Source organism: Rhizobium alarense (assembly GCF_021555155.1).
GTDB classification, from domain to species: Bacteria; Pseudomonadota; Alphaproteobacteria; order Rhizobiales; family Rhizobiaceae; genus Rhizobium_D; species Rhizobium_D alarense.
This window is the reverse complement of record NZ_JAKGBU010000008.1, coordinates 20,488-76,690: the sequence shown is the minus strand read 5'-3', so window position 1 is coordinate 76,690 and position 56,203 is coordinate 20,488. Positions and strand designations below refer to the sequence as shown.

Genomic DNA, 56,203 nt, shown 5'->3' with positions numbered 1-56,203 from the left:
ATGCCTGCGGGCATGGCGGAGGCCGTCACGTCGCGTCGCGGCATCCTGCGCATGGCGAACGTTTTCCTGTTCGCGCCACAGGGGCCGTGTTCGGCTGCCCTGGTCCGCACCGTCGTCGGACTCGGCGGTCGATGCCGACTCGTGTCGGACGTGGAAGATGCCCTGGAGCTGGCGCGGACTGCAGGCACGACGGAATGGACCGACATCATCGTCGACAACCGCGTGGCGGGACCGTTCCGTCGGGAACTCGCGGGTCTTCCGGCCTTTCGTGACCGCTCCGCCCGGCGCATATATCTCGTCAATCCGGAGGAGCGCACCGGCCGCGCGATCGGCAACGGCGAAGGCTTCGATTCCTGGCTGATCCGTCCGCTCCGCGAGCGCTCGCTGGTCGAGGTCCTGCGCGGACGCATGAAAGGCATCGAGACGCGCGACGCGATCAACGACAACCAGCCAACCGGCACGGAATTTTCAGGCAACCCTGAAACGCCCGGAAAACCCGAGCGGCAACGCACGATCGTGCTGGCGGAAGACGATCCCGTCAACGCCATGCTCGTGCGCGCGATGCTGAGCAAGGCGGGCCACGCCGTGCGGGTGGTCGGCGACTTTCCAGCGTTGCTTGCAGCCTGTGCACAAGGCTCTGCGGGCCCGGACCTCATCGTCACCGACGTCAACATGCCGGGCGGCGAGTGCATTGAGACCGTCGGGCATCTGCGCGCGCTCGAACCTGCCCTGCCGATCGTCGTGCTGACCGCCGATCGGCGCGATGCGCTCAGGCACCAGCTCCTTGCCGCCGGCGCGGATATCGTGCTGGCCAAGCCGCCCGAGCCGTCCGAATTCCTGGGTGAGATCGAGCGTCTTCTGAACGCCTGATCCGCGGTTCTCCGGTGCCCGGCGGAACCGGGACGTCCTGTGCCGCCGTTTGAGGAACGCCCCGGCGATGTCACTTTCCTGTCGCAGACTCATGCTTTAAGGCAGTCACATCAGTGTGTCAGGAAGTGCGACATGGCCGTCGATCTCATCAACCCCGTTCCGCTTGCGGATGTCACGCCCGCCGCTCCCGCGGTGAAGCCGGCGCGGACGGCGGGTGACGTGCTCGGGCGCATCGGACCGCTGGAAACGCGTCTTGCACGGACCAATGCCGAAATCGATGCGGCACAGGCCGTGCGGTACCGCGTCTTCGTCGAGGAGATGAAGGCGCAGATCGCCCCGGATGCCATGCGCCGCAAGCGCGACACCGATGCCTGGGACATGGTCTGCGACCATCTTCTGGTGCTCGACACCAGCATCGAGGGCGACACCGAGGAACAGATTGTCGGGACCTACCGGCTGCTGCGCCAGGACATCGCCCGCCAGTCCGGGGGCTTCTATTCGCAGAGCGAGTTCGACGTGGAAGCGCTTCTTCAGCGTCATCCGGAAAAGCGTTTCATGGAACTCGGCCGGTCCTGCGTGCTGCCGGAATATCGCACCAAGCGCACCGTCGAGCTTCTGTGGCAGGGCAACTGGGCCTATGCGCTGAAGCACGGCGTGGACGCCATGTTCGGCTGCGGTTCCTTTGGGGGCGTCGTGCCGGAAGAACACGCGCTGGCCTTGTCCTTCCTGCATCAGAACGCGCTTGCGGGCGGCGAATGGTCCGTTGCGGCGCGTCCGGAGCTCTACAGGACGATGGATCTCGTGCCGAGCGAGGCAGTGAATGCTCGTAAGGCGCTTGCCGCCATGCCGCCGCTGATCAAGGGATACCTGCGGCTCGGCGCCATGGTCGGCGACGGTGCCGTCGTGGACCATGCCTTCCGGACGACCGATGTCCTGATCGTGCTCCCCATCAGCAATATCTCCGGCCGGTATCTCAGCTATTACGGCGCCGACGCCGGCCGTTTCGCGAGCTGAGCGGATTTGCCGGAGGCGCCAACGTCGCGCCGGCCGGATCTGAGCGGATTGAATGAAGATCGGTATAGTCAAGATATAGCGAGGCTCGTGCTCCGGCACGAGCCTCTTTCGTTCGCGCTCTCGTCTCAGCCGGCGTTGTGGGCGGCGAGTGCGGCGAGGTTCACGATGTCGGAATCCTTCGCACCCATTGAGACGATCTGCACCGACTTGTCGAGGCCGACGAGCAGAGGGCCGATGACGGTCGAACCGCCGAGTTCCTGCAGCATCTTCGTGGCGATGGAAGCCGAGTGGAAGGCCGGCATGACGAGCACGTTGCCCGGACCCGACAGGCGGCAGAAGGGATACTGCTCCATGATCTTCGGATTGAGCGCTACGTCCGCCGCCATCTCGCCGTCGTATTCGAAGTCGACGCGCCGCTTGTCGAGGATCTTGACGGCTTCGCGCACCCGCTCGGAGCGCTCGCCGGACGGATGCCCGAAGGTCGAATAGGCGAGCATGGCGACGCGCGGCACGTAGCCGAGCCGGCGGGCGAGCCCCGCTGCCTCCTCGGCGATGTCCGCAAGCTCCTCGGACGAGGGCATGTCGTGCACGGCCGTATCGGCGACAAGCACCGTGCGCCCCCGGCAGAGCGCAAGCGACGCGCCGATGACCCGGTGGCCGGGTTTCGCGTCGATGCAGCGCCGGACATCCTCGAGCGCAGTCGAATAGTTGCGGGTCAGGCCCGTGACCATCGCATCCGCGTCGCCGAGAGCCACCATGCAGGCGGCGAAGTGGTTGCGGTCATTGTGGATCAGCCGCTGCGCATCGCGGAACAGGTAGCCCTTCCGCTGCAGGCGTGCGTAGAGATAGTCGGTATAGGCGTCGTTGCGCTTCGAAATGCGGGCGTTGAGCAGCTCCACGCCCGGTCTGTCCAGGTCTATGCCGGCCTTCTCCGCCGTTTCCCGCATGCGCTCTTCCCGGCCGACGAGGATCGCCGTGCCGAGTTGCTGGTTCACGTAGGAGATCGCGGCGCGCATCATCTGCTCTTCCTCGCCCTCGGCGAAGACGACGCGTTTCGGCTGGCGGCGCACGCGGGCGTAGATCTGCTGCAGCGTCGAGGCGATCGGGTCGCGCCGGGCCTTCAGTTCGCGGGCATAGGCGTCGAGATCCGGCAAGGCGCGGCGCGCCACGCCGCTCTCCATCGCCGCCTTCGCGACGGCGACCGGGATCGCCGAGATGAGCCGCGGATCGAACGGCACGGGGATGATATATTGCGGGCCGAAGCGCGGCCGATTGCCCTGGTAGGCGGCCGCCACGTCATCCGGCACGTCTTCCTTTGCAAGGCTTGCAAGGGCTTCCGCCGCGGCGATCTTCATGGAGTCGTTGATCGTCGTGGCACGGACGTCGAGTGCGCCGCGGAAGATATAGGGAAAGCCCAGGACATTGTTGACCTGGTTCGGATAATCGGAACGGCCCGTCGCGACGATCGCGTCGTCGCGGATGCGGGCGACTTCTTCCGGCGTGATCTCCGGATCGGGATTGGCCATGGCGAAGATGATCGGCCGCGGCGCCATCGAGCGCACCATGTCGGACGAGAGCGCCCCCTTTGCGGAGAGCCCGAAGAACACGTCCGCGCCGTCGAGCGCCTCCGCCAGTGTCCGCCGGTCCGTCTTGACGACATGGCCCGACTTCCACTGGTTCATGCCCTCGGTGCGGCCTTCGTAGATCACGCCCTTGGTGTCGCAGAGCACGACGTTCGCCGGATTGAAGCCCATCGACTTGATGAGTTCGACACAGGCGATCGCCGCAGCGCCCGCACCGTTGCAGACGAGTTTCGTTGACTTGAAGTCCCGCCCGGTCAGTGCCAGCGCGTTGATCAGGCCGGCGGCGGCGATGATGGCCGTGCCGTGCTGGTCGTCATGGAAGACCGGGATGTCCATCAGTTCGCGCAGGCGGCTCTCGATGATGAAACAGTCCGGCGCCTTGATGTCCTCGAGATTGATGCCGCCGAAGGAGGGGCCCAGATAGCGCACGCAGTTGACGAATTCGTCGACATTCTCGGTGTCGACCTCGAGGTCGATCGAATCGACATCCGCGAATCGCTTGAAGAGGACGGACTTGCCCTCCATCACCGGCTTCGAGGCGAGCGCGCCGAGATTGCCGAGGCCGAGGATCGCCGTGCCGTTGGAAATGACGGCAACCATGTTGCCGCGGGTCGTGTAGTCGTAGGCGGTCGCGGGGTCGGCTGCGATCGCCTTCACCGGGACGGCAACGCCCGGCGAGTAGGCGAGCGACAGGTCGCGCTGCGTCGCCATCGGTTTCGTCGGGGAGATTTCCAGTTTGCCGGGGCGGCCGGAGGCATGGAAGTCCAGGGCTTCCTGATCCGTTACTGTCGCCGTCGTGCGATCGGCTTTGTCGGTTGCCGCCATGTGCCCTCCCTCATCGGCCCAAGCTCCTGTGGGCGGCATCCCCGCGCCGACCCTTGGGTGTTGTCTTCTATAGCGGCCCATGGCTAGGGTGGCACCTGTTTTTTTGGATGAACTGTCTTTCCGTGAACGATCAGATCCTGCGCCCGAACGACATCCTGACGACGGCCGAGCTCGCCACGGGCGAGAGCCGGGCATCGGCCACGCCGATGATGGAGCAGTATATCGAGATCAAGGCCGCCAATCCGGACAGCCTGCTGTTCTACAGGATGGGGGACTTCTACGAGCTGTTCTTCCAGGATGCCGCCGACGCGTCGCGGGCACTCGGCATCACGCTCACCAAACGCGGCCAGCATCTCGGCCAGGACATCCCGATGTGCGGCGTGCCGGTGCATGCGGCGGACGACTATCTTCAGAGGCTGATCGCCCTCGGCTTCCGCGTCGCTGTCTGTGAGCAGGTCGAGGACCCGGCGGAGGCGAAGAAGCGCGGCTCCAAGTCGGTGGTTCGGCGCGACGTCGTGCGGCTCGTCACGCCCGGCACACTGACCGAGGAAAAGCTGCTGTCGCCGTCGGATTCCAACTATCTGATGGCTCTGTCGCGCATTCGCGGCGGCGGCGAGCCGGCAATGGCACTCGCCTGGGTCGACATCTCGACCGGCGTCTTCCGCCTCTCCGAGACGGCGCCGCAACGCCTTCTTGCCGACATCATGCGCGTCGAGCCGCGTGAGCTGATCCTGCCCGACACACTGTTCCATGATCCGGAGTTCCGGCCGGTGCTCGACGTGATCGGGCGGGTTGCCGTGCCACAGCCCGCCGTGCTTTTCGACAGTGCGACGGCCGAGAGCCGTATTGCGCGCTTTTACGACGTGCGCACGCTGGACGGTTTCGGCACCTTCTCGCGTGCCGAGATGTCGGCCGCTTCGGCAGCGATAGCTTATGTCGAGAAGACCCAGATCGCCGAACGCCCGCCGCTCGGGTTGCCGGAGCGCGAGAGCTCCGCTTCGACGCTGTTCATCGATCCCGCGACGCGCGCCAATCTCGAGCTGGTACGGACACTGTCCGGCGAGAAGGGCGGCACGCTTCTGAAGGCGATCGATCGCACGGTGACCGGCGGCGGAGCGCGGCTGCTGGCCGAGCGGCTGATGTCGCCGCTCACCGATCCGGCGGCGATCAACCGGCGGCTCGATTCGATTTCCGCGCTGATCGGCCTTCCGGCATATGCGGCCGAACTGCGCGATCATCTGAAGCGCCTGCCCGACATGCCGCGCGCCATCGCCCGTCTGGCGCTCGGACGCGGCGGGCCGCGCGACCTCGGCGCCATCCTGGAAGGGCTTCGCGTCGCCCGCGCCATCGCGTCGTTTGCGGCCGGAAAGGCGTTCGACGGCGAGCTTGCGGAGGCGCGGACCGCGATCGACGCGCTGCCCCAGCCGCTGCTGGATACGCTCTCGGCACAGCTCGCCGACGAACTGCCGCTCCTCAAGCGCGACGGCGGGTTCGTGCGGGAAGGGGCGGATGCGGAGCTCGACGAGATGCGGGCACTGCGCGACCAGTCGCGCCGCGTGATCGCCGGGCTGCAGCTGCAATATGCCGAGGAGACCGGCGTCCGCTCCCTCAAGATCAAGCACAACAACGTGCTTGGCTACTTCATCGAGGTCTCCGCCGGAAACGCCGCGGCATTGACCGAGGGCGACACGGCGAAGGCGCGCTTCATCCATCGCCAGACCATGGCCGGTGCCATGCGCTTCACGACGACGGTGCTTTCGGAGCTGGAGACCAAGATCGCCAATGCTGCAGACCGGGCGCTGGCGATCGAACTCGCCGTCTTCGACCGCCTCACGGCCAAAGTCGTCTGCGATGCCGAACCCCTCAAGGCGGCGGCGCGCGCGCTCGCCGTGCTCGACGTGACGGCGGGCCTTGCGGCCCTTGCCGAGGAACAGGCCTATTGCCGGCCCGTCGTCGATTCCTCGACGATGTTCGAGATTGTCGGCGGCCGTCATCCTGTGGTGGAACAGGCGTTGCGGCGGCAGGGCGGCGGCGCCTTCGTCGCCAATTCCTGCGATCTCTCGCCGCGGGACGGCGGCGCCTTTGGCGCGATCTGGCTGCTCACCGGTCCGAACATGGGCGGCAAGTCGACATTCCTGCGCCAGAACGCGCTGATCGCAATCCTTGCGCAGATGGGCGCCTATGTGCCTGCGGACGAGGTGCATCTCGGCGTCGTCGACCGGCTCTTCTCCCGCGTCGGTGCGTCGGACGACCTGGCGCGCGGCCGCTCGACCTTCATGGTCGAAATGGTCGAGACGGCGGCGATCCTCAACCAGGCGACCGAGCGCTCGCTCGTGATCCTCGACGAGATCGGCCGCGGCACGGCCACCTTCGACGGCCTGTCGATCGCCTGGGCGGCCGTCGAGCACCTGCATGAGGCCAACCGCTGCCGTGGCCTCTTCGCAACGCATTTCCACGAATTGACGGTGCTGTCGGAGAAGCTCGCGCGTCTTTCAAACGCCACGATGCGCGTCAAGGAGTGGGACGGCGACGTGATCTTCCTGCACGAGGTCGGCCCCGGTGCGGCGGATCGTTCCTACGGCATCCAGGTCGCCCGCCTTGCCGGCCTTCCCGCCTCCGTGGTTGCCCGCGCCAGGGACGTGCTGGCGAAACTCGAGGACGCCGACCGGAAGAATCCGGCAAGCCAGCTCATCGATGACCTGCCGCTCTTCCAGGTGGCGGTACGGCGGGAAGAGGCGAAGGGCCGCCAGGGCGCATCCAGGGTCGAGGAGGCGCTGAAGGCCCTGAACCCGGACGACATGACGCCGAGAGACGCTCTGGAGGCGCTCTATGCGCTCAAGAAACAACTTGGCAATGCCTGACGCTTAGGATCACTGTCTTTACGGGCTCGAAAAGGGTATAGCGCATGCGCACCGAAAGGGCGAATGAGGTACAGGGGCACGATTCGGGCCGGCATTCGATGAATAGACACATACCGGCGCCCGAAGAGATGGGGCTGCTCGACGTTACGGCATTGCGTCAGAAATGCGAGTTCATCGCGAGCGCCCATGCGGACTACCGCGACCAGATGCGGCAGGCGCTGGTCGCCGCGCTGAAGCAGGCGAATGCAGGCGGGCGCGCCCGGGCGCGCGCGCTTCTCTCCGTCGACGGCGGAGGTCTTGCCTGCGCGGCACGGATTTCCTGGCTGCAGGACCAGATCATCTCCGTGCTGCACGATTTCGCGTTGAACCATGTCTTCAGCGCGGCACATGCGCCGCCCGCCTCGCGCATCACCGTGACCGCCGTGGGCGGTTACGGCCGCGGCACGCTGGCGCCGGGCTCGGACATCGATCTCCTGTTCCTGCTGCCCGCCAAGCCGGCACCCTGGAGCGAACCGGCTATCGAGTTCATGCTCTATGTCCTGTGGGACCTCGGCTTCAAAGTCGGGCACGCGACGCGCAACATCGAGGAGAGCATCCGGCTTTCGAAGAGCGACATGACGATCCGCACCGCGATCCTCGAGGCGCGTTTCCTTTGCGGATCACGACCGCTTTTCGACGAGCTCTCGCTGCGCTTCGAGCGCGACGTCGTGCGCGGCACGGGCCCCGAGTTCATCGCCGCGAAGCTTGCCGAACGCGATGAGCGCCATCGCAAGGCCGGCGACACCCGCTATCTCGTCGAGCCCAACGTGAAGGAGGGCAAGGGGGGGCTGCGCGACCTGCATACGCTGTTCTGGATCGCCAAATATTTCTACCAGGTGCGCGACCCGGCCGAGCTCGTGAAGCTCGGCGTGCTGTCGCGGCGCGAATACAAGCTTTTCCAGAAGGCCGAGGATTTCCTCTGGGCGGTGCGTTGCCACATGCATTTCCTGACGGGCAAGGCGGAGGAGCGGTTGTCCTTCGACATCCAGCGCGACATCGCCGAGGCGCTCGGCTACCAGCCACATCCCGGCCTCTCGGCCGTCGAGCGCTTCATGAAGCATTATTTCCTCGTCGCCAAGGATGTCGGTGACCTGACCCGCATCCTGTGTGCGACGCTGGAGGACCAGCAGGCCAAGGAAGCACCCGGCATCAGCGCCGTCATCAGCCGCTTCACCCGGCGGCACCGCAAGATTCCGGGCACGCTGGATTTCCTCGAGGATCGCGGTCGCATCACCCTTGCCGACCCGGACGTGTTCCGCCGTGATCCCGTCAACCTGATCCGCCTGTTTCACATTGCCGACATCAACGATCTCGAATTCCATCCGGATGCGCTGAAGCAGGTGACGCGGTCATTGAAGCTGATCAACAACGCGCTTCGGGACAATGACGAGGCGAACCGCCTCTTCCTGTCCATCCTGACGTCCCCGCGCGATCCGGCACTCATGCTCCGCCGCATGAACGAAGCGGGCGTGCTCGGCCGCTTCATCCCCGAATTCGGCAAGATCGTCGCGATGATGCAGTTCAACATGTATCATCACTATACGGTGGACGAGCATCTGATCCGCGCCGTCGGCGTGCTCGCCGACATCGACCAGGGCCGCGAGCGCGAGGCGCATCCGCTGGCCGCGGAGATCCTGCCGGGCGTCGAAGACCGCGTGTCGCTCTATGTCGCGGTTCTGTTGCACGACATCGCCAAGGGCCGGCCGGAAGACCATTCGGCGGCCGGTGCGCGGGTGGCCCGCAAGCTCTGCCCGCGCTTCGGGCTGTCGCCGAAGCAGACCGAACTCGTCGTCTGGCTCGTCGAGGAACATCTCACCATGTCGATGGTGGCGCAGACGCGCGACCTCAACGACCGCAAGACGATCATGGATTTCGCCGACCGCGTCCAGTCGATGGAGCGGCTGAAAATGCTTCTTGTGCTGACGGTCTGCGACATCCGTGCCGTTGGCCCCGGCGTTTGGAACGGGTGGAAGGGTCAGCTCTTGCGCACGCTCTACTACGAGACCGAGCTGTTGATCTCCGGCGGCTTTTCGCAGGTCTCGCGCCGGGAGCGGGCGAAACACGCTCGCGAAACGCTTTCCGGCGCGCTCGTAGACTGGAGCCAGAGGGACCGCAAGGCCTATTCGAAGCTGCACTACGAGCCCTATCTTCTGAGCGTCCCGCTCGAGGACCAGGTCCGGCATGCGAATTTCATCTGGTCGTCGGACAAGGCCGGCCAGGCACTCGCCACGATGGTGCGCACGGATTCCTTTCATGCAATCACCGAGATTACGGTGCTTTCGCCGGACCATCCGCGCCTGCTTTCGGTGATCGCCGGCGCTTGCGCGGCGGCGGGCGCCAATATCGTCGATGCGCAGATCTTCACGACATCGGACGGGCGGGCGCTCGACACGATTCTGGTCAATCGCGAATTTCCGGACGATGCGGACGAGACGCGCCGGGCCGGGACGATTGGCAAGATGATCGAGGACGTGCTTGCCGGCCGCAAACGGCTGCCGGAGGTGATCGCGACGCGGACGAAGGGCCGCAAGCGCACGAAGACCTTCACCGTGCCGCCGGCCGTCACGATCTCGAACACACTCTCCAACAAGTTTACCGTCATCGAGATCGAGTGCCTCGACCGGCCCGGCCTGCTCTCCGAGGTCGCCTCGGTGCTCTCGGACCTGTCGCTCGACATCGCCTCGGCCCACATCACCACGTTCGGCGAGAAGGTGATCGATACGTTCTACGTGACCGATCTTCTCGGCCAGAAGATCACCAACGAGAACCGCCACGGCAACATCGCCGCACGTCTCAAGGCCGTGATGGCCGACGAGGCGGACGAACTGCGCGACCGCATGCCGTCGGGCATGATCGCCCCATCGACCCCGCCGGGGCAGAAGAGGGCCAGGGCGGAACAATGAGTCTGGTCAGCAAATTCGCGACCGTTGGCGGCGCGACGCTCGGCAGCCGCGTGCTCGGCTTCGCGCGCGAGACCCTGATGGCGGCAGCACTCGGCACCGGGCCGATGGCGGATGCCTTCTATGCGGCCTTCCGCTTCCCGAACCTCTTCCGGCGGCTTTTTGCCGAGGGTGCCTTCAACGCAGCCTTCGTTCCGCTCTTCGCGAAGGAGATCGAGGCGAACGGGCCGGACGGCGCCAAGCGGTTCTCGGAGGAGGTGTTCGGCGTTCTTTTCACGGTCCTGCTGCTGATCACCATCGTCATGGAACTTTCCATGCCGCTGATCGTCGCCTGGATCATCGCGCCGGGCTTTGTCGGCGACGCGGAGAAGTTCGACATCACGGTAGAGCTTGCGATCGTGATGTTCCCCTATCTCATGTGCATGTCGCTGACGGCGATGCTCTCCGGCATGCTCAATTCGCTGCACCACTATTTCGCCGCCGCCGTTGCGCCGGTCTTCCTGAACGTGGTGCTGATCGGGGCGCTCGGCTATGCGCTCCATGCGGGGGCCTCGCCGCTCGATACGGCCTGGTACCTGTCGTGGGGCGTGCTTGCAGCGGGGCTTCTGCAGATGGCCGTACTCTATGCCGGTGTGCGTCATGCCGGCATGAAGATCGGCTTCCGCCGGCCGCGCATGACGCCGAACGTGAAGCGCCTCTTGTGGCTCGCCCTGCCGGCCGCGGTGACAGGCGGCATCACGCAGATCAATCAATTGATCGGCCAGATGATCGCTTCCACGAAGGACGGCGCCATCTCGGCGCTGCAATATGCCGACCGCGTCTACCAGTTGCCGCTTGGTGTCGTCGGCATCGCGGTCGGTGTCGTGCTCCTGCCCGAGCTCGCGCGTGCCCTGAAGGGCGGCCACGAGCGGGAGGCCGGCAATCTGCAGAACCGCTCGCTGGAATTCGTGCTCTTCCTGACACTGCCGTCCGCCGGCGCGCTCTGGGTCATCTCCGACGAGATTGTCCGCGTGCTCTACGAGCGCGGCGCCTTCGGCACCGAGACGACGGCGGTGGTTGCCGGCACTCTCGCCATCTACGGTCTCGGCCTGCCCGGCTTCGTCATGATCAAGGCGCTCAATCCCGGCTTTTTCGCCCGCGAGGATACGAAGACGCCGATGCGCATCACGCTGCTGTCGGTGGTCGTCAACTGCATCCTTGCCGTCTCGCTCTTCCCGCTCTTTCACGAGCGCGGCATTGCGACCGCCGAAGCGGTCTCCGGCTGGCTGACGGCGATCTTCCTGTTCGCAACTCTCGTCCGGCGCGGTCACTGGCCGCTGGAAAAGGCGCTGGCCTGGCGCGTGGCGCGGCTTGTGACCGCGACGATCATCATGGCGGTCAGTCTCCACTATGCCTCCGGAGCACTCGCCGACCGGCTCGCACCGACATCGCCCTTGCTCGACCAGGTGAGTGCACTTGCGGCTCTGGTGGTGCTCGCCATGGGGATCTATTTCGGCGTGGCCTTCCTCATCGGTGGTGCCGATCTCGGCATGATCCGCCGCAACATCAGGCGCAAGGCGGCGGTGAAGCCCGATCCTGCGGATGGTGGCGAGTGAGCGGCCTGATCGCGCTGGTGACGCTTGTCGTGCCCGACTACGATCGGGCGATCGCCTTCTATTGCGGCGCACTGGGCTTCGCTCTCGTCGAGGATACGAAACTGCCCGACGGAAAGCGTTGGGTGGTGGTTCGCCCGAAAGGAGGCGAAGGCACGGGGCTGCTCCTGGCCGAAGCGGCTGATGCGTCACAGCAGGCGGTCGTCGGCAACCAGACCGGCGGCCGCGTCGGCTTCTTTCTCCACACCGACGACTTCGAACGCGACTTCACCGCCTTCGCCGCGGCGGGCGTACGTTTCCACGAGCCACCACGCAGGGAGGCCTACGGCACGGTCGCCGTCTTTGAGGATGCCTTCGGCAACAAGTGGGACCTGCTGCAGCCGGCCCGCTGATCGTCTCAGCGCATCGCCACGGTCTCAGCCGTCGAGCGGGTCAGTTCGGCCAGGCCGCGCTTGCGGCCGCCGCAATGGTGCCAGCGCCGTTTCGTACCGACATCGACATGGACGATGCCGTTGCAATAGGTGCCGATGCCGCCGATGGCGGGTGCGGACCTGGCGGCCGCCACGATCCGCTTGACGGATACGCCGGGAACACGGATGTCGGCTGCAAGGCACTTGCGGTGCAGCGAGCCGCTGCGGCCGGACGACCGATAACCCGACGTAACGAGGGGGCGGCGCCCGACCTGCCGTGTTATATGGGCGAGCACGGCCCGCAGCCTGCCCGGGAAACATCGATGCCGCACGCGCGAGGTCTGGACGGCGTAGATTCTGGCGTCGTTTGCCTTCTCGCTTTTCGCCGCATTGCGACTGTCGCCGGCCATGGTTTCGGTTGCGAAGATCGATGTCAGGGCAACGACCCAGGTGAGGAGGGTTGAGCAGTTTCTCCGCATGGCACGCTCCTGTTTGCGCCCCTGCGTCAAACGCGGCCGATCAAGGCCCGCCTGGCCGTCTCCCCGCCGGGAGCAGAGAACCGGAAGATGTCAATTATAAGGAGTTTTGCATGCACGGCGATTTGGGGTTCCTCGATCGGTCGGCTTCCGAAGCGGCGTAGCGGGCCTCTTGATCGCCGACCCTGTGCCGTGCATAAGCGCGTCCGATAGAAGGGCCCGGGCCCTCCACCAGCCTGCAGGAACAAGCAATGACAGGGACCTTCAAGCCACTCGTCTTTTCCGGCGTTCAGCCGACCGGCAATCTCCATCTCGGCAACTATCTCGGTGCGATCCGCAAGTTCGTGGCGCTGCAACAGGACAACGACTGTATCTATTGCGTGGTCGATCTGCATGCGATCACCGCCCAGCTTGTGCACGACGACATGCGCAGTCAGATCCGCTCCATCGCGGCCGCCTTCATCGCCTCCGGCATCGACCCCCGCAAACACATCGTCTTCAACCAGTCGGCTGTGCCGCAGCATGCGGAGCTCGCCTGGGTCTTCAACTGCGTCGCCCGCATCGGCTGGATGGAACGCATGACCCAGTTCAAGGACAAGGCAGGCGGCAGGAATGCCGAGCAGGTATCGCTCGGGCTGCTCGCCTATCCGAGCCTCATGGCTGCCGACATCCTCGTCTACCGCGCCACCCACGTGCCGGTCGGCGACGACCAGAAGCAGCATCTGGAGCTTGCCCGCGACATTGCCCAGAAGTTCAACATCGACTTCAAGGAACACATCCGGGCGACCGGCAAGGGTATCGACATCGTCGTCGGCGAGGAGCCGGTGCATGCCTATTTCCCGATGATCGAGCCGCTGATCGGCGGCCCGGCGCCGCGCGTCATGTCGCTGCGCGACGGAACGAAGAAAATGTCGAAGTCGGATGCGTCGGACCTGTCGCGCATCAACCTGCTCGACGACGCGGATACGGTTGCGAAAAAGATCCGCAAGGCCAAGACCGACCCCGATGCCTTGCCGAGCGAGGTCGAGGGACTGAAAGGACGGCCGGAAGCGGACAACCTCGTCGGCATCTATGCGGCACTCGCCGACAAGACCAAGGCGGACGTGCTCGCCGATTTCGGCGGCCGGCAGTTCTCGGTGTTCAAGCCGGCGCTCGTCGAGCTTGCGGTCGAGGTTCTGGCCCCGGTCGGCGCCGAGATGCGGCGGCTTCTCGGCGACACGTCGCACATCGATGCCATCCTGCGCGACGGCGGCGAGCGGGCGCGGGCGCGGGCCGAGGTGACCATGAACGAGGTTCGCGACATCGTCGGATTTCTCCGCTAGGGCCAATTCCCATTGCCGGAAATTCCTATAAGGTCACCCGGAATCGACGTGAGAACGAGGGGGCCTCATGGTTTCTCGACGACTTTCCAGGCAGGAGGGCCATCGCCGCAAATTCCTGGCGGTGATCGATGATACGCCGGAATGCCAGCGTGCCGCCCACTATGCCGCGGCGCGCGCGAGGAATTCGAACGGCGGCGTCGTCCTGCTCTACGTGATCGCCAACGGCGATTTCCAGCAATGGCTCGGCGTCGAGGAAATCATGCGGGCCGAGGCGCACGAGGCGGCCGAAGCCGTGCTCGCGAAGGCGGCCCAGTCGTTGCGCGAGACGCTTGGAATCGAGCCGGAGAGCGTGATCCGGGAAGGTATTGCGACGGAGCAGATCAACGCGCTGATCGAGGAGGATCGCGACATCGCCATTCTCGTGCTGGCGGCGGGTTCTGCGAAGGAAGGACCTGGCCCGCTCGTGTCCTCGCTCGCGGGACGCGGGGCGGCCTTCCCCATTCCCGTCACCGTCATTCCCGAATCGCTAACCGACGACGAGATCGACGCGCTCAGCTAGAAAAATCTTTCGGTTTCGCGTCGATGGCCGGTCGACTGTGCGCTTGAATGATCGGTCGGAACGCACTATTTTTGAACCATTCTAAAAACCGCGGCACGGCTCGCCGACCGCATGGAGATAGCGATGTTCATCCAGACAGAATCGACGCCCAATCCGGCAACGCTCAAGTTCCTGCCGGGCAAGATCGTGCTGGAGCAGGGCACGGCCGAATTCCGTGACGAGACGGAAGCGGCAGCCGCCTCGCCGCTTGCCGCACGGCTGTTCGGTATCCCCGGCGTGACTGGCGTGTTCTTCGGCTACGATTTCATCACGGTGACGAAGGACAGTGCCGACTGGCAGCACCTCAAGCCGGCGATCCTCGGCTCGATCATGGAGCATTTCATGTCGGGCCAGCCGACGCTCGCAAGCGGCGCGATGTCTGCAAGCGATGAGCCGGAAGGCGAATTCTTCGACGAAGGGGACGAGACGATCGTCGCGACGATCAAGGAACTGCTCGAAACCCGCGTGCGGCCGGCAGTTGCCCAGGACGGCGGCGATATCACCTTCAAGGGATTCCGCGACGGCAAGGTCTATCTGAACATGAAGGGAGCCTGCTCGGGCTGCCCGTCGTCCACAGCGACACTGAAACATGGCGTGCAGAACCTGCTCCGCCATTTCGTACCGGAAGTGCAGGAAGTTGAAGCCGTCATGTGAGACCGCCGCCGGCGGAGCATGCCGATGATCGTGCTTGCGATCGACACGGCCGCAAGCGGCTGCTTCGCCTGTGTCTTCGACAGCGGCAAGCAACTGGTTCTATCGACGGCAGGCGAAGAGATCGGCCGCGGCCATGCGGAGCGGTTGATGGACGTCATCGACGCGGCTTTGCTTGCGGCGCGCATCGAACTTTGCGACGTTGACCGCATTGCGGTCACGATCGGCCCGGGATCCTTCACCGGGGTTCGTGTCGGCGTGGCGGCAGCGCGCGGCCTGGGGCTGGCGCTGGCAGTTCCGGTCGTCGGGATCAGCACGTTGGCCGCCCTTGCGCTCGCCCATGCCGACCAAGGCGCGACGGCGTCGTTCCTCGTGGCGATCGATGCCAGGCGGGACGAGGTCTATATCCAGGCCTTTGCCACCGACGGCGCGGCGCTCGACGATGCGGCGATCCTCGCGCTCGGCGATGCCCGCGCGTCTGCCGCACGTTTCGCGGCGGTTACCGGTTCGGGCGCGGCGCTGCTCGTCGAGCAGCCGGCCCCGCGGTCGGACAGCCCGGTCGACATCGTGGCCGTTGCGCGGCTCGGGGCGCTTGCCGACCCTCGATCCGCCGCACCGAAGCCGCTTTATCTGCGCGGGCCGGACGCGAAGCCGCAGGCGGGTTTCGCGATCGCGCGGGTCTGATCGATGGCGCTCACGGACTTTTTCACGCGCCGGCCAGAATTCGAAATCTTCCCGCTGGAGAAAGCAGACGTCGCAGCCGCGGCGGCCATCCACCGGTCGCGTTTTGCGAAACCGTGGAACGACGGTGAATTCCATTCCCTTCTCGCGCAGGAGCCCGTCTTCGGCTTCATCGCCTGGCAGTCGAACACCATGGCGCGGGCCGCCGGCGGCTTCGTGATGGCGCGGGCGGCGGCGGGTGAGGCGGAAATCCTGACGATCGGCGTTGACCGTCGTGTCGAAAGTGCCGGCCTCGGCTGGCGGCTCATGCAGGGTGCGATCCGCGAGGCGCGCATGCGCGACGCGGAAGCCCTGTTTCTGGAGGTCGACGAGGACAACGCACCAGCCCGCAGGCTCTATGCCAAGCTCGGCTTTGCCAAGGTCGGCGAGCGCAAGGCCTATTATGCGGATGCCGCGGGGCGACGATCCACGGCGCTTGTCATGCGGCTCGATCTTCGATAGTTCCCCCTTGGATAGGGTTGCAGACGACGGGGACCGGAGCGACATGACCGATCTCGAAAAAACGCTCGAGGAACTGTGCGTCGAGCGCGGCATGCGTATGACGGAGCAGCGCCGCGTGATCGCGCGCGTGCTCGAAGGTTCTGCCGACCATCCGGACGTGGAAGAGCTCTACCGCCGTTCCGTCGAGGTCGATCCACGCATCTCCATCTCGACTGTCTATCGCACGGTCAAGCTTTTCGAGGATGCGGGCATTATCGAGCGACACGATTTCCGGGACGGCCGGTCGCGTTACGAGACCGTGCCCGAGGAGCACCACGACCACCTGATCGATCTGAAGACGGGAAAGGTCGTCGAGTTCCATTCCCCCGAGATCGAAGCGCTGCAGGAGCGCATTGCCCGGGAACACGGGTTCAGGCTGGTCGATCACCGTCTCGAGCTCTACGGCGTGCCGTTGACCCGGGACGAAAAATGATCAGGTCGCGGATTTCGCGTCGCGCCGGAGGTGGAGGTTGATCTCCTGGATCCGGCTGGCGCTTGCGGTGCTGTTCCTCGCGCTCGTCACGCTCTGCCTTCTGCCGTTCCAACTGGTCGCGCTGCGGTTCGACTGGTCGCTCCGCCGCCGCCTTCCGCGCCTCTGGCACAAGGCCGCCTGCCTTGCGGTCGGCATCCATGTCCGGGTTCACGGCGCGCTCGAGGAGAGCCGCCCGCTTCTTCTCGTTTCCAACCACGTCGCCTGGCAGGATATCCTCGTCCTCGGCGCCATCGCGGATGTCGTCTATATCGCAAAGTCGGAAGTGCGCGCCTGGCCCGTCTTCGGCATCCTGGCGCGCCTGCAGGCGACGATCTTCGTGGTGCGTGAGGAGAAGCGCAAGGCTGGCGATCAGGTGAACGAGATCGGGCGGCGGCTGGCGGATGGCGAGGTCGTGGTGCTGTTTCCCGAAGGCACGACCTCGGACGGCAACCGGCTGCTCGAGATCAAGTCGTCGCTTTTCGGCGCGGCCGCGTCTGCCGTTCCGCACGCGCCGGGTGGCGTGGTTCACATCCAGCCGGTCTCGATCGCCTATACCGGTGTCCACGGCATGGCGATGGGCCGCTTTCATCGCCCGATCGCTGCCTGGCCGGGCGACATTGCGCTTGCCCCGCATCTCATCGGCATCATGCGGGAAGGGGCGGTCGACGTCGACGTGGATTTTGGCGAGCGGTTGGACTATGGCGGCGACAGCAACCGGAAGGTCGTCAGCCGCCAGATCGAGACCCGCATCCGCGCCATGCTCTCCGCCCGCCTGCGTGGCCGGTGACGGGGCTTCATTTTCCGGGCTTTTTGCACTATGGGTGCCCGCATGAGCGAACAGACAGTATTTCTCGACGACGTGGCCGCGCCTGTGCGCGCCCGCAAGGTCTTCGTCAAGACCTACGGCTGCCAGATGAACGTCTATGACAGCGACCGCATGACGGATGCGCTGTCGAAAGACGGCTACGAGGCGACCGACCGGGTCGAGGACGCGGATCTCGTGCTGCTCAACACCTGCCATATCCGCGAGAAAGCGGCGGAAAAAGTCTATTCCGAACTCGGCCGCCTGCGCGAGATGAAGAAGGCCCGTGCACGCGACGGCCGCGAGATGGTGATCGGCGTCACCGGCTGTGTCGCGCAGGCCGAGGGCAAGGAGATCCTGCGTCGCGCGCCGGCTGTCGATCTCGTGATCGGCCCCCAGACCTATCATCGGCTGCCGGACGCGCTTCGCCGCGCCAAGGGCGGAGAACGCGTCATCGAGACGGACTATGCGATCGAGGACAAGTTCGAGCATCTTCCGGCACCCGACAAGGCGAGGACCCGCCAGCGCGGCGTCACCGCCTTCCTCACGGTGCAGGAGGGATGCGACAAGTTCTGTACATTCTGTGTGGTGCCCTATACCCGTGGCGCCGAGGTCTCCCGTCCCGTCTCGCAGATCCTTGCCGAGGCGGAGAAGCTCGTCGAGGGCGGCGTGCGCGAGGTCACCCTGCTCGGCCAGAACGTCAATGCGTGGCACGGGGAAGGTCCTGACGGCCGTCCCTGGGGGCTCGGCGACCTGTTGCGGCGCCTTTCGGAGGTCGAGGGCCTTGCCCGGCTGCGCTACACGACCAGCCATCCCCGCGACATGGATGACAGTCTGATCGCCGCGCATCGGGATCTGCCGAAACTGATGCCCTATCTGCATCTGCCGGTGCAGTCCGGGTCCGACCGCATTCTCAAGGCCATGAACCGTCGTCACACGGCCGCCGAATATATCGCGCTGATCGAACGCGTCCGCGCCGTCCAGCCGGATCTGGCGATCTCCGGTGATTTCATCGTCGGCTTCCCCGGCGAGAGCGACGAAGACTTCGAAGCGACGATGCGCCTGGTCGGGACGGTGGGTTATGCACAGGCATTCTCCTTCAAATATTCCGTCCGCCCCGGCACGCCTGGCGCCGACATGCAGAACCATGTCGAGGAGGCCGTGAAGGCGGAACGTCTTGAAAGACTTCAATCCTTGCTGTTTACCCAGCAGCGCGACTTCGCCGCTCGCTGCGTCGGCAAGACGATTGATCTCCTGCTTGAGAAGCCGGGCCGCATGCCTGACCAGCTCGTCGGGCGCTCTCCCTGGCTGCAACCTGTGAATGTTGGTGCAAATGGGTCGGAAATCGGTGACATTATCAAGGTACGAATCACCGATGCCGGCCCGAACAGCCTCTTTGCGGAAGCCATAGGCTGAAGGTCGAAAGCAAGGGAGCATGCCTGCTTGAACGGACATGAACTGATGACGACATCGCCGCGCCAGTCGAAACAGACAGCGTCAGACGCCAATCACTTCGTGCTCACGTTCGAGAACAACCGCTACGCCAGCGAGCTCTTCGGACAGTTCGATCAGAATCTCAAGCTCATCGAACAGCGGCTGAACGTCGATGCGCGGGCGCGGGGCAATTCCGTCGCCATCTCCGGCGACGTGGTCGCGACCAATCAGGCGCGCCGGGCCCTCGACTATCTCTATGACCGGCTTCAGAACGGCGGATCCGTCGAGACGTCCGACGTCGAGGGCGCAATCCGCATGGCGATCGCGGCGGATGACCAGCTCTCGTTGCCGACCATGGAACGCAAGGCGAAGCTCACCATGGCGCAGATTTCCACCCGCAAGAAGACGATCGCCGCCCGCACGCCGACGCAGGATGCCTATATCCGCGCGCTCGAGCGGTCCGAACTCGTCTTCGGCGTCGGCCCGGCCGGCACGGGCAAGACCTATCTCGCCGTTGCCTATGCGGCGCAGCTTCTCGAGCGCGGCGCCGTCGACCGCATCGTGCTGTCGCGGCCGGCCGTCGAGGCGGGCGAGCGGCTCGGCTTCCTGCCCGGCGACATGAAGGAGAAGGTCGATCCCTATCTCCGTCCGCTCTACGACGCGCTCTACGACATGATGCCCGGCGACAAGGTGGAGCGGGCGATCACGGCGGGTGTCATCGAGATCGCGCCGCTCGCCTTCATGCGCGGCCGCACCCTCGCCAACGCCGCGGTCATCCTCGACGAAGCGCAGAACACGACATCGATGCAGATGAAGATGTTCCTGACCCGCCTCGGCGAGAATGGCCGGATGATCGTCACCGGCGACCCGAGCCAGGTCGACCTGCCGCGCGGCGTGAAATCGGGCCTGGTGGAGGCGCTGCAGATCCTCAAGGGCGTGGAAGGCGTCTCCGTCGTCCGCTTCAAGGACACGGACGTCGTCCGTCACCCGATGGTGGCACGCATCGTCAAGGCCTACGAGGCACAGACCGCGGTGCAGGACGAAAGCGAACAACTGGACCGCTGAGGCGGGCCGCGGGACCATGGGCAAACTCGACATACAGATCAGCGTGGAAGGCGGCATCTGGCCGTCCGAGGATGTGCTCGAGACCCTGAGCGAAAGGGTGCTGGAAGCAGCGGCACGCCATCTGTCGCATGTTGAAAAGCAGCCCTTTCCCGACGTTTCCACGGAACTGTCGCTTCTTTTCACGGATGATGCCTCGATCCGTACGATCAACGCCGAGTGGCGCCGGCAGGACAAGCCGACCAATGTCCTTTCCTTCCCGGCCTTTCCCGTGACGCCGGGAAAGGTGCCCGGGCCGATGCTCGGCGATATCATTCTGGCACAGGAGACCCTCGCGCGTGAGGCCGAAGAGATGGGCAAAACCTTCGACGACCACCTCACACATCTTCTCGTCCATGGATTTCTGCATCTCTTCGGGTATGATCATATCGAAATTAGAGACGCGGAAAGAATGGAAGGGCTCGAGACTCGCATTTTGGCGGAGCTTGGCCTATCTGACCCCTACGGGTACGATCCGGTTTGACAGTTTGGAACAATGAGCGACTTTAGCACGCAGCCGCCTGGGGCTGACAAGATGGAGGCCGACGCCTCCGACCAGGACGACGCAGGCAGTCCCCGAAGGCCGGAAACTGGAGGAAGACCGGCAACATCCTTCTGGGCGCGCGCCATGCGCATCTGGCGAAGCGGCGACGGCTCGAGCCTCCGCAACGACCTCGCCGAAGCACTGCTGACCAGCGGGGCTGGCGATACGGCCTTTTCGCCCGAAGAGCGGGCGATGCTTCACAACATCCTGCGTTTCCGCGAGGTGCGCGTGGAGGATGTCATGGTGCCGCGCGCCGACATCGAGGCGGTGGACGAGTCCGTGACGATCGGCGAACTGATGGTCATATTCGAGGAGTCCGGCCGCTCGCGCATGCCGGTCTACAGCGAGAGCCTCGACGACCCGCGCGGTATGGTTCATATCCGTGACCTGCTCGCCTATGTCACCAAGCAGGCGCGCAACAAGCGCCGCGCCGGCAGCCGCAACGGCAACGGGGCGGCAAGCGGCGAGAAGCCGCCGTCACGGGCGCCGAAGGCGGAATTCGACCTGGCCCGCGTCGAGCTCGGCAAGACGGTCGCCGAGGCCGGCATCATCCGCCCGGTTCTCTTCGTTCCGCCGTCCATGCTCGCCTCGGATCTCATGGCCCGCATGCAGGCGGCCCGCACGCAGATGGCGCTGGTCATCGACGAGTATGGCGGCACGGATGGCCTGGCCTCGCTGGAAGACATTGTCGAAATGGTCGTCGGCGACATCGAGGACGAGCATGACGACGACGAGGCCATGATCTCGCGCACGTCGGACGACGTCTTCATCGCCGACGCGCGCGTCGAGCTTGAGGAGCTTGCCGAGACGATCGGAAACGACTTCGACATCCGTGAGCAGCTTGAGGACTCCGACACGCTGGGCGGCCTGATCTTCTCGGCGCTCGGGCGAATCCCGGCGCGCGGCGAGGTGGTTCAGGCTCTGCCGGGCTTCGAATTTCACGTCCTCGACGCCGATCCGCGGCGTGTGAAACGGGTGCGCATCACGCGCAAGCGGGCCGCCACGCGGCGGCGTCAGCCGAGAACCGAGGCCGGCGCCCCGGATGCGGCACCCTCCGGAACGGGCGAGACAGAGCGCGAGCCCGCCGCCTGACGCCGTGGACCTGCGCCTCGCCGGGCTTTTCCGGGCGGTGCGCAGGTCCACGAGCAGGACAAGTCCCCCTTTTTTTGGAAGACTCTGGACCGGCTGATTCGGTTGGCCTGGTGGAGAGGGGATTCCATGGAGCGTCTCGCGGGCGGGGTCATGTTGTTGTCGGGCTGGCGGCGGGCACTGATGGCGTTCTCGGCAGGACTCATCGGCGTCGTCGCCCTGCCGCCCTTCGGCTTTTTCGCGGCCCTCTTCCTGTCCTTCACGATCCTGGTATGGCTCGTTGACGGGGCGACCGGCGAGGCCGGATCGGGGTGGGTGCGCCGCCTGCTTCCGGCGTTCTGGATCGGCTGGTTCTTCGGCTTCGGCTATTTCCTGGGCGGGCTCTGGTGGCTTGGCAACGCGCTCCTCGTTGAGGCGGAGGATTATGCCTGGGCGCTGCCGCTCGCCGTCCTCGGCCTGCCCGCGTTCCTCGCCCTCTACTACGGGCTGGCGACAGCCGCCGCCCGCCTGTTGTGGTCTGACGGCGCCGGCCGACTTGCCGCCCTTGCCGTCGCATTCGCCGCCGCCGAATGGCTGCGCGGGACGCTCTTCACCGGTTTTCCGTGGAATGCCGTCGGATACGGCCTGATGCCGGTGCCGCTGATGATGCAGTCGGTGAAGCTCGCCGGCATGGACGCCATGAACCTCATGGCCGTCTTCGTCTTCGCATCGCCGGCATTGCTCGGCACGCGCCGCGGCGCGCGGCGCGGTCTCGCGCTTGCGGGCGTCGCGCTGGTCGCCCATCTCGGTTATGGCGTTTACGAATTGCGGTTTTCGCCCGACCCCGCCGCGACGGGGACGGGCGTGCGCATCGTCCAGCCGGTCATCGACCAGGCGATGAAGCTTGACGACACCGTGCGGGCGGAGATCTTCGAGCGCCATCTCGCCCTGACGGCGGCTCCTCCCGGAAACGGCGGGCGCAAGCCGGAGATCGTGATCTGGCCGGAAACCTCGATCCCCTTCATCCTGACCGACAATCCGGACGCGCTCGTGCGGATTGCCGAGGTTCTCGACGACGACCAGACCCTGATTGCCGGCGCGGTCCGGATGGAAGCTGCCGGCGCGGGCAAGCCGCCGCGCTACTACAATTCGATCTATGCGATCGATGGCAAGGGCCAGATCATCGGCGCGGCCGACAAGGTGCATCTCGTGCCGTTCGGGGAATATATGCCGTTCGGCCCGCTTCTGGAGTCCTGGGGTATCAATGCGGTCGCGGCCATGCCGGGCGGGTTCTCGGCGGCGCGGGAACATCCGTTGCTGCGTACGGCCGGCGGGCGGAGCTTCTATCCCCTCATCTGCTATGAGGCGATTTTTCCGCAGGAGATCACCGCGGATGCCGCGCAGTCCGACGCGCTTCTCAATCTCACGAACGATGCCTGGTTCGGCAATACGCCGGGCCCCTACCAGCATTTCCGGCAGGCGCAGGTGCGCGCGGTACAGACAGGTGTGCCGCTGGTGCGGGCGGCCAACAGCGGCATTTCTGCGTTTGTCGATTCGAAGGGGCGAGTCGTATTAGGGCTTTCTTATAATATAGGTGGTTATATAGATTCAACTTTGTCGGGAAGTTCCGTTTCATATCAGGACATCGCTAAACAAAACCTAAGGTTTTATATTCTGCTGGCAATGGCACTTTTAACAGCTCTTGTTTCGCGCTTTGGTTTCATTAGAGCGAAGAATTGACCGGAAACCCCTAAAATTGCATAGTGGCCTGGAACGTTGCGGCGCGACTAGAATGGCGCGGTTGAAATTCTTCAATACAACGTTACGTTACGTACGCGGAGCCGGCGAGGCTTGCGGTGGGGAACTGGGGCATTTCGCGTTAGGAAACACACATGAGCGAGAACAAGAAAAAGCCGAATCCGATTGACATTCACGTTGGCAGCCGGATTCGCTTGCGTCGCACCATGCTCGGAATGAGCCAGGAGAAGCTGGGGGAAAGTCTCGGCATCACCTTCCAGCAGATCCAGAAATACGAGAAGGGCACCAACCGCGTCGGGGCAAGCCGCCTGCAGAACATTTCCAGCATCCTCAATGTCCCCGTCTCCTTCTTCTTCGAGGACGCTCCCGGCGAGGGGGTCGGCGTGGCGAGCGGCCTGTCCGAGGCAACAAGCTCGAATTACGTCGTGGACTTCCTCTCCTCCGCCGAGGGGCTGCAGCTCAACCGCGCCTTCGTCAAGCTTACCGATCCGAAGGTCCGGCGCCGGATCGTCGATCTGGTCAAAGCGCTGGCCGCCGAGAACGTCGACAACGACTGATTCCTGTTCAAACGGACACGCCAGGGCGGGCGACCTCCGGTTCGCCCGCCCTGGCGTGTCCGGCGCATCTCTTTTTAGATATAAAGATATATTTATGTCGTTGTGTGCTTGTTTTTCGTGTGTGAACTGACTAACAGATTCACGTCATCTTCTTTGAGGGGAATTCCCGATGCGCAGCAGCTATCTCTTCACCAGCGAATCCGTGGCGGAAGGGCATCCTGACAAGGTGTGCGACCGGATTTCGGACGAAATCGTAGATCTGGTCTACCGCGAGGCAGCCAAGACGAAGGTCGATCCGTGGTCCGTCCGCATTGCCTGCGAGACGCTGGCGACCACCAACCGTGTCGTCATCGCCGGCGAGGTACGCCTTCCCGCGAGCCTGATGAAGAAGGACAAGGACGGCCGGGACGTCATCAATCCGTCGAAGTTCAAGTCTGCGGCACGCAAGGCGATCCGCGACATCGGCTACGAACAGGACGGGTTCCACTGGAAGACGGCCAAGATCGACGTGCTGCTGCACTCCCAGTCCGCCGACATCGCGCAGGGTGTCGACAGCGCCGCCGATCAGCAGGGTGACGAGGGTGCCGGCGACCAGGGCATCATGTTCGGTTACGCCTGCAAGGAGACCGCCGAGCTCATGCCGGCGCCGCTCTATTACTCACACCGCATTCTCCAGCTCCTCGCAGCCGCCCGCAAGAAGGGCGAGGGCGACGCCGCCAGGCTCGGGCCGGACGCCAAGAGCCAGGTGACGGTCCGCTACGTTGACGGCAAACCCGCCGATGTGGCCTCGATCGTGCTGTCGACGCAGCACCTCGACGAGGACTGGGACTCCGCGAAGGTCCGCCAGGTCGTGGAGCCCTACATCCGCGAGGCTCTGTCCGACATCAAGATCGCCGACGATTGCGTCTGGTACATCAATCCGACCGGAAAGTTCGTGATCGGTGGGCCTGACGGCGACGCGGGCCTGACCGGCCGCAAGATCATCGTGGACACCTATGGCGGCGCTGCGCCGCACGGCGGCGGAGCCTTCTCCGGCAAGGACACGACGAAGGTCGACCGCTCCGCCGCCTATGTCGCGCGCTATCTCGCGAAGAACGTCGTGGCGGCCGGTCTTTCCGAGCGCTGCACGATCCAGCTTTCCTACGCGATCGGCGTCGCGCAGCCTCTGTCTGTCTATGTCGATCTTCATGGCACGGGAGCAGTGACGGAAGACCAGGTCGAGGCGGCCATCCGCAAGGTCATCGACCTCTCGCCGTCGGGCATCCGCCGTCATCTCGACCTCAACAAGCCGATCTACGCGAAGACGTCCGCCTATGGTCATTTCGGCCGCAAGGCAGGCCGCGACGGTTCCTTCTCGTGGGAGCGTCTCGACCTCGTCAAGCCGCTCAAGGATGCAATAAGGAACTGAGCCGCCGATGAGCGAAGGCGAGCGCCGCCAACGGGCGACCGAAGCGTTTTTCGGTCGCCGCAAGGGCAAGCCGCTGCGGGAGCGGCAGGCGAGTCAGTTGACGGCGCTGCTGCCGCGACTGCGCCTCGATCCCGCCGGGCCTGCACCGGGTGACGTTGCCGAGCTCTTCGGCTTCGTTGCGGACCGCGTCCGCCTCGAAATCGGTTTCGGCGGCGGCGAGCACCTGATGCATCGCGCGCTGGAGGCGCCGAACACCGCTTTCATCGGCGTCGAACCCTTCGTCAATTCCATGGCGAAACTGCTTGGACGTGTGGAGCAGAGCGGCGCGCGCAACATCCGGCTCTATGACGATGACGCGACCGAACTCCTCGACTGGCTGCCATCGCATTCCCTGGACCAGATCGATCTTCTCTACCCGGATCCCTGGCCGAAGAAAAAGCACTGGAAACGGCGTTTCGTCTCGAAGGTCAATCTGGATCGATTCGCCCGCGTGCTGAAGCCGGGCGGTCTCTTCTGTTTCGCGTCCGACATCGATACCTATGTCAACTGGACGCTGCAGCACTGCGCGGCGCATCCCGCGTTCGTTTGGACGGCGGACAATGCCGCGGACTGGCTCACACCCTTTGCGGGCTGGCCGGGTACCCGTTACGAAGCCAAGGCACGGCGCGAGGGGCGCAGCTCGGCTTATCTCACCTTCCAGCGGCTCTGAGCCGCCGGACGGTCAGTGCAGGCTGACGGTGCGCAGCTCGTCTTCGGCCGCCTTGTAGAAGGTGCTGGAGCGGTTGTCGGTCAGGAGGATCGGCGTGCCGTCCGCCCCGAAAAGAGCCCACAGATCGAGATCCGGATCGATTTCCGGCGCTTCCGGGAAGCAGCGCGATACCTCGTCGGCGCGCATCTTGCGGATATAGCCGACTTCGCCTGCGCCGAGATGCGCGAGGTCCGCCTTCGAAACCTGGGGGGTAAGTGACTTCAGTCCCATGATCGCCTCCGTGGCTGGGAGCCGGAAGGTCCGGCTGTCCGCACGCCCGCGGTCACGACGATCCGGCGGTGCGTCCGGCATACTCAGTCTAGTCGCATGTCGCTCCCGCGAATGTTCCGCAGGGAACGGCGCATGATCTAGTCTGGTACGGAAATGTTAATTTTCTTTACCATGCGTTCCGGCTCCGGCCGCATGAGGTCGATGGAGAGCAGGCCGTTGCGCAATTCGGCGCCGAGCACGCGCATTCCGTCGGCGAGGACGAACATGCGCTGGAACTGCCGGGCTGCAATCCCGCGGTAGAGATAGTCCCGCTCGCCGGCGTCGTTCTGGCGACCGCGCACGACAAGCTGGTTCTCCTCGGTCGTCACATCCAGCTCCTCCTCGGAGAAGCCGGCGACGGCAAGCGTGATGCGAAGCCGTTCCGGCAGGCCGGCGCCGTCGTCGGCGCGAAGGCGTTCGATATTGTAGGGAGGGTAGCCATCGTTGCCCTTGGCAATACGCTCAAGGGTCTTTTCCATGGCATCGAAGCCCAGCAGAAGCGGGCTTGTGAAGGGAGTCATTCTCGACATGCGCTAGTCCTTGCCTTCAAGCGACCATCCCAAGGCCCGAAACCGGCGCCTTGATATTCAGCAATATGGGGACTGGGCGTGTTCGGCGCAAGGCGCTTGCGGTCGGCGCGTCTGCAAATATAGTCGCCGCCAGTCCGGGCGCGCCGCAGCGCGATTCCGCAGCGCCACCACAGGGGAACAGATGCCGCAGCCACGCAAAATCATCATCGACACCGATCCGGGACAGGACGACGCAGCCGCCATCATGCTGGCGCTCGGGAGCCCGGAGGAGCTCGACCTTCTCGGGATCACCACGGTCGCCGGCAACGTGCCGCTGCAACTGACGCAGCGCAACGCGCGGATCGTCTGCGAACTGTCGAACCGGCCGGACGTGAAGGTCTTCGCCGGTGCGGACCGTCCCGTCGCCCGGCCGCTGGTGACCGCGGAGCACGTGCACGGCAAGACGGGTCTTGACGGTCCTGTGCTGGAGGAGCCGCGCATGGCGCTGCAGGCCCAGCATGCCGTCGATTTCATCGTCGAGTGCGTCATGACGCACGAACCGGGCGAGGTGACGCTTTGCACGCTCGGACCGCTCACGAATATCGCGCTCGCCTTCGAGAAGGAGCCGCGGATCGTTGCCCGTCTGCACGAGATCGTCATGATGGGCGGCGGCTTCTTCGAGGGTGGCAACATCACGCCCGCTGCCGAGTTCAATATCTTTGTCGATCCGGAAGCCGCCGACCGCGTGTTGCGCGCGGGCGTGCCGATCGTCATGATGCCGCTGGACGTCACGCACAAGGTCCTGACGCTCAGGCGGCGCGTCGAGCGGATCAAGGCCATCGGCAGCCGGGCGGCAGTGGCGATGGCCGAGATGCTGGAGTTCTTCGAACGCTTCGACATCGAAAAATACGGCTCGGACGGCGGCCCGCTGCACGATCCGACCGTCGTCGCCTACCTGCTCAAGCCGGAACTCTTCAGCGGGCGCGACTGCAACGTCGAGATCGAGGTGGCGTCGTCGCTGACTGTCGGCATGACCGTCGTCGACTGGTGGCATGTGACGGACCGCAAACGCAATGCAAGGGTGATGCGGGACATCGACGCCGAAGGGTTCTTCGAGTTGCTGACCGAGCGACTTGCACGGCTCTGAGCGGCAACGCGGCATGCGATCCGGCACCCGGTGGGCGGGAAGGGCGGCCGAACCGCGGAGATGCGGCTCCATGCCGGGATGCTGGCGTTTATGACCGCTGCGCGGTTGACCTCCGCCCGGAAACGAACGGCGCCCGAAGGCGCCGTCGTCAGATTGACATGGACGAGGTCTCAGAACTCCTCCCAGGCATCCTGCGCCAGCGCCGTATTGCCCGAAACCTGCGGAACGGGGCGGACCGGGGTGGCGCGCTGGAGCGCCGGTGCATAGGCGGGGGCCGATCGCGTCGCCGGCGCCGCGACCGCCGAGCCTGCACGGAAGCGTGCGACGAGCGACTTCAGCGTCTGTGCTTCCTCGTTCAGCGCCATGCTCGCGGCGGTGGTCTCTTCCACCATTGCCGCATTCTGCTGGGTCACCTGGTCCATCTGGTTGACCGCAGAGTTGATCTCACGGAGGCCGACGGCCTGTTCCGAGGCGGAGCCTGAGATCTGCCGGATGAGCCCGTTGATCTGCAGGACCTGCGCGGCGATCGTCTTCAGCGCGTCGCCCGTCCGGCCGACGAGGTCGACGCCTTCGCGCACCTGGACTTCCGAAGCGTTGATCAACGCCTTGATTTCCTTGGCGGCGTTGGCGGAACGCTGTGCCAGCTCGCGCACCTCCTGGGCCACAACCGCGAAACCCTTGCCGGCCTCGCCGGCGCGTGCCGCCTCGACGCCGGCGTTCAGCGCCAGCAGGTTCGTCTGGAAGGCGATCTCGTCGATCACGCCGATGATGTTGGAGATCTCGCCGGAAGACTTCTCGATCCCGTGCATCGCGGTGATTGCCTTCTGCACCACCTCGCCGGATTTCGCCGCATCGGCGCTCGCGACCTCGACGGACTGCGCCGCGACGCGGGCATTGTCGGCGCTCGAATTGACCTGCGACGTCAGCTCGTCGAGTGCCGCCGCCGTCTCCTCGAGGCTTGCCGCCTGCTGTTCCGTGCGGTGCGAAAGGTCAGCTGCACCGTTCGAGATTTCGCTCGTCCCGTTGCCGATGTTGCCGACGGACGCATTGACGGTCTGGATGGTCTCCTCGAGGCTTGCCATCGCCGAGTTGAAGTCGGTCTTGAGCTTCGCGTATTCGCCCGGGAATTCACCGGAGAGACGGAAGGCGAGGTCGCCGGACGAGAGATGGGAAAGCCCGTCGCCGAGGCGGGCGACGATGTCCCGCTGCAGGACGCCGGAGGCACTGCGTTCGGCTTCGGAACGCAGGCGCTCCTCTTCCGTCAGTTGGCGCTGCGCCGCTGCATCGGCCTCGAGCCGCTTCGTGTCGGCAAGCTGGTGGCGGAAGCCCTCCAGCGCTTTCGCGACGGCGCCGGTTTCGTCGTCGCGGTCCTGGCCGGAGACCGCATTGCCGTACTGTCCGCCGCTGAGCTGCGTCACGTCATGGACGAGGCCGGCAAGCGGCTTCTGGACGAAACGGCGCACCGCGGCGTAGAGACCGAGCAGCACGGCCGCGAGGACGATCAGCCCGCCGGCGATCATCATGTAGGTCTGGTCCATGACCGGCGCGTTGATCGCGGACCGCGGAACGTCAACGAGCACGATCCAGCTCGTGTTCACGTCCGGCAGGGCAAAGGGATAGACGACGCGATCGAAGGATTCGAACTCATCGAAGGTCAGGTTCTCGATACGGCCGACCTTGCCGGACGCGAGCGCTTCCTTGACGATGTCCGCGCCCTGGCCCTCGTATTCCTTCATGAGCAGGTCGGGGATCGGCGAGACGAGCCATTTGCCGCTCTGGGAGAGCAGCGTCACGCGGCCCGAACCGAAGGGGCGCAGCGCCGAAAGCTTGTCCGACAGGGTCTTGAGCGAAACGTCGACGCCGCTGACGCCGATGAGCTTGCCGTTGGAGACCACCGGATAGGCGATCGAAGCCATCGCCGTGTTGGAGCCGGTGGAGGTCTCGGTATAGGGCTGCGTCATCGCGCCCTTGCCACTCTTGGCTGCGAGCGAATACCATTCGGCCTTGTAATCGGAATCGAAGGTTGAGAAGGAGATACCGTCCTTGCCCTTGGTCCAGTAGGGATTGAAGGTTCCGTCCTTGGCCGCGCCGAGTTCGGTCTGGCCGGCAAGCTCAGTCGCCTTGCCGTCGAAGGCCGCCGGCTCTTCCGCAAACCAGCTTCCGAAGGCGAAGGCGTTCTTTTCGACATTGGTCTTGAGGAACTCGATGGTCATCTTCCGGTCGAGAAGGCCGGCCTGGTGGCCGTTGCCGACGACGCCGGCCATGGAGCGCGCGGCGCCCGCCAGCTCGGCGATATTGCTCCCGATGTCCGACGCGATCGCCTTGGCCTGGGCATCGGCATCGGCATAGACAAGCTTCGCCACGCGGTCCTGCGTTTCGGAGATCAGAACGAAGTTGGAGGCGAGCATGACGATCGCGATCGTTCCGCCTGTCACGGCCATGAGCTTCGTCGCGAGCGACTTGGCCTTGAAACTGAACATGAAGTATCCTCACGAACTGGGCAAATCGCTCACCGTGGTGGTGGCGAAGCGGTGAAGTCAAACTTGAAGGGAAGCTCCGTCATGGAGGAGGCGATGCCGACCGGCATCGAAGGCGGGAGATCCTGATCCTGCGGAAGTCCGACCGTCATCCTTTGATTAACCTAGAGAATATTAATAAAACGCGAAATGAACGTCGTGGATACTGGTCGAAATATCTGCGTCATTCTGCCGCGTGCCCGGGCGCGCGTCTCCGGCTGTGCAACTCCCTTGCTTCAGGATCGACCGCGATGCCCGCTTGCCGTCAAGGCTGGATGATCAGCCAGTTTGCAAGTGTGCCTCGACCTCCTCTGCCATCGGGATCGACGGCTGCGCGCCGCGTTTCAGGCAGGCAAGCGAGCCCGCGACGGCGGCGCGCCGCAGGGCGCGGTCGAAATCGAGGCCCTGGTCCAGCGAGGCGGCCAGGTAGCCGCAGAACGTGTCGCCGGCGGCGACCGTGTCGACCGGCTCGATCACCAGACCCTTGGCCCTGTGCATGTTGCCGTCGCGGATGGCAACGACGCCATCAGCACCGAGCGTCACGATGATCGTCTGGCCGGATGCGGCGTGCAGTCTGCGCATGGCCGCCTCGCGGGCCTCGGGAGAGAGAGCGTTCTCGCCGGCGAACAGCTCGAATTCCGTCTCGTTGGCGACGAGGATGTCGGCCTTGGCGCCGAGCCGCCGCGCCTCGGGCGTCAGCGGCGCGAGGTTGATGACGGAACGCACGCCGCGCTTCCGTGACTCGTCGAGCGCTGTCTCCACGGCCGCGGCCGGTACTTCGAGCTGCAGCATGACCGTGTCCCGCGGCCGCATGCTTCCGATCGCCGTAAGGGCGTCGCTGGCGGTCACCTCGCCGTTGGCGCCCGGCACGACGACGATGACATTTTCCCCGTCGCCGCCGACGAGGATGTGCGCGGTTCCGGTCGGTGATGCCGTCTCGCGTATCTGCGACAGGTCGGTGCCGGCATGGCGCAGCAGCGCCAGCGCCTCGTCCGCGAAGGCGTCGCCACCGACGCAGCCTGCCATGCGGACGGGCGCCCCGGCGCGGCGGGCGGCCAGCGCCTGGTTGGCACCCTTTCCGCCCGCCGCTGTCTGGAAGCTGCGGCCGGCCACGGTTTCGCCCGGGCGCGGCAGGCGCTCGGTCGTGGCGATGAGGTCCATGTTGATGGAGCCGAAGACAGTGATCATGTGAAGGCGTTCCGTCCCTTGTCGTTGGCCGGACAGTGCCCGAGCGGATCAGTCCTCGTCAACCACCCGCAGACGAAGCTGGCCGGTCCGGCTCTCCGCCGATCGTTCGGGGGAGCCGGACGGCGCCGGGTCTGCAACGGCCTGCTCCAGCTCGAGCTCGCCGATCCGCGCACCCCGCCGTGCGAGCTTCTCCGTCGAGGTCAGGATCTGGTCCACGTCCTTCTGTGCGGCGGTGAAATGCCCGTGCAGCTTGCGCACCCGATCGTCGAGCCGCGTCAGGTCGTCCATCAGGCGCGTCACCTCGCCCTGGATGACATGCGCCTGCTCGCGCATGCGCTGGTCCTTCAGGAGTGCCTGGAGCACCTGGATCGACAGAAGCAGCAGGGACGGGGAGACGATGACGACCCGCGCGCGATGCGCCCGCTGCACGATGCCTTCGAAATTCTCGTGAACGCTGGCGAAGATCGATTCGGACGGCACGAAGAGGAACGCGGTATCCTGGGTCTCGCCCGGCAGCAGGTACTTCTCCGCGATGTCCCGGATATGCACCTCCATGTCGCGGCGGAACTGCTGTGCCGCCGCCTTGGCCGCTTCCGGCGCCTCGGCCGTGCCCATCGCGTTCCAGGCCTCCAGCGGGAACTTCGCATCGATCACCAGCGGCGGCTGGCCGTTCGGCATGCGGATCGTGCAGTCCGGACGTGCCCCATTGGTAAGCTGTGGCTGGAACTGGTAGGCGCCGATCGGCAGCCCGTCGGCGACGATCGTCTCCATGCGCGACTGGCCGAAGGCGCCGCGCGTCTGCTTGTTGGAGAGAATGGCCTGCAGCCCGACGACGTCTTTTGCCAGCGACTGGATGTTCGTTTGCGCCGTGTCGATCACGGCGAGGCGCTCCTGCAGCCGGCGCAGGTTCTCGTGCGTCGCCCGCGTCTGCTCGCTGATGGAACTGCCGAGCTGCCGCGTCAGCCCGTCGAGCCGCTGGTTGATCGCCTGGTTGGTCTCCGCCTGCCGCGCACCGAACACGTCCGTCATGGCCGCGACCCGCCCCTGCAATTCGGTTTGTGCTTTCAGCAATTCGGCGAATCGGGCGTTCGATTCTTCGATCGCGGCGTGCTGCCGGGTCGCCCGGCGGCGTGCGAGAAGCATCGTCGCAACCACGACCAGAAAGCCGAAGACGGCAAGGAGGGCGAACATCGGCTGGCGCGCAAGCGTGTCGGCGGCGTCGGCAAGGCGCGAAAGGAAGGGAACCTCTTGATTCATCGGCGCAGCATAGCACCGATTTACGGCATGACCAGATCATAACGTGAACAAACGGGTGAGGCCCGGCCCCGTGGCGCGGTCGCGACGATTGAAAGCGCGCGAGCAACAGGCTATGGGAGGCAAATGACCATCAAGCCGCTGATAATCCTTCCCGATCCGCTCCTGCGCCAGTCGTCGGCGCCGATCGAAACCGTCGATGCCGACGTGCGCCGCCTGGCCGACGACATGCTCGAAACCATGTATGACGCCCCGGGGATCGGCCTTGCCGCGATCCAGATCGGCGTCCCGCGCCGCCTGCTTGTGCTCGACGTCTCGAAGGACGGCGAGGAGAAGAGCCCGCTCGTCTTCATCAATCCCACGGTCGTGGCCTCCTCGGAGGAGCGCTCCGTCTACGAGGAAGGCTGCCTGTCGATTCCGGACTATTACGCCGAGGTCGAGCGGCCGGCGGCCATTACGGTGGACTATGTCGATCGCGACGGCAGGCGGCTGACGATCGAGGCCGATGGGCTTCTCGCGACCTGTCTGCAGCACGAGATCGATCATCTGAACGGCGTCCTCTTCATCGACTACATTTCGAAGCTGAAACGCGAGATGGTCATCCGGAAGTTCACCAAGGCGGCGAAACTGCGCGGCGCGAAGGCGCTCTGAGGACAGTGCCCGCGCGGTGCGTCCGTGCCGCCGTTCCCGCCGCTTATGCCACAACGGGGGCCAGCATGGCGCTACGCATCGTTTTCATGGGCACGCCCGACTTCTCGGTTCCGACGCTCACGGCGCTCGCGGAGGCGGGACACCGGATCGTTGCGGTCTATTCGCAACCACCGCGTCCCGCCGGGCGGCGCGGTCTCGAGCTGCAGGCGTCGCCGGTCCATGCCGCCGCGGACCTGCTCGGCGTGCCGGTCTTCACGCCGGTGAACTTCAGGGACGAGGCGGACCGCGCGGCTTTCCGTGCGCTTGACGCCGATGTGGCGGTCGTCGTCGCCTATGGCCTGCTGCTGCCGGAGGCGATCCTGTCGGGCACCCGGCTCGGCTGCTACAACGGCCATGCCTCGCTGCTGCCGCGCTGGCGCGGCGCGGCACCCATTCAGCGGGCAATCATGGCCGGCGACGGCGAGACCGGCATGATGGTCATGAAGATGGACAAGGGCCTCGATACCGGTCCCGTCGCGCTGACGCAGACCGTGGCGATCGGCGACGACATGACGGCGGGCGAGCTGCACGACCGGCTGATGCAGGTCGGCGGGCGGCTGATGGTCGAGGCGATGGACAGGCTGGAAGCGGGCGACCTGCCGCTGACGCCGCAGCTTGAAGACGGTGTGCTCTATGCCGCGAAGATCGACAAGGGTGAAACGCGCATCGATTTCACGCGTCCGGCGGCGGACGTCCACAACCATATCCGCGGCCTCTCGCCGTTCCCCGGAGCCTGGTTCGAGCTCGACGTCGCGGGCCGTCCCGAGCGCGTGAAGGTGCTTTTGTCGCAGAAGGCCGAGGGCCGCGGCCGGCCCGGCGAGGTGCTGCCGTCGGACGGCCTTGTCGTCGCGTGCGGCGACGGCGCCGTCCGGCTCGTCCGCCTCCAGAGGGCCGGCGGAAAGCCGCTCGCCGCCGACGACTTCCTGCGCGGCACGCCGGTGCTGGCCGGCACGGTGCTTCGCTGATGCCGCGCTATCGCCTCACCATCGAATATCACGGCGGTCCCTATGTCGGCTGGCAGCGGCAGGACAATGGCCCGTCGGTGCAGGGTGCGGTGGAGGCGGCGATCCTGTCGCTGACCGGAGAGACTGTCAGCATCCGCGGCGCCGGGCGCACCGATTCCGGCGTGCACGCCATGGGTCAGGTCGCCCATGCCGACCTGTCGCGATCATGGAAGGAGCATACGCTGCGCAACGCACTCAACGCCCATCTCGGGCTTGCCGGCGAGCGCATTGCCATTCTCGCCGCCGCCACGGTCGACGACGCCTTCGATGCGCGCTTCTCCGCCCTGCGCCGGCACTATCTCTATCGCATCGTTTCGCGCCCCGCGCCTCTCGCCCTGGAGGCCGGCCGCGCCTGGTTCGTCGCCAGGGCGCTCGACCATGAAGCGATGCACGCGGCGGCGCAGGTGCTGGTCGGCAAGCACGATTTCACCACCTTTCGCGCGGCGCAATGCCAGGCGAACAGTCCGGTGCGCACCATCGACCGCCTGGACGTCACGCGCAGCGGCGACCTGATCGAGATCAGGGCCACCGCCCAGAGCTTCCTGCACAATCAGATCCGTTCCTTCGCGGGCACGCTGAAGCTCGCGGGCGAGGGCAAGTGGGACGTCGATGACGTGCGCGCTGCGCTGGAGGCGCGCGACCGCAAGGCCTGCGGCCCCGTGGCGCCGCCCGACGGCCTCTATTTCATGCAGGTCGACTACTGAAGCGTCAGAGCGCGACGGGCAGCGTGCCGAAGAACTTCTGCAGGCTCTGGCCGACGAGCAGCGGCGGCATGACGAAGAGCGCGGTGATCGCCGCCGCCAGCAGTCCCTGTTTGGCCGTGCACATCCAGACGATCCGGTATTGCAGGATGATGCTCGCCCCGAAGACCGCATAGAGCAGCAGTCCGGCAAACGCGCCCGCCGAGGGGGCAATCAGCGTCACCGCGAAAGGCACGGCCGTCAGATAGGCCAGCGGGACGGCCATCCAGTTGCTTGCCGTCACGATCGTCGTCAGATGGCGTGCATAGCCGAGCGGCCCGGCGAGGGCCGCGATCAGGACGAGCGGAAACAGCCATCCGATGATGTCGATCGCCAGCATCTTGGCGAAGAAGCCCGGTCCGGCCGTGGTGCCTTCCGGCATGTTGCCGAGGAAATAGAGTCGCCAGGAGGCCCAGATGACGGCCAGCGCCGGTAGGCACCAGACAAAGGCCCAGAACGAACGCCGGAGGCCGCGCCAGCTGAGATCCAGCCAGCGAAAGCCGTCCTGCTGATGTCGGATCAGCAGCCAGATGCCGGTCAGGTAGTGCAGGACCTCGTCAAGACCGGGCATCGACGAACCAACGCTCCAGGAAGGTCTCGTAGATCTGGGTCAGGGTTTCGAGGTCGGCAAGGGCGACACGCTCGTCGACCATATGCATCGTCTGCCCCACCAGGCCGAATTCGACGACGGGGCAATAGTCCTTGATGAATCGCGCGTCCGACGTGCCGCCGGTGGTGGACAGCTTCGGTTCGCGGCCGGTGACGGCGCGGACCGCCTCCGAGAGCGACGCGATCAGCTTCTCGTCGCGGGTGAGGAAAACGTGGCTCGGCCGCTCCGCCCAGGCGATTTCGTAGGAAACCGGCGCCCGTCCCGGCCGGAGCCTTTCGCGCGCCGCAGCCTCGTCCAGCCGGCGTACGATCTCCGCCTGCACGGTCTCGGCACTCCAGGTGTCGTTGAAGCGGATGTTGAACCGGGCCGTTGCCCGGGCCGGAATGACATTGGTCGCCGGATTGCCGACGTCGATGGTCGTTACTTCCAGATTGGACGGTTGGAAGTTTTCCGTGCCGGCGTCGAAGGGCGGCCACATCAGCGCGTCGGCAAGCGCAAGCACGCCGCGCACCGGATTGTCGGCGAGATGCGGATAGGCTGCGTGGCCCTGCACGCCGCGGACGGTGATCGTTCCCGAGACCGAACCGCGTCGGCCGATCTTGATCATGTCTCCCAGTTGATCGGGATTGGTCGGTTCGCCGACGAGGCAGGCATCCCACCGTTCGCCGCGTTCTGCGGCCCATTGCAGGAGCTTGACCGTGCCGTTGACGGACGGACCCTCTTCGTCGCCGGTGATGAGGAACGAGATCGAGCCCGCCGGCGGACCGTGCTTTTCGACGTGACGTGCGACGGCGGCGAGGAAGCAGGCGATGCCGCCCTTCATGTCGACCGCGCCGCGGCCGTACATCTTGCCGTCGACGACCGCGGCGGCAAATGGGGGATGCGTCCAGGCCGCCTCGTCACCTGCCGGGACCACGTCCGTGTGCCCCGCAAACATCAGGTGCGGCCCCGCCGAGCCGAGCCGGGCATAGAGGTTTTCGACGTCCGGTGTGCCTGCGTCGCGCGCCGTCATGCGCTCGGTCCGGAAACCGAGCGGCGCAAGCATGGCCTCCAGCGCGCCGAGCGCCCCGCCTTCGGCGGGCGTCACGGACGGGCATCGGATGAGCGTTGCGAGATTGTCGACGGGATTGGCAGAATTCATGCGAAACACGACCGGTGTCAGATATCGTCAGTCGGGCGTTCACGCGCCGCCCATCGCAGACTTATCCGATCCCGCGGAGCCTGTCACGGGCGCCGATTGTCCTGCTTTCTGACAGGTACCAGTGGCAGCGTGTCGATCAGCACGATCTTCTGCCAGACGCGGCCGGAGAGACTGCTGGCGAGTTCCTCGATGTCGTTCACGGCATCGACCACCACCTCGTCATTGATCTCCTGGGCATAGAGTGCCGCCAGCTTTCCGGTGATCGACAGGAGCTCGGAGCAGTAGTCGAGATAGCGGGCGAGGTCGTTGCGATCCGTGATTCGGGCAGGCGAATGCTCGGTCGGCCGAAAATCCGGATCGAGCACGGCCGGATCCTTCGTCAGTTGGTGCATGTCGATGACATGGATGATCGAACGCAGGTCGTGCAGCCCATCGAGCACGCGCCGGCGCTTGATACGCTCCTCCAGCCGCACGAGCGTTACGAGGCCGAGCCCCGCGATGATCAGCGTGTTGATTCCGGCTTCGAACGTCTCCACCAGGTCGAAGGCGTTGGTCGAGAGGCGGTCGAAGGAGAGGAAGGTGCCGACGAACAGGAAGACGAGGCCGGCTGCCGCGATGACGGCGAGGATGAGCACGCGGAGCCAGACGATGGGGCGGGCAAGTTCGCGCGTCTGCCGGCCGATGTCCGCCGACATGCCCGCCACCTCGCGGGCGACGCCGAGCAGGCTCGACGCGGAAAACCGCTCCTCGATGCGCAGGGTCAGCTGGCGGCAGGTCCGTTCGATCTTCTCCGGATCAAGCCGCCTGTAGCGCGTCATGGCCAGTCTTTCGGACGGTTGGTGAAGGCGCCGTGGTCGTTCGGCCCGACCGAACCCGGCCAGACCAGGAAGGCCAGGAGCGCGAAGAAGGAGACGGCCGGCACGAAGAGGCAAAGCACGAGCGCCGCCGGCAGGTTCATGTCGTGCAATCGCTTGACGGTCAGCATGACGGAGGAGACCGTCGAAAGGGCTGCAGTGGCGAAAAAGCCGAGCGACCACCAGACGAAGCCGGGTGCTCCCTCCGGCGTCGCGACGAGCTGCGTCAGAAAGGCGGAGACCAGCATCAGCCAGAACAGCCAGGCGAGCGCGTAGAGGCTGCGGCCGACGCGGCCCGACCAGCCGAAGAAGAGCCAGGTCAGGTTTGGCGTCCTGTCTTCTCCGGCTGTCATCGGGGTCAATCCCTGAGAAGCTCGTTGATGCCGGTTTTCGAGCGGGTCTTCTCGTCGACCCGCTTGACGATGACGGCGCAATAGAGATTGGGGGCCGGCTGGCCATTGGCCATCGTGGCCCCCGAGCCCATCGAGCCGGCGACGACGACCGAATAGGGCGGCACTTCGCCATACATCACCTCGCCGGTCGCGCGGTCGACGATCTTGGTCGACTTGCCGATGAAGACGCCCATGCCGAGCACGGAGCCCTCGCGTACGATGCAGCCCTCGACAACTTCCGAACGGGCGCCGATGAAGCAGTTGTCCTCGATGATCGTCGGGCCGGCCTGCATCGGCTCCAGCACGCCGCCGATGCCGACACCGCCCGAAAGGTGCACATTTCTGCCGATCTGTGCGCAGGAGCCGACCGTCGCCCAGGTGTCGACCATCGTGCCCTCGCCGACATAGGCGCCGAGATTGACGAAGGAGGGCATCAGGATGGCGTTCGGCGCGATATAGGCGGAGCGGCGCACGACGCAGTTCGGCACGGCACGGAAGCCCGCCTTCTCGAACTCGTTGACGCTCCAGCCCTCGAACTTCGAGGGCACCTTGTCCCACCAGACCGATTCGCCCGGTCCGCCCTTGACGATTTCCATCGGGTTGAGGCGGAAGGAAAGCAGCACGGCCTTCTTCAGCCACTGGTTCACGGTCCAGGTGCCGTCCTCGCCGCGTTCCGCGACGCGGGCCCTGCCGCTGTCGAGAAGGTTGAGCGCGGCCTCCACCGCGTCGCGCACCTCGCCCCGCGTGGCGGTGTTGATCGCATCGCGCTCGTCGAAGGCGCGTTCGATGGTCGCGGAGAGGGCGGTGGCGGAGTTGTTCATGGGATTTCCTTAAACTTCGGTCACTATCCTTGAACCGGGATACCGGAAGGGCGATGGTTTCAGGCAGCGAGTCCTAGAGCATGAACCGGAAAAGTTGAAGTCCTTTTCCGGCGGATGCTGTCGCGTCCGCGCGGGGCTTCGCGCAGAGGGAAGGAACGCGCCGAATGGCGGGCTCCGATCGAAATGAAAGGCTCATCCGTTAGGGATGAGGCACGGCAACGGAACTGGAAATGGCAAAACTGAAGAAGCAGAATCTGCGCCGCAAGGATGGCGTCTGGGATCCCCTCGCAGACAGCGCGTTCGACAGGCACCGCGCCTCGGCCGTGCCGAGCACCCCGCAGTCCATGTCGCCGGCCTATCGCCTTGCCTATGTCGACGAAGACTTCCTCTGCCGCGAGGAACTGCGCCCGGTCCGCCTGCAGCTCGAGCTCCTGAAAGTGGAGATGATGCTCGCCGAGCGCGGCATCACGTCGACGGTGGTGATGTTCGGCGGCGCCCGCATCCCGGCGCCGGGAACCGACGCCTGGGCGGCGCGCAACGAGACGCAGCGGGCGAGCCTCGAGGCGGCCTCGGTGTATTACGACGAGGCGCGCAAGTTCGCGCGCCTCTGCTCCGAGCGCTCGGCCGAGCTCGGCTACAAGGAATATGTCATCGTCACGGGCGGCGGGCCGGGCGTGATGGAGGCCGGCAATCGCGGCGCGGCCGACGTCGGCGCTCCCTCGATCGGCCTCAACATCGTGCTGCCGCACGAGCAGGCGCCGAACGCCTATGTGACGCCGGACCTGAGCTTCAACTTCCATTATTTCGCGATCCGCAAGATGCATTTCCTCCTGCGCGCCAAGGCGGTTACGGTTTTTCCGGGCGGTTTCGGCACGCTGGACGAACTGTTCGAAACGGTGACGCTGATGCAGACCGGGCGCATGGCGCTCGTGCCGCTCATCCTGTTCGGCAAGGCTTTCTGGCAGAAGATCATCGACTTCCAGGCGCTCGCCGACTTTGGCACGATCGCCCCCGGCGACGTCGAGATCATGCAGTTCGTCGAGACGGCCGACGAGGCCTGGGACCTTATCGTGAAGTTCTACGAGAAGCTCGAGGCTGAGCAGGGCCGGGCTGCGGAATAGCCGCAGCCCGCGATCGTCAGCGTTCGGCGAGCCGCTCCAGGAAGCCGGCGAGATCCGAGGTGGTGTAATCCACGTGCTCGTCGGTTTCGGCGTATTTCTCCCAGGCGTCGGTGAAGACATGGCCGTCGTCGCGCGGCAGGAGCAGGACGGTCTTCATGCCGAGTGCCTTCGGCACCACCAGATTGCGCGGCAAATCCTCGAACATCGCCGCATGCACCGTGTCGACCCGATGCAGCGCCATGAACTTGTCATAGGTGCTGCCCGCCGGCTTCGGCACGTATTCGGCCGCCACGATGTCGAAGATGTCGTCGAAATGGTCGAGGATGCCGAGGGCGCGGGCCGCCATTTCCGCATGGCGGACGCTGCCGTTGGTGAAGATGAACTTGCGGCCGGGCAGGGCCTTGATCGCCTCGCCGAGCGCGAGGTCCGGCTTGAGCACGGCGTAGTCGATCGCATGGGCCTTGTCGAGGAAGTCGCCCGGCTCGACGCCGTGATGCAGCATCAGGCCCTGCAGCGTCGTGCCATGGTCGTGATAGTAGCGCTTCTGCAGCGTTCGCGCATCCTCGCGGGACAGGCCGAGCAGTTCCGACACATAGGCGGTCATGTTTCGGTCGATCTGGGCGAAGAGATCGACGTGGTGCGGATAGAGGGTGTTGTCGAGGTCGAACACCCAGTCGCGCACATGCGCGAAGTCGGACTTGTCGGGAAGCTGGCTCATGGCCGCCTTATGGCACGGCGGAGGACGGCGGTGAAGGAAATTTGCGGTCCGGTCCGCGCCGCTTGTGGATTCGGCGGCCGGTGCGTGCTAGCGGCCGGTCATGGAAATCTGGGTCATCATCACCGTCGCGGCCGCATTCCTGCAGAATGTGCGTTCCGCCATGCAGAAACACCTGAAGGGCGTCATGGGCACGACCGGCGCCACTTTCGTGCGCTTCGGTTTCGGCGTGCCTTTCGCGTTGCTCTACCTGGGCGCGCTCGTGGCAGTGCTCGACCGGCCGCTGCCGGTGCCGAATGCCGGCTTCCTTCTCTGGGCGACCGTCGGCGGCGGCGCGCAGATCGCGGCGACCTTCCTGCTCGTCCATCTGTTTGCGTTCAGGAACTTCGCGGTCGGCACGGCCTATTCGCGCACCGAGCCGGCACAGGCGGCACTCTTCGCACTGGTCTTCTTTGGAGAACGGGCCTCGATGGGCACGCTGCTGGCGATCGCCATCTCGGTGGCGGGCGTCATGATCATCTCGGTCGCCCGCAGTGTCGCGTCGCCCCGTGCCCTGCTGACATCGATCTTCAGCCGCACGGCGGCGGTCGGCCTGCTTTCCGGCCTGTTCTTCGGCCTTTCCGGCGTGTCATACCGCTCCGCGTCCCTGGCGCTCGCGCCGAGCCTGCCGTCTCCGGACTACATGATGCAGGCGAGCTACACGCTCGTCTTCGTAATCCTGCTGCAGACTGTGCTGATGTTCGGCTGGATGCTGTGGCGCGCGCCGGCCGAGATCGGCCGCGTCATCCACGCCTGGCGGCCGTCGCTCGTCGTCGGCTTCGTCGGCGCGACGGCGTCCTTCGGCTGGTTCATGGCGATGACGCTGCAGCAGGCCGCCGTGGTGAAGGCGCTGGCGCAGGTGGAGATGCTCTTCACCTTCGCCTCCACCGTCTTCGTCTTCCGCGAGCACATCAACCGATTGGAGATCCTCGGCTGCGCGCTGATCGTGCTCGGGGTGCTTCTGCTCTTGCTTGTCTGACCGGACGGAGGTTGACTGCTGACGGTTCGAATCGGGCCCGAAGGAGGAAACGCCATGGTCGATACGCTCGTCGCCCGCTGGCTGGAAACGCCGCTCGGGGAGATGATCGCCGTGGCGAGCGGGACCCATCTGCATCTCCTCGAATTTCACGACCGTGCGATCCTCGACAAGGAGATGCGCAGCATCGAGCAGCGGGCCGGCGCCGCGGTCGCGGAAGGCGACAATGCCGTGACCCGGCAGATCGCGGCGGAACTCGATGCCTATTTTTCAGGTGCCAGCGGTGACTTCCGCACGCCGCTCGAACCCCTGGGCTCGGATTTCGAAAAGGCCGTCTGGGCCGAGCTGCTGAAGATTCGGCTCGCCGAGACGGTATCCTACGGCGACATAGCCCGCACCGTCGCGACGATGGAGGCGGTGAGAGCCGTCGCCCAGGCGAACGGCGCCAATCCGATCGCCATCGTCATCCCCTGCCACCGCTGCATCGGCTCGGACGGCTCGCTCACCGGCTATGGCGGCGGCCTTTGGCGTAAGCGCTGGCTGTTGCGGCACGAGGGGCGGATGCGCCCCGTCGGGCTCTTCGCGCTCTGACCGGTTGGTCTCCGTCAGTTCGGCGTGAAACGGAAGCTGTCGATCACGATCTCAACCGGCTTGCCGTCGCTCGGCGGCGTGCCCTGGAAGGCCCAGAGGTTGATGTGCAGCGGCATCGGATCCTGGGGTATGCGCTTGCGGTACTGTTTCGGCGCGAAGGTCCAGCGGTGGATCACGCGCCCCTTGTCCGTCCGATGGCCTTCCCGGGACAGGAAGTCGATCGCCCTGCTGCGCCAGTCGAAGCTATGGGTGGACGCCGCGCCGCTGTTGAGCGTGAAGTCGAAGCTCTTCGTCGTGTAGTCGACGCCGCTTTCCGCCGGCCAGATCGAATAGTTGCCGATCGCGTTGGTCTTCCTGCCCCAGCGTGCAAATTCGATGTCGATCTCGTTCGTCGTGTCTTCGCCCACGTCGGCCGGCGGGTAGTTGAAGAGGCCGAGCACGACATTGCGGTCGAACTTGTCGACACGCCCCGACACCTTGAATTCGTATGTGCCGAATCCGAGGCGCTTCTTCGTGTAGACCTCGGCGGCGAACCATCGGCCTCCGCGCTTGTCGAGCTTCAAATGAAGCCGGCCCTGCTTGTCGAGCCAGGCGTTGGCGGGATCCCAGTTGTTCGGCCCTGGCCCGCCCTTGCCGGCGGCCCTGACGACGAAGTCATACCCGGAGAAGCGGAGGGTCTTTGCGACAGCACTCGCCGCGGTCATGGAGAGCGCCGCGAGCGGCAGCAGGAGGAGTGCGAGCAGCTTGGTAATCATGAAAAATCCCGGCGAATGCAACCGCCGGGATTTTAGGATCGAGCCTTGGAGAAAAACTTAACCGAAAGGGCAAAATGCGAGGTTACGGCACGATCAGCGTGCCGGCGCCGCGCTCCGTAAAGATTTCGAGCAGTACGGAATGGGCCGTCTTGCCGTTGAGGATCACGACGCCCTGCACGCCGGCCTGGATCGCCGTGATGCAGGTCTCGACCTTCGGGATCATGCCGCCGGAGATCGTGCCGTCGCTGATGAGCGCGCGGGCCTGCGCGACGGAAAGCTCCTTGATGAGCCGGCCGTTCTTGTCGAGCACGCCCGGCACGTCGGTGAGGAAGAGCAGGCGCGTGGCGTTCAGCGCCCCGGCGATCGCCCCGGCAAAGGTGTCGGCGTTGATGTTGTAGGTATGGCCGTCGCGGCCGGGGGCGACCGGGGCAATGACCGGGATCATCTCCGACTTGGCGAGCAGGTCAATCAGCGTGCGGTCGACCTCGACCACTTCGCCGACGAAACCGAGATCGAGGATGCGCTCGATGTTGCTGTCGGGGTCGATCACCGTCTTTTTCGCCTTTTCGGCGAAGACCATGTTGCCGTCCTTGCCGCAGAGCCCGATCGCCCATTCGCCCGTCTGGTTGATCAGCGCGACGATTTCCTTGTTGATCGAGCCGGCGAGCACCATCTCGACGATCTCGACCGTCTTGGCGTCCGTCACGCGCAGGCCACCCTCGAACTTCGATTCAATGCCCATCTTGGTCAGCATGGCGCCGATCTGCGGGCCGCCGCCGTGCACGACGATCGGATTGACGCCGGACTGCTTCAGCAGCGCGATGTCGCTTGCGAAGGCCTTGCCGAGTTCCGCGTTGCCCATGGCGTGGCCACCGTATTTCACGACGATGGTCTTGTTCTCGTAGCGCTGCATGAAGGGCAGCGCCTGCGCGAGAAGACGTGCCTGGGTTTCGCTTTCATTCGTCGTCATGGCGGCCTCGTGATTTGGACGGTCGCTTGTTTAACCGAAGTTTCATGACGAGGAAATGATCCGCGAAAAAGATATGGCCGTATCGGGAGCGAGCAAACGCGGGCAGCCGCGGGCCAGCCGGGCCTGATTGGCGCGCCCGCGGCGAAGGAATGAGGTGTGCCCGTGGCCAACGACGATCTGTCCTATCTCATCGGCCGCGTGTCGCTGCGCGATACGAAAAGCTTCGCCCGCCTCTACGCCGTGAGCAGTTCGAAACTTTTCGGCATCTGCCTGCGTATCCTGAAAGACAGAGCCGATGCGGAAGAGGCGCTTCAGGAGATCTATGTGAAGGTTTGGGAAAAGGCGGTGCGCTATGCATCGGTGGACGCAAGCCCCATGGCCTGGCTCGCGGCGATCGCGCGAAATCACGCGATCGATGTGTTGAGACGGCGAAGACCAGTGGCAAGCGAACTGGATGAGGCTTATGATATATTTGACCCGCAGGCCAATCCCGAGGAGGCGGCGCTGTTGCGCTCTGAGGGGCGGCGGATCGATACGTGCATGGGAGAGCTCCATCCCGATCGCGCATCCGCTGTCAGGCGGGCCTATGTCGAAGGACTGAGCTATGAGGAACTGGCCGCGCTTTACCAGCTACCTCTGAACACGATGAGAACCTGGCTCCGGCGGAGCCTGCTGAAGCTGAGAGAGTGCATGGATCGATGACGACGCCGCAGGACAAGGAAGAGCACGACTCCCATCGCGACGAGGTCATCGCCGGCGAATATGTCCTGGGCATCCTGTCGGCCGAGGATCGCCGCCGCGTCGAGGCGCGCCTTGCAAGCGACAGGCGGTTTGCGGCGCGGGTCAATCGGTGGGAGGAGAACCTGTCCTCCTTCAACGACGATTACGAGACGATCGCGCCGCCGTCGCAGATCTATGCGGCCGTCGAACGGCGCATCACGAGCGCCGGTGTCGGCGATGCGGTCATGTCCGGTTCGCTCGCGGGCGGGTTCTGGAACTCCGTCGTCTTCTGGCGATCGGTCTCGGCCGTCTCGATTGCGGCCGCTGCCGTCTTCGCCATGGCCGGCAGCGGTCTGTTTTCGCAGCGGATCGGAACGTCCGCACTGGTCGCCGAGCTTTCGGGCGACGACAGCGCGATTTCGCTCGTGGCGCGCTACGATGAGCGGGCGGGCGTTCTGCGCTTCACGCCCGTTGCCGCCGGCGCCGCCGAAGCGAAGTCGCTTGAGCTCTGGCTCGCCGAGGGCGACAAGCCTCCCGTCTCGCTCGGCGTGTTGCCGGAATCGGGCGAGGCTGCTCTTGCAATAAGCCAGGATGCGCATCGCAGGATCGCGGCCGGCGCCGTTCTTGCCGTCAGCGTCGAACCCTTTGGCGGATCGCCGACCGGCGCCGCGACCGGTCCGGTCATCGCGTCGGGTGCCGTGCGCGCGCGCTGATTGCCGGAAATGTAGAAAATTAAAAACCAGATCAATATTTTATTGGAATTCTGCGTTCGGCTGAAACTCTTCCCGAAAACCCTCCGTTGCTCGCAATGTTCCCCATGCGGGGAAAGCCATCCAGCCAGGAAGAAGCCCGGTTCCGGGCAGAGCAACAGGAAGGAAACAAGATGTTGAAGTCCACGATCCGCACCGCCGCCGCAGTCTCGATCGTCCTCGCAGGCGCCGTCGCTGCCCATGCCGAAAATCCGATGGTCGGCGGCGCGGCGATGTATGAAGACAGGAACATCGTCGAGAATGCCGTGAACTCCAAGGACCACACCACGCTCGTGGCCGCCGTCAAGGCTGCAGGCCTCGCCGAGACGCTGCAGGGGGATGGACCGTTCACCGTCTTCGCGCCGGTCAATTCGGCCTTCGAGGCGCTGCCCGCCGGCACGGTCGACACGCTGCTCAAGCCGGAAAACAAGGACCGGCTCACCGCGGTGCTGACCTGCCACGTTGTCTCCGCCAATGCCATGTCCGATGCGATCGGCAAGATGATCGCCGCCGACGGCGGCAATCATCCGGTGAAGACGGTCGGCGGCTGCATGCTGTCGGCCAAGATGGACGGCGACACGATCACCCTGACCGACGAGAATGGCGGCGTCGCCACTGTCACGATTGCCGACGTCAAGCAGTCGAACGGCGTGATTCACGTCATCGACAAGGTTCTGCTGCCGAAGGCCTGACGCGACGGCGCCGCCCGGGGTCACGGGCGGCGCAACTCCCCGGCGTCGGATTTCCGGCAGCCCTTGGCCGCCCGCCGCCGCCCTTTTTCGATCACGGCTGTTTGAGGCGAGTTGCTTTGGTTTGCGGCGGCTTGCGGCCTATGCTTCCGGCAACGGTGGCACATTGGAGAACGCGATGTTGCGGAGAGAGATGATCATGACGTCGGCAGCTACCTTCCTCTCGGCGCTCTTCGGCGGCGCGCGCGGCGCGCGGGCGGGCGAGGAATTCGAAATCGCGCATTCGGATGCCGAATGGAAGTCGATCCTTACGAAAGAGCAATATGCGATCCTTCGCGCCCACAGCACGGAAAGGCCGTTTACCAGCGCGCTCAACACGGAAAAGCGCAAGGGCCTCTTCCATTGCGCAGGCTGCGGCCTGCCGGTCTATTCGTCCGACGCGAAATATGACAGCGGCACGGGCTGGCCGAGCTTCTGGCAATCGCTGCCGGATGCCGTCGGCATGCGCGAGGACAGTTCGCTGTTCATGACCCGCACGGAATGCCATTGCCGACGGTGCGGCGGGCATTTCGGCCATATCTTCGACGACGGACCGCCGCCGACCGGAAAGCGTCACTGCATCAACGGCTTTGCGCTGACCTTCGCTGCAGCGGGCGCCTGACACCGGTCAGCGCGTGATGGTGCAGCCGATCGCCTCGCGAAGCACATCAAGGCCGCGGCCCTTCTCGGACGAGGTCGCAAGCACTTCCGGGAAGGCCGCCGGCCGCTTGCGGATTTTCTCTGCCGTTTCGGAGACGAGGCGGGGCACGCCCGCCTCCTTGATCTTATCCGTCTTGGTCAGCACGACCTGGTAGGAGACGGCGGCCTTGTCGAGCAGGTCGAGCACATCCTCGTCGTTCGGCTTGATGCCGTGCCGGCTGTCGATCAGCACGTAGACGCGCTTCAGGGTCGAGCGTCCGCGCAGGTAGTCGAAGACGAGCTTCGTCCAGGCGTCCACATGTTCCTTCGGGGCCTGGGCGTAACCGTAGCCGGGCATGTCGACGAGCGCCATCGGCGGCAAGTCGTCCTCGGCACCCGAATAGCCGTCGGGCACGAAATAGTTCAGCTCCTGTGTTCGCCCCGGCGTGTTCGACGTACGGGCGAGCCCCTTGTGGCCGACCAGCGCATTGATGAGCGACGACTTGCCGACATTCGAGCGGCCGGCAAAAGCGATCTCCGGCGGACCCTCCGGCGGCAGGAATTTCATGGCGGGCACGCCGCGGATGAAGATCCACGGTCGGCCGAAAAGCGGTTTGTCGTCTTTTGCGCGGCGGTCGGTCATCGAGCGGCTTTCTGCATGTCGTGCGCCCGGCTTCGAGCTTTTGCCGGCCAAAGTCAAGCCAAAGGCCGTGCGTGCCTTGCGATCCGCTACGCCACGGGCTGCGCGGCACGCGGCCTTTGCCGCCACATCTCGACGCCGAGATAGCTGAGCAGGGCAACAAGCACGATGGTACCGCCGACCAGCGTACGCGCATCCGGGATCTCTCCGTGCACGACGGCGACCCAGAGTGGCCCCAGCACTGTCTCCATCGTGCCGAGCAGGGCTGCGAGCGCCGACGGGATGAGCCGGGCGCCGGTCACAAAGAAGGCGAGGCCGAGGCCGAAGTTCAGGGCACCGAAGGCGATGAGGATCATGAGTTCGTAGGCGCTGACCGCGAGGCCGCCTGCCTGGCTCGCCGCGACGCTGCCGGCGATGACCGTTCCCAGGAAGGCGGCCGGTGTCATGCGGACATGGGCGTAGCGCCGGGTGATGATCGTTGCGGTGGCGAAGACAAAGGCGATCAGCAGCGCCAGAGCGTCGCCGATCGGCGAGACCTGTCCGGTGACCGAGCCGGACACCATGATCGCGACGCCGCCGATCACGACGGCAATGGCGATCCAGGTGTGGAAGGCGATGCGTTCCCGGAAAAGCAGCCAGGAGAGCAGCGCCGCGATCAGCGGCACGCAGGCCTGGATCAGCACGACATTGGCGACCGTGGTGTAGGAGAGCGCGAGGATGAAGGCGGTGGAAGCGATGGCGAAGCAGAGGCCGACGGCGATGCCGGGCCAGCCCATGCCGCGGATCAGGGTCCGGGTCGATGCGGCGCCGTCGCGCAGGAGCATGAAACCGTAGAGGAAGAGCGCCGCGAAGACCGACCGCCAGAAGACGGTCGTCCAGCCGTCCGCGATATCGAGGAAACGGGCGAGCATGCCGCCGAAGCTCCAGATGAGCGCCGAGAGGAAGACAAGCGCTGCGCCATAGGCCTGGCCGCGGCTGTCGGCGGAAGCTGCGGGCATGACGGGAGCGGACATCGACGCCTCGCAAGGGATGGAAACCGAGCGGATCATGCCTGATGATGACCGCGCCCGCGTCCGCAGCAGCGACGCGCCGCCGTCGCAACGACGGCAGTCCTGGAAAGATCGGGGTGAAAAAAGAACCCCGGACGATGCCGGGGTTCGGAGGGCTTCTGGCGCTATGCCGGCTATTTCGCCGGATCGCTGCTCTTCTTTCTGAACAGCGACTTCAGATTCTCGAACAGTTCGATCTTCACGCCGTGGCGCTTCATGATGGCTGCCTGCTGGATGATCGACAGCGTGTTGTTCCACGCCCAGTAGATCACCAGCCCGGCGGGGAAGGTCGCCAGCATGAAGGTGAACATCACCGGCATCCACGTGAAGATCATCGCCTGCGTCGGATCCGGCGGCGTCGGGTTCATGCGCATCTGCAGGAACATGGTGACACCCATGATGAGCGGCCAGACGCCGATCATCATGAAAGGCGGCACGTCAAAGGGCAGCAGGCCGAAGAGGTTGAAAAGCGACGTCGGGTCGGGGGCGGAAAGGTCCTGGATCCAGCCGAAGAACGGCGCGTGCCGCATCTCGATGGTGACGTAGATCACCTTGTAGAGCGCGAAGAACACCGGGATCTGCAGCAGGATCGGCCAGCAGCCGGCGATCGGATTGATCTTCTCTTCCTTGTAGAGCTGCATCATCGCCTGCTGCAAGCCCATCCGGTCGTCGCCGAATTTCGCCTTCAGCTCCTCCATCTTCGGCTGGACCTTCTTCATGTTCGCCATGGAGGCATATTGCTTGCTGGCGAGCGGGTAGAAGATCGCCTTGACGACGATGGTGGTGATGAGGATGGCGATGCCGAAATTGCCGAAATAGCGGAAGAAGAAGTCCATCATCTGGAACATCGGCTTGGTGAAGAACCAGAACCAGCCCCAGTCGATCATCAGGTCGAAGCGCGGAATGGAATACTGCGCCTCGTACTGGTCGATGGTCGGCACTTCCTTGGCGCCGCCGAAGAAGAGGTTCGTGACGTCCGTCGACTGGCCCGCGGCGATCGTCAGCGGATCCTGGCGGTAGTCCGCCTGGTAGCGTGGCCGGCCGTCGGAAAAATAGGAGAAGCGCGTTTCGTAGGCCGCCGACTGCGGCGGCACGAGCGCCGTCGCCCAGTACTTGTCGGTGATGCCGAGCCAGCCGCCCGTCGCCTTGCCGGGCGCGACCGTCGTATCTTCCTCGGTGTCGGCATAGTCGACCTCCTGCAGGCCGATGTCGCCGAGCACGCCGATGAAGCCTTCGTGCAGGACGTAGATACCCGGTTCGGCAGGTTTGAAGAACCGCGTCACGCGGCCGTAGGGCGACAGCGTCACGTCCGCCGCGCCGCCGTTGCGGATGCTGTCCTTCACCCGGAACATGTAGTGATCGTCGACGGAGATCGTCCGGGTGAAGACGAGGCCCTTGTCGTTGGTGAAGGTGAGCGTCACCGGCGTCGCCGGCGTCAGCTTGCCGTCGCCCTCCTGCGTCCAGGCGGTCTGCGGTCCCGGCACCTGGCCGGTCGCATCGCTGCCGACATAGCCGACCTCGCCAAAGTAGCCGTGATTGGTGTCGGCGGGGCTCAGAAGCGTGATGATCGGGCTCGATTTGTCGACGGTCTCGCGGAACTCTTTCAGCCGAAGGTCGTCGAAACGCGCGCCGGTCAGGTTGATCGAGCCCGCGAGTGCCGGCGTGTCGATTTCGACGCGCGCCGATTTTGCGACCGCCTGGTCGCGGTTCTCCGCGGCGGCACCCGGAACGGAGCCGTCCGGCAGGACCGTCTTCTCGCCGATGCCGGTGGACTGGGTCTGTGGCGCAGTCTTCTGAAGTTCGCTCTGTTGCGCCTCGATATTCGCCCGTTCCCGCTCAAGCTTCGGATTGACGTACAGGAACTGCCAGGCGACGAGAATCAGCACGGACAGGGCGATCGCCACGAAATAATTGCGGTTGTTTTCCATCATGTCTTCCCGGGAGCAGTGCGGCCCTGCTGCTTGTGTTTCTGCCTGGTCGCTATTCGGTCTCGGAGGCCGGCCTGGAGCGCGTCGAAGGAGGCAGTGAGCACCTCCCGTCTGGCAACCACCACATAGTCGTGTCCGGGCTCCATTGCAAACCCGGCAGATAGACGCACTGCTTCTTTGAGCCGGCGCCGCATTCGATTGCGCTCGACGGCGTTGCCATGTTTCTTGGTGACGGTGAAGCCGACACGCGGGGGCTCGTCCGGACAGTGCCGGTCGCGCACCTCAAGGAGGAACAGAGGACCCTTGCGTCTTTCGCCTTCGCGCACGAAAAGAAACTGCGGACGGCTTTTCAGCCGTCCGACAGCGGATTGTCTAACAGTCTTTGTCATTGCCCGTCGTCTCCGTTCGGGCAAGCACGGCCTTAGGCCGAAAGACGCTTGCGGCCGCGGGCACGACGAGCGGACAGAACGTCGCGGCCGCCTTTGGTTGCCATACGGGCGCGGAAACCGTGCCGGCGCTTGCGGACAAGCTTGGAGGGTTGGTAGGTACGCTTCGACATTTATTTAATACCGCGGTGTGCGGCCCTTCTTAGGTTTGCGTTCAAGCAAGGAGCGTTACGTGCCGGGACACACCAATCCTCTCCTGGAAAAGGCGGGCTTGTCCGGACGTGCGCGGCTTATAGGGGCAAACCGGCGCAAAAGTCAATTCCGCTCGACGCGGCTGCGATTGTCGCAAAAGTTAACGGCGATGCAGCCATAAATTGCATCGGCTTATAAAGTAAGCATTTCAAGCTTCCCTAACGTTAGATGAAGTATTTGATTTTCCTTCTGCGTCATTTTCAGGGTCGAAGGCCGGCGTTCGGAGGTGCCTGGAAATTGGGCGATCATTAAAACTCTCATTAACTTTTAATGATTAACTTAAGCGCATCCTGAAATGCGTGCCGTCGTGTGACGGCGGATCGCTGGCCGAACCAATGTGGAGACCGCAGTGAACATTCGAGGTAAAATCTACCTGATCGTCGGCGCGATGGGGCTGATCTCGGTCTTGATCGGCGCCATGGCGCTCATGGTGGTCGACGAGTATAATGTGAAGCTGCGCCAATTCGAGAACGCCTCGGATCGCGCATTCCTCGGCGAGCACCTCAATCGCCAGGTGACGGCTGTCGTCATGGAAGCCCGCGGGGTCTACGCTTCGAAGGACACCGACGGCGCCAGGAAGTTCGCGGACGGGATTCTCAAGGAACTCGACGGAATCGACGCGACCCTCGCCACGTGGCGTCCTCTCGTGCCGGAGAGTCAGGTTGCCGCCTTCGACGCCGTCGTCGCCCGCGCCGCCGAATTCCGCACCTTCCGCACGGAAACGGCGCGCCTCGGTACGGAAGTGTCGATCGCCGCGGCGAACGAGCAAGGCAACAACGAAGGCAACCGCGCCAACCGCAAGGCGTTCCAGGGCGAGATCGACGCCGTCGTGCAGACCGACCGGGAAAACCTCGCTGCGATCAAAGCGGACATCTCTGCGTTCGAAAGCTTCATGCTGGTGCTGGTGGCAGGAACCGTCGGCGTGGGTCTTCTGGCTGGCGGAGGCGCCGCCTTCTACATGGCGACCAACCAGCTGAGCCGTCCGATCCGGAAAGTCACCGAAACGATGAATGCGCTTGCCGGCGGCAATCTCGACGCGGAAGTGCCCTTTGCCGGCCGCAAGGACGAGATCGGCCAGATGGCGGCTGCGGTTGCCGTTTTCCGGCAGAATGCCATTGCGGTGCGCGATCTCAACGCCCAGGAGGAAGTGCTGCGCGTCAAGAGCGCCGATCTCCAGTCGAGCATCGCGACCGTCGTGCATGCCGCGGCTGCAGGCGACTTTACCTGCCGCATCACGAAGGACTACGGCAACGACGACCTCAACCGCTTTGCCGGGGGCGTCAACGAGCTCGTGTCGGGCGTCGACACGGGCGTCAATGAGACGCGACGCGTGATCGCCGCCCTCGCGGAGGGCGATCTGACCTGCGCCATGAGCGGCACGTTCCAGGGCGCCTTCGCCGAGCTGCAGCGCAACGTCAACAACACGCTCGAGACGCTTCAGAAGACGATGCGCGAGGTCCGGGCGTCGACCGATTCGATCAATGCGAATTCGGGCGAGCTTCGCACCGCATCCGACGATCTTTCCAAGCGCACCGAGCAGCAGGCCGCCGCCCTGGAGGAAACCTCTGCCGCGCTGGAGGAGATCACGGCCGCCGTCAAGAACTCGACGGAACGTGCCCAGGAAGCGACGATGATGGTCGGCGAGGCGAAGGAAAGCGCCAAGCAGTCCGGCGACGTCGTGCGCAATGCCATCGATGCGATGGGCCGGATCGAGCAGGCGTCGAGCGAGATCAGCCAGATCATCGGCGTGATCGACGAGATCGCCTTCCAGACCAATCTGCTCGCCCTGAACGCCGGCGTCGAAGCGGCACGCGCCGGCGATGCCGGCAAGGGCTTCGCCGTTGTTGCTCAGGAGGTGCGTGAACTCGCCCAGCGCGCCGCCAGCGCCGCCAAGGACATCAAGGGGCTCATCACCAAGTCGAGCGGCGAGGTGGCGGTCGGTGTGAAATATGTCCAGGCCACGGGCTCGTCGCTGAGCGATATCGAGAATCGGGTCCTCAAGATCAACGACTACATCCATTCGATCGCGACGGCGGCGCAGGAGCAGTCGACCGGCCTCCAGGAAGTCAGCACGGCTATCAACCAGATGGACCATGTGACGCAGCACAATGCGGCGATGGTCGAGGAAACCTCGGCTGCGACCCACAAGCTGAAGGGCGAGGCCGACAGCCTGGCGCAGCTCGTCTCCCGCTTCCGCACCGGATCGGACCATGTGCGCGCGGTCGCCGCAGTCGCCCAGCACGCCTCCGTCGAATCGCCGGCCCGTCGGATGATCGGGACCGTGAAGCGCGCGTTCGCCGGCAATGCCGCGGCGGCACAGGCATCCACCCGGGAGGCCTGGGAGGAGTTCTGACCTTCCCGGCCGACGCAATTGGCAAGGGCGTGGCGGGAGACTGCCGCGCCCTTCGGCATTTGATGGCCGGCAGCGGCGCCCGGTCGGGTCCGCACGCCGCCATCACGCTGTCGTTTGTGCCCGCGAGAAGAGTTTATTGGCGGTTCGCCCGGCAAGCGGATATGGCAGCCTCAGAGAAGGAGGCAGGACCGCCGATGCCAGGAACCGAGACGAAGGGAACCACAGCCGGAGACGGTGCCCGGCCGCGACGTGGACGGCATGCCCTTCTGCGCCGTTTCCTGCCCCTCGGCCTGATCGTGGTTGGCCTGGTCGTCGCCTATGCCGCGGGGCTCGATCGCTACCTTTCCGTCGCCTCGCTCGGCAGGCATCACCAGGACCTGAAGATCATGGTCGCCGAAAAGCCCGCCCTCTACGGCGTGCTGTTCTTCGTCACCTATGTCGCGGCCGTCGCGGTCTCCTTTCCGGCCGCGTTCGTCCTGACGATCGCGGCGGGGTTTCTCTTCGGCGCCATTGTCGGCGGATTGCTCGTCGCGGTCGCGGCAACCATCGGCGCCACGCTGCTCTTTCTTGCTGCGAAAACGGCGTTCGGCACCGCTATCAGCGAAAGAGCGGGGCCGCTCGTCAGCCGGTTCGCCGCGGGTTTCCGGGCGGACGGCTTCAGCTACCTGCTCATTCTTCGGCTTGTCCCCGCCTTCCCGTTCTTCCTTGTCAACGTGGCGCCGGCCTTCTTCGACATGCGCACGCGGACCTACGTGACCGCCACGTTCCTCGGCATTCTGCCGGGAACCTTCGCCTTCGCCTTCCTGGGGAGCGGGCTCGAGAGCGTGCTGGACCGTGCGGCGCAGGCCGGGCGGTCGCTCAAGCCCGAAGATTTCGTGACGCCGGGCTTGACTTTGACGCTCGCTGCCCTTGCCGTCTTTGCTGCGCTTCCCCTTGTGTACCGGTACTGGCTGCGCCGGAACACGGCCGGCGGCGGGCGGGGCGCGGAAGGGGCGGAGTGAATGGCTGGCGTCGTGCGACCCGACATCTGTGTGATCGGTGCAGGTTCCGGCGGCCTGTCGGTCGCTGCGGGCGCCGCGGCCTTCGGGGTCTCCGTCGTCCTCGTCGAGCGCGGCCGGATGGGCGGGGATTGCCTTAATTACGGCTGTGTGCCGTCGAAGGCTCTCATCGCCGCCGCCAGGAGGGTGCATCTCCTGCGCCGCGCCGGGCCCTATCTCGGTACCGCGCAGCCGCCACAGCTCGATTTCCCGAAAATCCGCCAGGAGATCCGGGCGGCGATCGCCGCCATCGCGCCGAATGATTCGGTGGAACGGTTTACGGCCCTCGGTGTGACGGTTCTCCGTGCCGATGCCCGTTTCGTCGATCGCCGTACGCTTGTTGCCGGCGGGCAGACGATCCGTGCCCGCCGCTTCGTCATCGCCACGGGGTCCGCGCCGGCGGCGCCGGACATTCCGGGTCTCGAATCGGTCGACTACCTGACGAACGAGAGCCTGTTCGACCTGGAACAGCTGCCGGAAAGTTTGCTCGTCCTCGGCGGCGGTCCGGTCGGCATCGAGATGGCGCAGGCCTTCTGCCGCCTCGGCAGCCGGGTGACGGTGCTCGAAAATCGCGAGATTCTGGGCCGGGCGGATCCGGACTTGCGCCGCATCGTCGTCGACCGGCTGCGCGCGGAGGGTGTGACGCTCTTGGAAGGCGTTCGGGTCGAGGCGGTCGAAAACCGTGCCGGCGGCGTCACGGCGCACCTCCTGGCGAGCGACGGCAGGCAAACGGCGGTCGCGGGCGTGCGGCTGCTCGTCGCAGCGGGCCGCAGGCCCGTCGTGGATGGTCTCGGGCTGGAGAGCGCCGGCGTTCGTCACGGCCCCGGAGGCATCGTCGTCAATGGCGGCCAGCGATCGTCCAACCGACGGATCTACGCGGTCGGCGACGTCGCCGGTGGCCCGCAATTCACCCATGTCGCTGGCCACCAGGCCTCCCTCGTCTTGAAAGGAATCCTGTTTCGCGCATGGGCGCGATTCCGGCCGGAGATCGTCCCCGCCGTCACCTATTGCGATCCGGAAATCGCCTTTGTCGGCCTTTCCGAGGCGGAGGCACGTCGGCGGCATCGCCGCGTGCAGATCGTTCGCTGGCCCTTCGCCGAGAACGACCGGGCGCAGATCGAGGGCGAGACGACGGGCTTCGTCAAGCTGGTCGCCGGCGCACGCG

At 65.1% G+C, this 56,203-nt stretch carries 54 protein-coding genes and 1 pseudogene (1 of these 55 cut by a window edge); 35 read left to right on the top strand and 20 right to left on the bottom strand.

Translation table 11 applies throughout. The annotated features are described in order from the left end of the window. Positions 1–870: the end of a hybrid sensor histidine kinase/response regulator gene (locus tag LXM94_RS04415; RefSeq protein ID WP_235769926.1), read on the top strand. The gene continues 1,413 nt to the left of window position 1, outside the view; 870 of the gene's 2,283 nt are visible here — the last part of the coding sequence; the start codon falls outside the window, past its left edge; its stop codon occupies positions 868–870. 132 nt (positions 871–1,002) lie between these two features. Beyond that, positions 1,003–1,884, top strand: a complete 882-nt coding sequence (locus LXM94_RS04410) for a GNAT family N-acetyltransferase (RefSeq protein WP_235769925.1) — start codon at positions 1,003–1,005, stop codon at positions 1,882–1,884. Between the two features lie 125 nt (positions 1,885–2,009). Here LXM94_RS04410 and LXM94_RS04405 read toward each other — a convergent pair whose 3' ends face one another. Further along, a complete protein-coding gene (locus tag LXM94_RS04405; RefSeq protein ID WP_235769924.1) occupies positions 2,010–4,292 on the bottom strand; it encodes an NADP-dependent malic enzyme in 2,283 nt (760 codons plus the stop codon). Between the two features lie 107 nt (positions 4,293–4,399). Between LXM94_RS04405 and mutS the strand changes: the two genes are divergently transcribed. From mutS to LXM94_RS04385, 4 genes are all read left to right on the top strand, one after another. Continuing rightward, a complete protein-coding gene (gene mutS, locus LXM94_RS04400) occupies positions 4,400–7,153 on the top strand; it encodes a DNA mismatch repair protein MutS (RefSeq protein ID WP_235769923.1) in 2,754 nt (917 codons plus the stop codon). A 98-nt stretch (positions 7,154–7,251) separates the two neighbouring features. Beyond that, on the top strand, positions 7,252–10,095 hold the full coding sequence (locus LXM94_RS04395) for a [protein-PII] uridylyltransferase (protein WP_235769922.1): 2,844 nt from the start codon (positions 7,252–7,254) through the stop codon (positions 10,093–10,095). Beyond that, positions 10,092–11,687, top strand: a complete 1,596-nt coding sequence (murJ, locus tag LXM94_RS04390) for a murein biosynthesis integral membrane protein MurJ (RefSeq protein ID WP_235769921.1) — start codon at positions 10,092–10,094, stop codon at positions 11,685–11,687. The genes LXM94_RS04395 and murJ overlap by 4 nt, the downstream gene beginning before the upstream one ends. After that, positions 11,684–12,076: a VOC family protein gene (locus tag LXM94_RS04385; RefSeq protein WP_235769920.1), complete on the top strand. Its 393-nt coding sequence runs from the start codon at positions 11,684–11,686 to the stop codon at positions 12,074–12,076. The genes murJ and LXM94_RS04385 overlap by 4 nt, the downstream gene beginning before the upstream one ends. A gap of 5 nt (positions 12,077–12,081) precedes the next feature. Here LXM94_RS04385 and LXM94_RS04380 read toward each other — a convergent pair whose 3' ends face one another. Then, positions 12,082–12,573: a YcbK family protein gene (locus tag LXM94_RS04380; protein WP_235769919.1), complete on the bottom strand. Its 492-nt coding sequence runs from the start codon at positions 12,571–12,573 to the stop codon at positions 12,082–12,084. A 248-nt stretch (positions 12,574–12,821) separates the two neighbouring features. Between LXM94_RS04380 and trpS the strand changes: the two genes are divergently transcribed. From trpS to trmB, 15 genes are all read left to right on the top strand, one after another. Further along, positions 12,822–13,892 (top strand): tryptophan--tRNA ligase, encoded by a 1,071-nt coding sequence (trpS, locus tag LXM94_RS04375; protein WP_235769918.1) that lies wholly within the window; start codon positions 12,822–12,824, stop codon positions 13,890–13,892. 67 nt (positions 13,893–13,959) lie between these two features. Beyond that, on the top strand, positions 13,960–14,451 hold the full coding sequence (locus LXM94_RS04370) for a universal stress protein (protein ID WP_235769917.1): 492 nt from the start codon (positions 13,960–13,962) through the stop codon (positions 14,449–14,451). A 123-nt stretch (positions 14,452–14,574) separates the two neighbouring features. After that, complete coding sequence (locus LXM94_RS04365) at positions 14,575–15,144, top strand: NifU family protein (RefSeq protein WP_235769916.1); 570 nt, start codon at positions 14,575–14,577, stop codon at positions 15,142–15,144. Between the two features lie 24 nt (positions 15,145–15,168). Next, positions 15,169–15,825 carry a tRNA (adenosine(37)-N6)-threonylcarbamoyltransferase complex dimerization subunit type 1 TsaB gene (gene tsaB / locus LXM94_RS04360; protein WP_235769915.1) on the top strand — a complete coding sequence of 219 codons (657 nt, stop codon included), beginning with the start codon at positions 15,169–15,171 and terminating at the stop codon, positions 15,823–15,825. 3 nt (positions 15,826–15,828) lie between these two features. Further along, on the top strand, positions 15,829–16,323 hold the full coding sequence (locus tag LXM94_RS04355; RefSeq protein WP_235769914.1) for a GNAT family N-acetyltransferase: 495 nt from the start codon (positions 15,829–15,831) through the stop codon (positions 16,321–16,323). A 43-nt stretch (positions 16,324–16,366) separates the two neighbouring features. Continuing rightward, positions 16,367–16,795 (top strand): Fur family transcriptional regulator, encoded by a 429-nt coding sequence (locus LXM94_RS04350; RefSeq protein ID WP_235769913.1) that lies wholly within the window; start codon positions 16,367–16,369, stop codon positions 16,793–16,795. A gap of 37 nt (positions 16,796–16,832) precedes the next feature. Beyond that, positions 16,833–17,621, top strand: coding sequence for a lysophospholipid acyltransferase family protein (locus LXM94_RS04345; RefSeq protein WP_235769912.1), 789 nt, complete (start codon positions 16,833–16,835; stop codon positions 17,619–17,621). A 42-nt stretch (positions 17,622–17,663) separates the two neighbouring features. Continuing rightward, positions 17,664–19,052 carry a tRNA (N6-isopentenyl adenosine(37)-C2)-methylthiotransferase MiaB gene (miaB, locus tag LXM94_RS04340; RefSeq protein WP_235769911.1) on the top strand — a complete coding sequence of 463 codons (1,389 nt, stop codon included), beginning with the start codon at positions 17,664–17,666 and terminating at the stop codon, positions 19,050–19,052. A 27-nt stretch (positions 19,053–19,079) separates the two neighbouring features. Beyond that, positions 19,080–20,135: a PhoH family protein gene (locus tag LXM94_RS04335; protein WP_235769910.1), complete on the top strand. Its 1,056-nt coding sequence runs from the start codon at positions 19,080–19,082 to the stop codon at positions 20,133–20,135. 16 nt (positions 20,136–20,151) lie between these two features. Then, positions 20,152–20,655: an rRNA maturation RNase YbeY gene (ybeY, locus tag LXM94_RS04330; protein WP_235769909.1), complete on the top strand. Its 504-nt coding sequence runs from the start codon at positions 20,152–20,154 to the stop codon at positions 20,653–20,655. Positions 20,656–20,667: 12 nt separating this feature from the next. After that, positions 20,668–21,807 (top strand): hemolysin family protein, encoded by a 1,140-nt coding sequence (locus tag LXM94_RS04325; protein ID WP_235769908.1) that lies wholly within the window; start codon positions 20,668–20,670, stop codon positions 21,805–21,807. Positions 21,808–21,933: 126 nt separating this feature from the next. Then, the gene (gene lnt / locus LXM94_RS04320; protein WP_235769907.1) at positions 21,934–23,523 is read left to right on the top strand and encodes an apolipoprotein N-acyltransferase; all 1,590 of its coding nucleotides are present in this window, start codon (positions 21,934–21,936) and stop codon (positions 23,521–23,523) included. Between the two features lie 152 nt (positions 23,524–23,675). Next, a complete protein-coding gene (locus LXM94_RS04315) occupies positions 23,676–24,098 on the top strand; it encodes a helix-turn-helix domain-containing protein (RefSeq protein ID WP_235769906.1) in 423 nt (140 codons plus the stop codon). A 169-nt stretch (positions 24,099–24,267) separates the two neighbouring features. Continuing rightward, positions 24,268–25,506, top strand: coding sequence for a methionine adenosyltransferase (metK, locus tag LXM94_RS04310; RefSeq protein ID WP_235769905.1), 1,239 nt, complete (start codon positions 24,268–24,270; stop codon positions 25,504–25,506). Positions 25,507–25,513: 7 nt separating this feature from the next. After that, positions 25,514–26,215, top strand: a complete 702-nt coding sequence (gene trmB / locus LXM94_RS04305; protein ID WP_235769904.1) for a tRNA (guanosine(46)-N7)-methyltransferase TrmB — start codon at positions 25,514–25,516, stop codon at positions 26,213–26,215. 12 nt (positions 26,216–26,227) lie between these two features. Here trmB and LXM94_RS04300 read toward each other — a convergent pair whose 3' ends face one another. Together LXM94_RS04300 and LXM94_RS04295 are read right to left on the bottom strand one after the other, a co-directional pair. Next, on the bottom strand, positions 26,228–26,485 hold the full coding sequence (locus LXM94_RS04300) for a BQ00720 family protein (protein ID WP_235769903.1): 258 nt from the start codon (positions 26,483–26,485) through the stop codon (positions 26,228–26,230). A gap of 137 nt (positions 26,486–26,622) precedes the next feature. Next, positions 26,623–27,054, bottom strand: a complete 432-nt coding sequence (locus tag LXM94_RS04295) for an Hsp20 family protein (RefSeq protein WP_235769902.1) — start codon at positions 27,052–27,054, stop codon at positions 26,623–26,625. Positions 27,055–27,235: 181 nt separating this feature from the next. Between LXM94_RS04295 and LXM94_RS04290 the strand changes: the two genes are divergently transcribed. Further along, on the top strand, positions 27,236–28,180 hold the full coding sequence (locus tag LXM94_RS04290) for a nucleoside hydrolase (protein WP_235769901.1): 945 nt from the start codon (positions 27,236–27,238) through the stop codon (positions 28,178–28,180). 170 nt (positions 28,181–28,350) lie between these two features. Here LXM94_RS04290 and LXM94_RS04285 read toward each other — a convergent pair whose 3' ends face one another. The 3 genes from LXM94_RS04285 to LXM94_RS04275 all read right to left on the bottom strand — a co-directional run bounded on the left by LXM94_RS04285 (position 28,351) and on the right by LXM94_RS04275 (position 33,075). Further along, positions 28,351–30,660, bottom strand: a complete 2,310-nt coding sequence (locus LXM94_RS04285) for a methyl-accepting chemotaxis protein (RefSeq protein WP_235769900.1) — start codon at positions 30,658–30,660, stop codon at positions 28,351–28,353. Positions 30,661–30,975: 315 nt separating this feature from the next. Next, positions 30,976–31,884: a ribokinase gene (locus tag LXM94_RS04280; protein WP_235769899.1), complete on the bottom strand. Its 909-nt coding sequence runs from the start codon at positions 31,882–31,884 to the stop codon at positions 30,976–30,978. Between the two features lie 48 nt (positions 31,885–31,932). Further along, a complete protein-coding gene (locus tag LXM94_RS04275) occupies positions 31,933–33,075 on the bottom strand; it encodes a DNA recombination protein RmuC (RefSeq protein ID WP_235769943.1) in 1,143 nt (380 codons plus the stop codon). Between the two features lie 189 nt (positions 33,076–33,264). Here LXM94_RS04275 and def point away from each other — a divergent pair, with 189 nt between their 5' ends. From def to truA, 3 genes are all read left to right on the top strand, one after another. Next, positions 33,265–33,789: a peptide deformylase gene (gene def / locus LXM94_RS04270; protein ID WP_235769898.1), complete on the top strand. Its 525-nt coding sequence runs from the start codon at positions 33,265–33,267 to the stop codon at positions 33,787–33,789. Positions 33,790–33,854: 65 nt separating this feature from the next. Continuing rightward, a complete protein-coding gene (gene fmt, locus LXM94_RS04265) occupies positions 33,855–34,793 on the top strand; it encodes a methionyl-tRNA formyltransferase (protein WP_235769897.1) in 939 nt (312 codons plus the stop codon). Next, a complete protein-coding gene (truA, locus tag LXM94_RS04260; protein WP_235769896.1) occupies positions 34,793–35,536 on the top strand; it encodes a tRNA pseudouridine(38-40) synthase TruA in 744 nt (247 codons plus the stop codon). Before fmt ends, truA begins: the two co-directional genes overlap by 1 nt. Positions 35,537–35,540: 4 nt before the next feature. On the opposite strand, the gene LXM94_RS04255 is transcribed toward truA, so the two are convergent. The 5 genes from LXM94_RS04255 to dapD form a co-directional block, all read right to left on the bottom strand. Further along, positions 35,541–36,143, bottom strand: a complete 603-nt coding sequence (locus LXM94_RS04255) for a hypothetical protein (protein ID WP_235769895.1) — start codon at positions 36,141–36,143, stop codon at positions 35,541–35,543. After that, entirely contained in the window at positions 36,130–37,323 is a 1,194-nt protein-coding gene (gene dapE / locus LXM94_RS04250; RefSeq protein WP_235769894.1) for a succinyl-diaminopimelate desuccinylase, read from the bottom strand. The genes LXM94_RS04255 and dapE overlap by 14 nt, the downstream gene beginning before the upstream one ends. A gap of 83 nt (positions 37,324–37,406) precedes the next feature. Then, positions 37,407–38,141, bottom strand: a complete 735-nt coding sequence (locus tag LXM94_RS04245) for a hypothetical protein (RefSeq protein WP_235769893.1) — start codon at positions 38,139–38,141, stop codon at positions 37,407–37,409. Beyond that, positions 38,138–38,530: a DUF805 domain-containing protein gene (locus LXM94_RS04240; RefSeq protein WP_235769892.1), complete on the bottom strand. Its 393-nt coding sequence runs from the start codon at positions 38,528–38,530 to the stop codon at positions 38,138–38,140. The genes LXM94_RS04245 and LXM94_RS04240 overlap by 4 nt, the downstream gene beginning before the upstream one ends. A 5-nt stretch (positions 38,531–38,535) precedes the next feature. Further along, entirely contained in the window at positions 38,536–39,390 is an 855-nt protein-coding gene (gene dapD, locus LXM94_RS04235; RefSeq protein WP_235769891.1) for a 2,3,4,5-tetrahydropyridine-2,6-dicarboxylate N-succinyltransferase, read from the bottom strand. Positions 39,391–39,620: 230 nt separating this feature from the next. Between dapD and LXM94_RS04230 the strand changes: the two genes are divergently transcribed. Then, positions 39,621–40,511 (top strand): LOG family protein, encoded by an 891-nt coding sequence (locus LXM94_RS04230; protein ID WP_235769890.1) that lies wholly within the window; start codon positions 39,621–39,623, stop codon positions 40,509–40,511. A gap of 16 nt (positions 40,512–40,527) precedes the next feature. Here LXM94_RS04230 and LXM94_RS04225 read toward each other — a convergent pair whose 3' ends face one another. After that, complete coding sequence (locus LXM94_RS04225; RefSeq protein ID WP_235769889.1) at positions 40,528–41,229, bottom strand: pyrimidine 5'-nucleotidase; 702 nt, start codon at positions 41,227–41,229, stop codon at positions 40,528–40,530. 100 nt (positions 41,230–41,329) lie between these two features. Here LXM94_RS04225 and LXM94_RS04220 point away from each other — a divergent pair, with 100 nt between their 5' ends. Then, the gene (locus LXM94_RS04220; protein ID WP_235769888.1) at positions 41,330–42,244 is read left to right on the top strand and encodes an EamA family transporter; all 915 of its coding nucleotides are present in this window, start codon (positions 41,330–41,332) and stop codon (positions 42,242–42,244) included. A gap of 66 nt (positions 42,245–42,310) precedes the next feature. Then, a pseudogene (locus tag LXM94_RS04215) lies at positions 42,311–42,832 on the top strand (methylated-DNA--[protein]-cysteine S-methyltransferase); the annotation flags it as partial. A 14-nt stretch (positions 42,833–42,846) separates the two neighbouring features. Here LXM94_RS04215 and LXM94_RS04210 read toward each other — a convergent pair. Then, positions 42,847–43,587: a glycoside hydrolase family 16 protein gene (locus LXM94_RS04210; RefSeq protein ID WP_235769887.1), complete on the bottom strand. Its 741-nt coding sequence runs from the start codon at positions 43,585–43,587 to the stop codon at positions 42,847–42,849. An 82-nt stretch (positions 43,588–43,669) separates the two neighbouring features. After that, positions 43,670–44,557 (bottom strand): acetylglutamate kinase, encoded by an 888-nt coding sequence (argB, locus tag LXM94_RS04205; protein WP_235769886.1) that lies wholly within the window; start codon positions 44,555–44,557, stop codon positions 43,670–43,672. A 162-nt stretch (positions 44,558–44,719) separates the two neighbouring features. Between argB and LXM94_RS04200 the strand changes: the two genes are divergently transcribed. The 4 genes from LXM94_RS04200 to msrB all read left to right on the top strand — a co-directional run bounded on the left by LXM94_RS04200 (position 44,720) and on the right by msrB (position 47,376). Further along, positions 44,720–45,259: a sigma-70 family RNA polymerase sigma factor gene (locus LXM94_RS04200; RefSeq protein ID WP_235769885.1), complete on the top strand. Its 540-nt coding sequence runs from the start codon at positions 44,720–44,722 to the stop codon at positions 45,257–45,259. After that, positions 45,256–45,990, top strand: a complete 735-nt coding sequence (locus tag LXM94_RS04195) for an anti-sigma factor (RefSeq protein ID WP_235769884.1) — start codon at positions 45,256–45,258, stop codon at positions 45,988–45,990. The genes LXM94_RS04200 and LXM94_RS04195 overlap by 4 nt, the downstream gene beginning before the upstream one ends. Positions 45,991–46,160: 170 nt before the next feature. Further along, positions 46,161–46,718 carry a fasciclin domain-containing protein gene (locus tag LXM94_RS04190; protein ID WP_235769883.1) on the top strand — a complete coding sequence of 186 codons (558 nt, stop codon included), beginning with the start codon at positions 46,161–46,163 and terminating at the stop codon, positions 46,716–46,718. Positions 46,719–46,914: 196 nt separating this feature from the next. Continuing rightward, positions 46,915–47,376, top strand: coding sequence for a peptide-methionine (R)-S-oxide reductase MsrB (gene msrB, locus LXM94_RS04185; protein ID WP_235769882.1), 462 nt, complete (start codon positions 46,915–46,917; stop codon positions 47,374–47,376). Positions 47,377–47,382: 6 nt separating this feature from the next. On the opposite strand, the gene yihA is transcribed toward msrB, so the two are convergent. The 5 genes from yihA to rpmH form a co-directional block, all read right to left on the bottom strand. Next, positions 47,383–48,036: a ribosome biogenesis GTP-binding protein YihA/YsxC gene (gene yihA / locus LXM94_RS04180; protein WP_235769881.1), complete on the bottom strand. Its 654-nt coding sequence runs from the start codon at positions 48,034–48,036 to the stop codon at positions 47,383–47,385. Positions 48,037–48,122: 86 nt separating this feature from the next. Continuing rightward, complete coding sequence (locus LXM94_RS04175; protein ID WP_235769880.1) at positions 48,123–49,046, bottom strand: DMT family transporter; 924 nt, start codon at positions 49,044–49,046, stop codon at positions 48,123–48,125. 170 nt (positions 49,047–49,216) lie between these two features. Further along, entirely contained in the window at positions 49,217–51,010 is a 1,794-nt protein-coding gene (gene yidC, locus LXM94_RS04170) for a membrane protein insertase YidC (protein WP_235769879.1), read from the bottom strand. After that, complete coding sequence (gene rnpA / locus LXM94_RS04165; RefSeq protein ID WP_235769878.1) at positions 51,010–51,399, bottom strand: ribonuclease P protein component; 390 nt, start codon at positions 51,397–51,399, stop codon at positions 51,010–51,012. The genes yidC and rnpA overlap by 1 nt, the downstream gene beginning before the upstream one ends. Positions 51,400–51,431: 32 nt before the next feature. Continuing rightward, a complete protein-coding gene (rpmH, locus tag LXM94_RS04160; protein WP_235769877.1) occupies positions 51,432–51,569 on the bottom strand; it encodes a 50S ribosomal protein L34 in 138 nt (45 codons plus the stop codon). Positions 51,570–51,997: 428 nt separating this feature from the next. Between rpmH and LXM94_RS04155 the strand changes: the two genes are divergently transcribed. The 3 genes from LXM94_RS04155 to LXM94_RS04145 form a co-directional block, all read left to right on the top strand. Next, positions 51,998–54,001, top strand: coding sequence for a methyl-accepting chemotaxis protein (locus LXM94_RS04155; protein ID WP_235769876.1), 2,004 nt, complete (start codon positions 51,998–52,000; stop codon positions 53,999–54,001). A 194-nt stretch (positions 54,002–54,195) separates the two neighbouring features. Continuing rightward, positions 54,196–55,002 (top strand): TVP38/TMEM64 family protein, encoded by an 807-nt coding sequence (locus tag LXM94_RS04150; RefSeq protein ID WP_235769875.1) that lies wholly within the window; start codon positions 54,196–54,198, stop codon positions 55,000–55,002. Beyond that, on the top strand, positions 55,003–56,203 hold a 1,201-nt coding region (locus tag LXM94_RS04145), incomplete at its 3' end, for a dihydrolipoyl dehydrogenase family protein (protein WP_235769874.1). It lies immediately after the preceding gene.

Excerpts from the sequence above, each read along its gene's own strand:
- LXM94_RS04365 (WP_235769916.1), top strand. The coding sequence starts at position 14,575 with ATGTTCATCCAGACAGAATCGACGCCCAATCCGGCAACGCTCAAGTTC.
- LXM94_RS04255 (WP_235769895.1), bottom strand. The coding sequence starts at position 36,143 with ATGCCCGGTCTTGACGAGGTCCTGCACTACCTGACCGGCATCTGGCTG.
- LXM94_RS04275 (WP_235769943.1), bottom strand. The coding sequence starts at position 33,075 with ATGTTCGCCCTCCTTGCCGTCTTCGGCTTTCTGGTCGTGGTTGCGACG.
- miaB (WP_235769911.1), top strand. The coding sequence starts at position 17,664 with ATGAGCGAACAGACAGTATTTCTCGACGACGTGGCCGCGCCTGTGCGC.
- argB (WP_235769886.1), bottom strand. The coding sequence starts at position 44,557 with ATGACGACGAATGAAAGCGAAACCCAGGCACGTCTTCTCGCGCAGGCG.
- LXM94_RS04240 (WP_235769892.1), bottom strand. The coding sequence starts at position 38,530 with ATGACAGCCGGAGAAGACAGGACGCCAAACCTGACCTGGCTCTTCTTC.
- LXM94_RS04350 (WP_235769913.1), top strand. The coding sequence starts at position 16,367 with ATGACCGATCTCGAAAAAACGCTCGAGGAACTGTGCGTCGAGCGCGGC.
- ybeY (WP_235769909.1), top strand. The coding sequence starts at position 20,152 with ATGGGCAAACTCGACATACAGATCAGCGTGGAAGGCGGCATCTGGCCG.
- dapD (WP_235769891.1), bottom strand. The coding sequence starts at position 39,390 with ATGAACAACTCCGCCACCGCCCTCTCCGCGACCATCGAACGCGCCTTC.
- LXM94_RS04410 (WP_235769925.1), top strand. The coding sequence starts at position 1,003 with ATGGCCGTCGATCTCATCAACCCCGTTCCGCTTGCGGATGTCACGCCC.
- LXM94_RS04225 (WP_235769889.1), bottom strand. The coding sequence starts at position 41,229 with ATGAGCCAGCTTCCCGACAAGTCCGACTTCGCGCATGTGCGCGACTGG.
- truA (WP_235769896.1), top strand. The coding sequence starts at position 34,793 with ATGCCGCGCTATCGCCTCACCATCGAATATCACGGCGGTCCCTATGTC.
- LXM94_RS04370 (WP_235769917.1), top strand. The coding sequence starts at position 13,960 with ATGGTTTCTCGACGACTTTCCAGGCAGGAGGGCCATCGCCGCAAATTC.
- dapE (WP_235769894.1), bottom strand. The coding sequence starts at position 37,323 with ATGAATTCTGCCAATCCCGTCGACAATCTCGCAACGCTCATCCGATGC.
- trpS (WP_235769918.1), top strand. The coding sequence starts at position 12,822 with ATGACAGGGACCTTCAAGCCACTCGTCTTTTCCGGCGTTCAGCCGACC.
- yidC (WP_235769879.1), bottom strand. The coding sequence starts at position 51,010 with ATGGAAAACAACCGCAATTATTTCGTGGCGATCGCCCTGTCCGTGCTG.
- fmt (WP_235769897.1), top strand. The coding sequence starts at position 33,855 with ATGGCGCTACGCATCGTTTTCATGGGCACGCCCGACTTCTCGGTTCCG.
- LXM94_RS04175 (WP_235769880.1), bottom strand. The coding sequence starts at position 49,046 with ATGTCCGCTCCCGTCATGCCCGCAGCTTCCGCCGACAGCCGCGGCCAG.
- LXM94_RS04300 (WP_235769903.1), bottom strand. The coding sequence starts at position 26,485 with ATGGGACTGAAGTCACTTACCCCCCAGGTTTCGAAGGCGGACCTCGCG.
- mutS (WP_235769923.1), top strand. The coding sequence starts at position 4,400 with ATGAACTGTCTTTCCGTGAACGATCAGATCCTGCGCCCGAACGACATC.
- LXM94_RS04315 (WP_235769906.1), top strand. The coding sequence starts at position 23,676 with ATGAGCGAGAACAAGAAAAAGCCGAATCCGATTGACATTCACGTTGGC.
- tsaB (WP_235769915.1), top strand. The coding sequence starts at position 15,169 with ATGATCGTGCTTGCGATCGACACGGCCGCAAGCGGCTGCTTCGCCTGT.
- LXM94_RS04190 (WP_235769883.1), top strand. The coding sequence starts at position 46,161 with ATGTTGAAGTCCACGATCCGCACCGCCGCCGCAGTCTCGATCGTCCTC.
- LXM94_RS04355 (WP_235769914.1), top strand. The coding sequence starts at position 15,829 with ATGGCGCTCACGGACTTTTTCACGCGCCGGCCAGAATTCGAAATCTTC.
- LXM94_RS04210 (WP_235769887.1), bottom strand. The coding sequence starts at position 43,587 with ATGATTACCAAGCTGCTCGCACTCCTCCTGCTGCCGCTCGCGGCGCTC.
- rpmH (WP_235769877.1), bottom strand. The coding sequence starts at position 51,569 with ATGTCGAAGCGTACCTACCAACCCTCCAAGCTTGTCCGCAAGCGCCGG.
- LXM94_RS04405 (WP_235769924.1), bottom strand. The coding sequence starts at position 4,292 with ATGGCGGCAACCGACAAAGCCGATCGCACGACGGCGACAGTAACGGAT.
- LXM94_RS04395 (WP_235769922.1), top strand. The coding sequence starts at position 7,252 with ATGAATAGACACATACCGGCGCCCGAAGAGATGGGGCTGCTCGACGTT.
- LXM94_RS04295 (WP_235769902.1), bottom strand. The coding sequence starts at position 27,054 with ATGTCGAGAATGACTCCCTTCACAAGCCCGCTTCTGCTGGGCTTCGAT.
- LXM94_RS04285 (WP_235769900.1), bottom strand. The coding sequence starts at position 30,660 with ATGTTCAGTTTCAAGGCCAAGTCGCTCGCGACGAAGCTCATGGCCGTG.
- LXM94_RS04150 (WP_235769875.1), top strand. The coding sequence starts at position 54,196 with ATGCCAGGAACCGAGACGAAGGGAACCACAGCCGGAGACGGTGCCCGG.
- rnpA (WP_235769878.1), bottom strand. The coding sequence starts at position 51,399 with ATGACAAAGACTGTTAGACAATCCGCTGTCGGACGGCTGAAAAGCCGT.
- LXM94_RS04280 (WP_235769899.1), bottom strand. The coding sequence starts at position 31,884 with ATGATCACTGTCTTCGGCTCCATCAACATGGACCTCATCGCCACGACC.
- trmB (WP_235769904.1), top strand. The coding sequence starts at position 25,514 with ATGAGCGAAGGCGAGCGCCGCCAACGGGCGACCGAAGCGTTTTTCGGT.
- yihA (WP_235769881.1), bottom strand. The coding sequence starts at position 48,036 with ATGACCGACCGCCGCGCAAAAGACGACAAACCGCTTTTCGGCCGACCG.
- murJ (WP_235769921.1), top strand. The coding sequence starts at position 10,092 with ATGAGTCTGGTCAGCAAATTCGCGACCGTTGGCGGCGCGACGCTCGGC.
- LXM94_RS04195 (WP_235769884.1), top strand. The coding sequence starts at position 45,256 with ATGACGACGCCGCAGGACAAGGAAGAGCACGACTCCCATCGCGACGAG.
- def (WP_235769898.1), top strand. The coding sequence starts at position 33,265 with ATGACCATCAAGCCGCTGATAATCCTTCCCGATCCGCTCCTGCGCCAG.
- LXM94_RS04380 (WP_235769919.1), bottom strand. The coding sequence starts at position 12,573 with ATGCGGAGAAACTGCTCAACCCTCCTCACCTGGGTCGTTGCCCTGACA.
- LXM94_RS04245 (WP_235769893.1), bottom strand. The coding sequence starts at position 38,141 with ATGACGCGCTACAGGCGGCTTGATCCGGAGAAGATCGAACGGACCTGC.
- LXM94_RS04325 (WP_235769908.1), top strand. The coding sequence starts at position 20,668 with ATGAGCGACTTTAGCACGCAGCCGCCTGGGGCTGACAAGATGGAGGCC.
- msrB (WP_235769882.1), top strand. The coding sequence starts at position 46,915 with ATGACGTCGGCAGCTACCTTCCTCTCGGCGCTCTTCGGCGGCGCGCGC.
- LXM94_RS04230 (WP_235769890.1), top strand. The coding sequence starts at position 39,621 with ATGGCAAAACTGAAGAAGCAGAATCTGCGCCGCAAGGATGGCGTCTGG.
- lnt (WP_235769907.1), top strand. The coding sequence starts at position 21,934 with ATGGAGCGTCTCGCGGGCGGGGTCATGTTGTTGTCGGGCTGGCGGCGG.
- LXM94_RS04290 (WP_235769901.1), top strand. The coding sequence starts at position 27,236 with ATGCCGCAGCCACGCAAAATCATCATCGACACCGATCCGGGACAGGAC.
- metK (WP_235769905.1), top strand. The coding sequence starts at position 24,268 with ATGCGCAGCAGCTATCTCTTCACCAGCGAATCCGTGGCGGAAGGGCAT.
- LXM94_RS04220 (WP_235769888.1), top strand. The coding sequence starts at position 41,330 with ATGGAAATCTGGGTCATCATCACCGTCGCGGCCGCATTCCTGCAGAAT.